This is a genomic window from Mariniphaga sp., from assembly GCF_041687215.1.
Classification (GTDB): Bacteria; Bacteroidota; Bacteroidia; order Bacteroidales; family Prolixibacteraceae; genus Mariniphaga.
In genome coordinates, this window is the sequence record NZ_JAWLCI010000014.1 from 1 (window position 1) to 57,671 (window position 57,671).

The window sequence follows — 57,671 nt, forward strand, 5'->3', positions numbered from 1 at the left end:
TGCTTGATAATGATCGTTTGATTGTGCCATCAGATTTGTAAAATAAAAAATTCAAAGTTCGTTTTTTTATCTTACTCCACAACTTTTTAAACTGAGCCGCTTTTCGATTGGATTGATTCCCGGGGTGCTGTGGTTTATCTTTGCGGCAACAAACGCACCATGGGAAAAGATGTAAAAAATGCCTTGAAAAATATTATTTCGCGAGAAGGAAATTTGTCTGATGAAAAGGCCGGAGAATATCTGCAGCAAATGATGAAGAATAAACGACTACGTTCTGATTTGTATTAAATAAAAAAGCCGGTTTTTCGCCGGCTTTTCTGTTGCTGTTTTCTGTTTCTGTTTTCGTGGCTTTATTTTACGTTCCAGTGGCGGTAGTCTAACATCCACTGTTCCATTTTCATTTTAGGGTCTTCGTCTTCAATTAAAATCATGGCCCTTCTTCCAAATTGGGTTTTTTGAGTTGTATAACCAGTTGCCTTTTTTTGTGTTTCTGTTTTAGCTTCAGCCAAAACTTCGTTTTCATTTCCAGATTCTGATTTTTCTTTGGCTTTGGTTTTGTCTTTTTTGCTGAAGAGGCTGTCGTTCAACATCCAGGTTTCAACTTCTAATGATTCCTCTGCTTCATTTTCCAGGTAATTCACCATCTCGAAAAAACTTGCGTCGGTCATCCAGTTTCCCAGTTCCAATGCTTCTTCAGTTTCTGTTTCCAGGTTGAAGTGAGATTCAAAATTACTTTCATTTAACATCCAGCTTTCCATTTCAAGTGCAGCTTCGGCAGCTTCCTCCAAAGTATAATCAAAATAAAAGTTGTTGGTGTTGAGCATCCATTCTTCCACATGAATTTCTTCGTCTTTTTCTTCGGTAAGAAGATTAGCCAGGCTCATTGCTTTTGAATTGGTGTTTGCTGCCAATGCACTGACTGAAAGTGCTAAAACGGTTACAAAAACGATGGTGAAGTTGGTGATTGATTTTACTGCTGTTTCTTTTAAATTGCTGTTTCTTGTTTTCATGACTTAGTCCTCCTGTTTCTTGTTTTATTTTTAATTGTTGTTATTTCTGTTTTTTCAAATTCATTATTAAGACGCCTCAAATTTTATTTCGTTACACTTTTAACAGAACTTTTTTTAAGCATGTACTTTTTGTTACCCTGTTATTTGTTATGCAAATATATGAATAAAAACAAATACCATGCAATACATAGTACTATGAATTTTATCATGTTTTTGAATCGTAAATTTCAAATAACTGATATTCAGTATTTTTGCAATGGAAAAAATTTAATTTTTTTTTGAAATTATTTTTAATAGATGAGTAGAGATGCAATTTTTGAATCCTTTTCTGAAGAATTTGATTTCTTTTTGGAAGTAATTCATTTAAAAAACTACTTGAAGAACTCCGTAAAAACAAAAAAAACCGGCAAATTGCCGGCTTTTCTGTTTCTGTTTTCTGTTTTTTTAGTTTCTGGCTTTTATTTTTTATCAAAGTGTTTGTAGCTTAACATCCATTGTTCCATTTCCATTTTTGAATCGTCTTCTTCAATAAGAATGAAAGACCTTCTTCCAAACTGTGCTCCTTGAAATGTAATTCCAACTGCTTTTTTTCTCGGTTCAGCTTTTATCGTTTTTTTTGTTTTTTCGGCAATTGTCATTTCTGTTTTTGCAGAAGATTCGAACAATTTTCCGTCTGTCATCCAGCCTTCAAGTTGAAGCGGAGTTTCAGTTACTTCTTCCAGTTGGTAGTCCATAAAGAAGTTGTCAACATTCAACATCCAGTCTTCAGTTTTCAATTCGGCTTCATTTTCCTCAACCAGGTATGCTGCGAATGCTGCCAGTGTGGCATTTGCTTCTGTACCGGCATTTGCTGATATTATTTTTTCAGCCATTGCCAGTGTGGTTCCGTTCAATTCGTTTTCGAATTTTGCCCCCTGGGCGCTGATGGTTAAACAAGTTGCAACCAAAACTGCGATTACTGCCATTGTTTCCATCCCTGTTTTTCTTAATTTGCTGCTCATTGTTTTCATGACTTTGTCCTCCTGTTCTAATTTTTTATTTCAATTTGTTTGTTTCTGTTTTTTCAAATTCAATTTTAAGACGCCTGAGTTTTTATTTCGTTACACCTTTTATAGAACTTTTTTTTGGCTTGTACTATTTTTTACCTTGTTATTTGTTATGCAAATATATAAATAAAAACTAATACCATGCAATACATAGTACTAAATAATTTGAAATATTTTTTATTTCAGTATTTAAATTGTTTGTATTCAAGGCTTTGTTTTTAGTGAATTTTTTTCCTTTTTTGCAGGGAAAATTTAGACTTTTAATAAAATGGAGTTGTTTAAGGAAAAAATCCCGGCTTTAATATTTTTCCAGCCGGGATTTTTTTTGGCATTTGCACCTTAATCTGCCAGTTTTACATCAACCCGGGTTCCGTTGGTAACCACATCAAAAACCGGAGACATCAAGGTAAAACTAAGAAGTTCCTGTTTCTGTGCTTCGGTGAGATCACCCTGGATATCGAAAGAAACTCTGATTTGCTGGTACCCATTCCGCACCTGATCGTTCAGTCCAAGAAATCCCTGCACATCTATGTCTCCCTCAAACTTCGACTCAATGCTTTTTATTTCAATTCCCCTGGCTGCTGCATGAAGGGCCATGGTGGTGGTCATGCAGCCCGACAAAGCCGAAAGCAGATACTCCACCGGGTTTGCTCCTTCGTTGTTCCCCAGTAAAATTGGCGGTTCGCTGTTGTCGAAAGTCCATCCTTTTTTGCGCGAGGTATCTTCCTGGCATCCTCCGTAAAAGTCCTTTACTGTGGCGCGGTTATGGCCGCCTTTTACCCACTTGTTTTTGGCACGAAACCTGAATTTTGCAATCTCAGGATTTTCCACGATGGCATTAATTGTTCCGGTTATTTCTTCGGTCCGGAAACCGTTCACTACAGTTTTTACTTTTGTTTCCATTTTTAATAATTTTTAAAATTAAACGAATATGTTTCTGTTAAGCCAATTGACATACCAAAATGTTATATTGCTTATTTTTAGGTTTTTAATAAAAAATTTTAGTTACGAAATTTCGTAATTCACGAAAATTCGTTAACTTGATTTCGTAAAAAGATTCAAATTATGGCTGCTGATACTCAACCGTCACGAAAATTTTCTTCAGGATTAATCGCTTTAAAAAAAATTGTGGAAGGAACATCGGACTTTACCGGTGAAAAGTTTTTTAGGCTACTGGTGAAAAACCTGGCAGAGTCGCTGGGTGCACATGGAGTTTGGGTTACTGAATATTTAAAGGATAAAAACCGTTTGCGGGCCCTGGCCTTTTGGCTTCACGACCACTATGTGGAGGAATATGAATATGATATTCCCGGAACTCCCTGTGAACCAGTTTTGGAAAGTGAAAACATCTGTCATGTGCCGGAAGATGTTATTAATCTGTATCCTAATGATCCTGACCTTCCCGGACTTAACGCCGTAAGTTATATGGGACTGGCATTAAGAGATGAAAGTGGCCAGGTGCTCGGACATCTGGCATTGCTGGATAATGAACCTATGAAAGAACTTCCCGAGGCATTTGCCATTTTTAAAATTTTTGCAGCAAGGGCGGCTGCAGAAATGAGACGAATGCGTTATGAGAAAATGCTGATTGAAAATGAGGCAAAACTGAACCGGCTGGTTAATGGCATGCAGGAAGTACTAATTGAGATTAATGATGAATTAATTATTACACAGGCAAATAAAGCTGCTGAAATAAATTTCGCAGTAAAAAAACCGGGATTTACCGGACGGCATATCAATGAATTTTTTGATGAAGAAGGCTTCCCAAAAATTTTGCATTCCATAACCCGAATGGAAAAACAACCCGATTTTTTTTCATCGGCATTTATTCAGGGACAGGTAAATTGCCTTACCAACGATGGAAAAACTTTTCCGGCAGAAGTGACTATTTCGAAGTATGATTACAATAAAAGGAATTACCATGCACTTTTTCTGAGGAACGTGAGCGAAAGGGTTAAGGCGCAGGAAGAAATTAAACAGTTGAATACCGAAGCTATAATTTTACGCGAAAGAATAAATACCACCCACTTCGAGCATATTATCGGAGGAAGCCCGGAAATTTTAAATGCACTGCAGGCTGTTGAGCAGGTTGCCCCAACTGATACAACTGTTCTGATTCGGGGTGAAACCGGAACGGGAAAGGAACTTTTTGCGCTGGCCATCCACAAAGCAAGTAACCGCAGAAATAAACCAATGGTGGCCTTAAATTGTGCGGCACTTCCTTCTGAATTGGTTGAAAGTGAGTTGTTCGGACACGTAAAAGGAGCTTTCACCGGCGCTGCAACTGCCAGGGAAGGGAGGTTTATGCTGGCCGATGGCGGAACAATTTTTCTGGATGAAATAGGCGAGCTACCCCTTCAATTACAAGCCAAACTTCTCCGGGTTCTGCAGGAAGGCGAGTTTGAACCGGTGGGAAGTTCAAAAATCCAAAAGGTAAATGTGCGGGTGGTTGCTGCTACCAACCGCACTTTGGAAAAAGAAATTGAAAAGGGAAAATTCAGGGAAGATCTTTATTACAGGCTAAATGTATTCCCGATAGACATACCGCCACTGCGGGAACGCGGGAATGATATTATTTTACTGGCAGAAGCATTTTTGGAAAAGTTTGCCAAACGGTCGGCTGTTAAACCGGCGGTATTAAATGTGGTGAACAAACAACAGTTACTAGCTTATCACTGGCCCGGAAATGTGAGAGAGTTGCAGAATATAATGGAAAGATGCATTATCACCAGCCGGGATGGAAAAATTAACCTGACAGGACTTATGCCTGTTCAGGAAAAACAGAAAAATCTGGAAATGAATACAGATGAACGAATTCTTACCGAGGCGGAAATGCAGGAACTGGAACGGCAAAACATTTTAAAAGCGTTGAATGTCACCAACTGGAAAATTTCAGGTGACGATGGGGCAGCAGCACTTTTACAGATTCCTCCAACCACCCTGAGTTCACGAATCAGTAAGTTGAATATCAAACGGGTTGTATAGGAACGGTTTCGGTTTAATTGAATTATTTATCAGAAATCCAACTCACTTTCTGTTCCGGTGTATGTTCTTTCCCAATGATGTTTCTGTAAAATTCTGGCCGGCGTGCCTGAGTGTAACGGTGTCCTCCGGCTAAAGTTAATTTTTCGGGAAAAAGAACAGTGGAAACCACATCGTTGCCCAAAGCCCGACATTCTGCAACTACGTCGCCAAAGGGGTCGATAATCATGGAACAGCCGTTTTTCAACTGGTCGTCGTCCATGCCAATAGGATTGGCAAACACAACATAAACCGCATTGTCATACGCCCGCGACGGCAGCCATTTCATCAGCCACTGCCGGCCTTTCATGCCATCAAATTCCAGGCGCAGCGAGGTGGGATCGTTTTCGCGGTTTTCCCATAATTTGGGGTCAACAAATCCGGCGCCCGGGCGCGACGACGGTGTGCACATGGTAACATGTGGCATAAAAATAACGTCGGCGCCCAGCAGTTTGGTGGCTCGCACGTTTTCAATCACGTTGTTGTCGTAACAGATTAAAATGCCGCATTTCCACTCGTGGAGGTCGAACACGCAGTATTCGTTTCCCGGTTGAATGTGCGGATTGATAAACGGATGCAGTTTGCGGTATTTGGCTACCAAACCGGTTTTGTCAACGCAGACATACGCTTTGAACAGATTATTTTCATTGTCTTTTTCGAAAAGTCCGGCCAGCACTGTCATGTTGTATTTTTGGGCAATTTCCTGCAATTTTACAATGCTTTCTCCTTCGGGAATGAGTTCTGCCAGGTCGAGCATTTGTTCTTTGGATAGCTTCCTGGCAAAAGTATATCCGGTTATGGAACACTCGTGAAAAGCAATCACTTTGGAGCCTTCGGCTGCTGCTTTTTCTGTTAATTTCTCAATGATTGATAAGTTGTAGTCTTTGTCGCCGCTGCGGTTTTCAAATTGTGCGGTTGAAATTTTCAGTTTTTTCATAATTATTGATAGTTGTCCAGTTCTTCTTTTAAAATATCCCGAATTTGCAAAAAATTCTCTTCCAGCCTGACCATGTTTTCAATAAAAAAGTTGAAAATATCGAGCCACTGATTTTGGCGGAAAATATTTACTCCAGGCAATACATTATATATCCGGGCAACTTCCTGTCCGCTGTCTTCGCGTTCGTGAAAAAACTCCCAAATCAGGGCATCGGCAAAACCGTCTTCCAAAATCACTTTGTAATTCTGCATGATTTCAAAAGCCTTCAATCGTTTGTCCTCGTTGCGCTGGCTTAGTTCCAGAATAACTTTGGCATCAGTACGGTCGGCCTCGAAGCGAAGCGCCACTCCCGGAATTTTGGTTCGGTGGAGCATCCATTTTTTCCGACGTTCACGTAACAACGGATGAATTTCGCACCGTTTGCCAAACTGTTCCCAAAATTGCAACCGTATTTTTTTTGCCTCTTCTTTTGAATACATCTTTAAGTTTTCTCCCAAATCCAGGATTTAAAAGCAATATTAATTTTTACTTTTGAAAAATAAGTTTTATAACGGGAAATTTTTGTCTTGTGTCTCATGTCTAATCATCTTTTTGTCATATTAAAATGAAAACAGCAATTTACTGGATTGAAAAACTGGAACTGGAGAAACACCCGGAAGGGGGATGGTACCGTGAAATTTACCTGTCGGACGATATTGTACCGCAAACGGGTTTGCCTTCCAGCTTTCGGGGCGAGCGAAGTTTTGCCACTTCCATTTACTTTTTGCTGGAAGGAAATGATTTTTCAGCTTTTCACCGCATTAAATCCGACGAAATCTGGCACTACTACACCGGAACTTCGGCCATTGAAATTCTTTCGCTGGAAAAAGGAAAAATGAAAAAATATCTGGTTGGCAACGACCCCGACAAAGGAGAAACTTTCCAGGTAATTGTTCCCAAGAACACCTGGTTTGCAGCACGCCTTTCAAATTCCGAAGGTTTTGCGTTGGCCGGATGCACTGTTTCTCCCGGTTTTCATTTCGAAGACTTTGAACTGGCCGACGCGAGGTTGTTGAAAGAATTTCCGGAATTGAGGGATGAGATATTGCCATTATTGAGGTAATTGTATATTTCGTTTTAATTGATTAATTTTGTTATCGAATTAGGTAACAAAATATGCCGACAATTAAAATTATTGATACAGTAAAAATCGACATATATTCGAGAGAACATCCACCTCCTCATTTTCATGCAATTTATGCTGAATTTGAAGAGTTAATTGAAATTGAATCTTTAAAAACTTATGTCGGTAAAATTCCATGTGTACAAAGGAAAAAGGTGACTGATTGGGCAAAGGGAAACAAAGAATATTTATTAGAAGTGTTTAAACAATTAAATCCGCGATTATGAGACAGAAACTTAAAATCCCAAGGATTATTAAAATAGAGAAAATTGATGGATTTGTAATTCAGTGTATGTTCAATAACGGCGAGAGCAGACTTTTGGATTTTAAAAAAATATTCAATAAATGGAATGTTTCATCAGATGATTTAGAATATAAATTACTTGATTTAAAAGAATTTAAAAAAGTTAATTTGAGAAACTTTACATTGTCATGGTCAAACATTGAAATTGAAATTAAAAATGAAATCGGACAGATTGAAAAATATCCATACGAAATTGGGCCAGATGTTTTATTTCAGCTGAGTGAGCAAATGGATTCCAATGACATCAAACTGGGAAGTATTATAAAATCGGCAAGGTTAAAAGCCGGATTAACTCAGGAACAACTCGCTATGAGAAGTGGAACAACCCGGTTCTATATTTCACGGATTGAGAACAATAAAACCGATGTGGAGATGTCAACTTTCCGAAAAATAATTGAAGCCGGGTTAGGTAAACAATTAAAACTGATAATTGAGTAAGCAATGTTTTACTTTGACATAAATACCAATCTGCACTGATAATCGATGACTATGAAAAATTTAATTTACATTTTTTCATTTCTTTTTCTTTTTACGAAAGTAAACGCCCAGCTCGTTGAAGTGCAAGCCAACTACAACGGCGTGGGCGATGTAGATTTTGTGGCATACAACAACACCCCGGCGCCGCTGTTTTTGAATGTGGATTTTGCCGATTTGGAAAACACAACCTTTAACGAACCTCTGCCATACATTAAGTTGTTGGAGCCCGGTTTCAACACACTTTTTACCCTGCAACGCTATCCCGATGCCGATGTGCCGCGTTTTAATTACCAGATAAAATCGTTCAAATCAAATCCGATGGCGCTGGCCGACCTCGATTTTCCCTACCTTATTCCATTCAGTCCGGGGAAAGAAGTCTCTGTTTTTGATTTAAAAAACCTGGACGGATTTTGGGGTTCTGAAGAACCCGATTCGTGGAATGCCACCGGTTTTCTCGCGACTCCCGGCGAACCGGTTTTTGCCAGCCGTACCGGAATTGTAGTGGAAGTGACTGGAGCACAACGCTCCGGCGAGCCCCAAACCTGGTATCATACCTGGAACAATTCCATCACCATTTTACAGCCCGACGGTACCCTGATTTGCTACCGCAATGTGGTGGATAATGCAAAAAAGCTGAAAGTGAACGAGAAAATTTTTGCCGGCCAGCAACTGGGAGTGGTGGCACCAGGCGCCACCGAAGTTATCGTTCTGATTTTTCAACACAGCCTGAATTCCAACGATTTACGTTTTATTATTCCGCAATTTGTTACTGGCGAAAATGAAACCGCAATCCTGCTCTCTTCTCAGAAATTCAAAACCGTTCATCCCATCGAAATCAGGGGATTGGAAATGAGCAACCGCGAAAAACGAAGAAATCTAAAATAGAAAAATTACACAATTTCTTCCCCGTAACTCCACCCGTTGCGCACCGGTTCTTTAATGTAGCGTTCCATTCCTTCGTGGTTGGTTACCCGCATATTTTCAGCATCGTATTCAATGCGCGTGTTGAATCGTTGGGCCAGCACACCAATGAGCGACATTTCAGTAAGTTCCGTAGCATAATCGAAGTTGGAGCCCGGCTTGGGGCCGTTTCCTTTTACGGCATCCAGAAATTCCTGCTGCGGGCCACCTTCTACACGCGGAATGGTAGCCTCGGGCATTTCATTGGCCACCCAGCTTTCCCATTCGTCTTTCGACATCATCAGTTGCGCATTGTTGGGCCTACCGCCGGTAATGATGTTTTGTTTTTCGCCAATCATAATCATGCCTGAGCCTGGCAATTCATCCATTTTCCATTCAGGGCGGTTTTCGGGTTTCAGGCCGCCTTCGTACCATTTCAGGGTTACCGGAGGCCGGTTTCCCCTGGCAGGAAATTCAAACTGAATGATGGACTGATCAGGAAGAAAATCTTCGGGTGCACCTGAACTGAACAAGGTTTCGGTAGCAACGGGCATTCCCAGTTCCAATGACCAGAAGGGTGCATCCAGCGTGTGGCAAGCCCAGTCGCCCAGTTCGGCATTGCCAAAATCGTAAAAACCACGCCACGATTTGGGATGATACACGTGATTGTAAGGACGTTCAGAGGCCGGTCCCAGCCACAAATCCCAGTCGAATCCGGCAGGGATTGGTTCTTTGGCCGGCGGAAACTGTGACGGTTTGGTAAAATATTTGTCTTCGCCAAATTCGGGCCCGTTGAACCAGGCAATTACTTCTTTTACATCGCCGACAATTCCTGCATCAACCCACTCTTTTATGCGACGAATACCGTCGGTGGCGTGGCCCTGATTGCCCATTTGGGTGATGACGTTGTAGTGGTGTGCCGCCTTTTTCAGGGTACGCAATTGCCACACATTGTGCGCCAGCGGTTTTTCTACATACACGTGTTTACCCAGTTGCATGGCCGCCATAGTGGCTGCAAAATGGGTGTGGTCTGGTGTGGAAATCAACACTGCATCAATTTCGTTGGCCATTTCGTCGAACATCTTGCGGAAATCTTTAAAACGCCGGGCATTGGGGAAAGTATTGAATCCTTCCGCAGCGCGGTTTTCGTCCACATCGCACAAGGCCACAATGTTTTCTTCGGGACACGAACTCCAGTTGGCTTTGCCACGCCCACCAACGCCAATTACGGCAATGTTTAGTTTTTTTGATGGCGAACAACTGATGAGGTTCGGAATAAAAGCAGCACCTGCAGTTACAGCAGAAGCCGTTCTCAAAAAGTTTCTTCTTGAAATAAAATTCATGATAAAAATATAAGTTGGTTTAAGTAAAACACAAAAATAAAATCATAATCAGATTTTTAGACTAAAAACCGGATTAATTTTGTGTTTTCCATGCCGAAATTCCCTTATATGCATTGCCGTTGGGGCTGAAAAGGCTACGACCCAGAAAGGGAATTCCAGAACCAGGAATGTCCAATCCGTCGGGTTTCCAGTAATAAACCGAGGTTACTTTGGGAAACTTTTGCAGCCGTTCGTTCAGGTCGGTTAAAAAATCATACTGACCTTGTTCCGTTGGAGGGTAGGGTTGAATATCGTAAATATGTTCGCCCGGCTCGGGATACCAGCCGTTGGCATAATACGCCGTTTCCACCAATGATATTTCCTGTTCATATTTATTCGAAAGGAATTCAAGATTCTTTTCCAAATCATTAAAAGTACCGTGCCACCAGGGAAAGTAGCTCAATCCGATGACATCAAATTCCACCCCGCGCTGCAAAATATTGCTGTAAAAATTATCCGATTCCACCAGATTGCCACCTGTGGCCGCATGAATCATAATTGGGATTTCAGCTCCGCCTTCCACCTCTTTCACTCCCCGGATTCCGGCTTTGAGCAGGGCGGACAACTCATCCCATCGGGCGTTTCCGTTGTCCCACAATCTTCCGTGCGGCCAAATCATGCCGTTGTTTATTTCGTTGCCAATTTGCACCATTTCCGGAAAAGCATCGGCCGATTTCATAGCCTGCATCATGTTTTTTGTATAGTGGTAAACACTGTCGGTGAGTGTGGTAAAATCCAGGTTTTCCCAGTCTTTCGGAGTAAACTGTTTTCCCGGGTCGGCCCATGTGTCGGAATAGTGGAAATTCAGAAAAATTTTAAACCCGAATTGTCTGGCCTTTTGCGCCAGTGCAATGGTATATTCCAAATCGTTGCAAACCGGGCCTTCCATGTTGGGGGTATGAAAAATGCGCAGCCGGCACCAGGTGTAACCGTTCTCCTTAAAAATTTGAAAACCTTGCTTTACTTTGCCATCCAGTTTGTATTCCCCTCCCAAATCTTCCAGCTTTTTCATGATGGAAAAATCGCCGCCGTAAACAAGGTGGCTTTTCTCCGGAAAATCAATATCCGGCTCCTGTGCTTTGTTGCACGAAACAAAACTTAACAATGCGGCAATGGTCAGAAAAAACAGTCTCATGGTATTCCCCTTTAAATGGGGAAAGATAGCTATTTTTCTAAAAATGTTGCGTTAAAGCCGACCTCCACCAACTGAAGTGCTTTGATTCCATTTCTTCTACCGTCGGAAACCGGTAAAACAGGTAATTTTTCTTTTCGCCGATAAAAAAGCCGTTTTTGATTGTACGGTATGAAATATCGTCGCGCATAAACCGGAGCACAGTTTTGGTTAGTTTTCCCTTTGTTTCATGCAGTTTGAGCAAACATTCGCGCAAATGGTCGGGATTGGGATACGGCAAATTGCTCAATGGAGCGTTTGGGTCAATAGCAAGTTCATTCAGCAGCAGTTCTGCAAAAAAGACTTTTGGTGTGAAAACCGGTTTTTTGGAATCGGTTAAAAAACGGATAAACTCGTGGGGCAGCAATTTGCTGGCTACGCGGGTGGTTATGGGATTAAACTGCTGGTAGAGATGAACTTCATCTGATTCTATTTCCTCGAATTTCGATGACTCCAGGCTCAGCACCTTGCCATCGTCGGTAACCAGGTACAGTTTTTTAAGAGCGGCCAGCGGGGTTTGTTCCAGTACCCTGTAAATGCCGAAAAACACCGAACGTTTGGGCTCGCCATCCGGGTAGGGAACCAGTTTTTTGTCAATGTAATCGTTGGGAATGTCTTTCATTTTTTTTGGGTCGAGCTCAAAAAAGATGTTCTGACTGCGCAACCGTTTTTTTGTACCAACCGACAGATAATGCCCGAATTCTTCGGGTGCCAGATTTGATGCAATAAACGACTCGGGGGTGATGACCAGATAATAATACTTTTCCATGACGACAAGTTTTTTGGTTTTCCTATTAAAGGTAATTAAAAAATGTGGGGAAGTCAATAATTAAGGGCAGGAAAATGCGTTTGCATTTTATCGCGATTTTTTATCATTTCCGTTGGTACATATTTGTCACATTGTAATTCATTTGGTTCTGCCAGTACCTATGTGAAATAAACCTTTTCCGAAAACTGTAGTTGCCAAAATATGTTATTATTATGTGTCAATAAAAACAAACAGCAATGGAAAAAATGAAGGCGGTTGTATATCATAAAAAAGGTTCTCCTGAGAAACTGATTTATGAAGATGTGGATAAACCTGTTCCGGCAGGTAACGAAATTCTCGTTAAAATTCACGCAGTTTCACTCAATGCAGCCGATTACCGGTCCATGCAACTGAGGTTGATTCCCCGGAACAAGATATTCGGTGCCGATATTTCTGGGGTTGTCGAATCAACCGGGGAAAAGGTTTTCACGTTTCAACCCGGCGATGAAGTAATTGGCAGCCTCGTTGATTATGGATTTGGGGGACTGGCCCAGTATGTTGCCGTTCCTGAAAATGCCCTCATTAAAAAGCCAAAGGAAATTTCATTTGCAGAAGCTTCCACCCTTCCGGTAGCCGGGATTACTGCACTCCAGGCATTACGCGACAAAGGGAACATCAGCAAAGATGATAAAGTACTTATTGTGGGCAGTGCGGGTGGAGTGGGCACGTTTACAGTTCAACTGGCCAAACATTTTGGAGCAGAAGTTACGGCAGTTTGCAGTACAAAAAATGTGGAGCAATCTTTCGCACTTGGCGCCGATGAGGTGTTGGATTACACCAAAGAAAATTTTACACAAAAAACCAAACGGTACAATATCATACTGGCGGTCAACGGGAGTTACCCCTTGCTGGCATACCGCAAAGCTTTGGAAACAAATGGTACTTATGTTATGGTCGGTGGTTCGTATTTACAGCTTTTTAAATCGCTTGTTTTTGGCTGGCTTTTATCTTTTGGCGGCAAAAAAATGAAACACTTAATGGCCAAAGAATTGAATTCTGACCTTGAAATTCTTGCAGAACTTACAGCCAGGCGAATTATCAAACCGGTAATTGAAAGGCACTATCCGCTCAAAAAGGCCGCAGAAGCGATGAATTATTTAAAGCAGGGACATTCCTCGGGGAAAGTGGTGGTAGATGTTGTATAATGTCCAGCAGCAAACACGTTTAGCTAATAACTTTTTGCGCATTTAACCAAAGTTATTTAGCTAAAACCCCTGAATTTTAAACCAAAAAACCTTTGAACAACACACCTGACATAACAATTCATCAGAAATTATTCAGCTTCCCCGGAAAAGCAGAGGGGGTAATTTGCTTTTATTCCAGAGAAATCAACGGTTTAAAAGGTAACTTAACTTTGAACATATCCAATTACCGGATGTTTTGGAGTTGGGAAATAAAAACCAATAAAAATTAATTTCAAAATTACAACCTTCTAACTCTTTACACGTCTTATTTATGTATCTGAGAATGGTTTAAATTTAAGCTGGATTATGAAACGAACATGAATTTTTATTCTTCAAATTCACAAACAAGAAGAATTAAAATTCATCGAGAGTTCCATCGAATACAAATGAAATATACAATTTTGATGAGATGAAAAGTCAATATTATAAATGGTCTGTCGTACCCTTTTTGCTGCTTTTTTTTCTGATTGGCGGTTGCGAAAAGGAAGACTATACACTTCCCGTTGAGTTTAAATTGAATTTCGCAACTAGATACGAAGACATACTCGGAGGCTCAGTAACGATTGATGAGATTGGCTTAAGATTAAATTCCATAGATATTCGTGGTTACAGAGAACAAGGCGAAGATGTATTTTTTACCAGGGACTTTTCCAATGGAAAAAATTTCATAATAAATTCTACTTCAGCCAGTATGACCGAAAGATTTGATATTCCGCAAGGAGCATATAATCCTATTTCATTTTCATTCATTTTTGAACCCGATGCTGATGAGGGTGATTTAATGGACGATTTACTTGAATGGCTTGAAGATTTTGAAGAAGAATTTGAAGAATTAGAAGAAGATGATGATGATGACCTGGAGGATTTGCAGGAAGATTTGGGAGAAATTATTGAGGATTACCTTGAAGATATAACCCCGTGTATTATGGTGAAAGGAAAGTTTATCCATAATGGGAGCACCAAACGAATTGTTATTGTGGTGAACGACCCCCTGACCTTTCAAATTCTGGGTAAGAACAGAAATGGGGGCTCAGAAATAATTCTCGACAAAAACATGGAGAATCATGGAGAACTGCAAATCAATCCGTCCTATTGGTTTTCTGCTTTAACACCTTCCATGCTGAATAATGCTTTCGTTGGATTGATTGACGATGAAGAATACATTTTTTTAAGCAAACATGTTAATAGTCAGTTATATGGGACTATTTTTAACAGAATACAGGAATCAACCATTTTAAGAATAAACGAATAGGCAAATGCTCTATGGTTGAAAAATCGCATGAAGAAGATTTGGAATTGTTGAGAGGTTGCCTGGCAAATGACAGAAGATTACAAAAGCAACTCTACAAAAAATATTTTAAAACGATGTTTCAGATTTGTCTTTCATACAGCGGCGACAGGGTTGAAGCAAAGGATATTTTGCAGGAAGCATTCATTAAAGTGTTTACAAACCTCGAAAAATTCAACGCAAAAAACTCATTGGAGGGTTGGATTAGACGAATAGTTACCAATACGGCTATCGATTATTTTAGGAAAAGAAAAAGACTCGTTTTTCAGGATGAATTTCCTGATGTGCCGGATGAAGAAGATAGGGGAAGTTTTACTTTTCAGGAACTTACAAACGATGTTATTCTTCACTACGTGAGGCAGTTGCCGGATGGAGCAAGGGTAGTGTTCAATCTTTTTGCAGTTGAAGGTTTGCCGCACAAAGAAATTGCAGAAAGACTTGAGATTACAGAGGGGACTTCAAAATCGCAATATAAAAGGGCGAGGAGCCTTCTGAAAAAATGGCTGTATGAATATGAACTCAGTAAGCAATGAAAAAAAGCAGGTTTGACATAGAATACAACAAATGGCTTCAGCAGGTTGATGTTGGAGAAGAAGATTCTGTGTGGAATGAAATACAGGATGAGCTCGATTTTATGGAAACCTGGGATAATATTTCTGCCAAACTTGATGAAATTAAACCCCAAAAAGGCAGGTTGATTTCCATGAATTACCTGAAAAAACTGGCAGCGGCAGCGGCTGTTTTATTGCTTGTATTTTTTCCGGTCAGACATTTTTTAAGAGAGGCAAATCAACTCCCCGTCATTTCAGACCGAACGATTGAAGCAGATGAAAAAGAACCAACAAGTTCAGATAAACCCTCCAATCTTGCTTCCATACAGGAAGATGTTGAAGAATCAGGTTTAACAGAGTCGGAACAAATGACTAACGAAATTTCAGCTTCCTCCGGTGAAAATGTTGCAAATGCGGTTGCAACATCACCTTCCTCTGCCGGTTCAACAATCGTAAGCGAAGTGAGAACCTTTGAAGACCTTGTTGTTATTAATAGAATGATGCCGTTTGAAGGAAGTGAAAATCCATCTTTTATGGCGAATAATCTTTTGCCCGGAAGCGGTGAATTTGTCCGGCCACATTCAAAGGAAACAGTATTTCCTATTTTAACGGAATCCGACAAATCTTTGAGCCCGGCAGCTTCCAAGTCATTTGTAAAAATTGTTGATGTTGGTTTAGTATATGGTTATAAAAACACATGGCTGCTGAATTACGAAACCCGGAACAGTTTAGACCCAACCAAATTGGGTAATATTCAACCCACCTTCAGGCAGGACCTAGGAATTTCATCCACCTTTGAATTAAATAACCGGTATTTGTTTGGTCTGGAGTTTTTCCTGAAATCAGAATCCGGACAGAACTATCAGCAATATTTTAATGCAAGTTTTGTGGAAAAAAACATTAACCTCGATTACCTGAAGCTTCAAACTTTTTACTGTTGGGAAAACAAGAGATTTCCCGGACAAATTATTATGGGCGGATATGTGGCAAGGTTAACAATGGCAGAAGAGCAAATAGCTGAAACCAGAATTCAGGTTAACGACCGTTACAGCGACCTTGATTACGGATTGCTTGCCGGTTATCAGGCCAATATTCCTGTTACAAAAAATATGGTTTTTAAACCGGGCATCAGGTTAAACTATAATCTGGTTAATATTTTCGAAGGAGATAATGTAATCCCCGGCAATTTCAAGGATACCAGAAATCTTGCCACGAGCTTAAATATATCCTTTTCCTACCGGTTTAATTAATATGAACCATGCGCCCGAAGTATCTGGCTTACATTTGAATGTTACATAATTTTGAGAAAAAGTTACAAGCCTGTTACAACCTTTAAGAATTCTTGCGTCTTATCAATAGAAACAAAGAAATAATTTTAATTAAATTTTAGTGAAATGAAAACAATTAATTTATTCAGAGCCGCGATAATAATATCCATAGCGGCATTTTCGTATTCATGCGATAAAGAGGATATTGACTTGCAGAATGGCAATGCTGCCCTTAAATTCCAGGGGGTTTATAACCAGACGCCAACCAAAAGTGCTGCTCTTACCGAAGTCGTGATTGAATCGTTTACCATCAATGTGGAAGAAATTGAATTCGATTTTGACGATGACGACAACAACAACGGACCTACTTATTCAGAACTCAAACTGAAAGGACCTTTTGAAATTGACCTTGTAGAAGATGGACAGGCCAGGGTGGTAACACTTATTAATGATTTAAACCTGCCTGTAGCAGGATATGATGAAATAGAATTTGAGTTTGATGAAAACGAGAACCCCAATTCGGAATTGTATGAAAAAACCGTTCTCATAAATGGCGACATCAATGGAACACCCTTCATTTTCTTTACCGATGAAGAATTTGAAATGGAGATTGAATTTGAAGAACCTTTTGAACTGTCAGAAGTGGAAAGCGCTATTGTTATGGTTTCCTTCGATTTGCATGCGCTTTTCGATCCGGTACAAGGCGGGATAGATATCACTGCGGCACAGGATGGAAATGGAAATGGCATCATCGAAATTTACGAAGATGACCCTGATGGCAACGAAAATCTGGCCGATAAAATCGAGGACCGGCTGGATGATATCATCGAAGCCTTTGAAGATGATGATGATGATGACGATGACGACGATGATGATGATGACGACGACGATGACGATTAGGGTTTTTTTAAACTGTAAGTAAAAATAGGTTCGGGTGTTGCATCCGAACCTATTTTTAGTTTAAGGAAAAACGATTGGCAAAATGATTCTCGAGGCCAGAATTCGGGTTCCTTACATTCAAACTGCTTGCGTATTTAACCAAAGTTATTTAGCTTTAAACCCTGAATTTTTAAATTTAAACCATAAACCATTTGAACAAATCACCCCACATAGTATTTCAACAGAAATTTTCCAGCATCCCCGGAAAACCGGAGATGAAGTTTGGTTTTTTATCCTCGGGAATGCTTAAAAATAAATTCCACCTTAACCTGAATTTATGTTGCAACGGGTTGTGTGATGGATTAGGGAAAGTGGGACAGATAAAAAGGTAACAACAAGCTTAGAATCCATTGCATCTATAACTGAAGAATATTGACTTATTAATGAATGTTTCAGTTTTAATTGAAGAAATATATGTTAATGGTAAAATATTTAACTATGATTGAAGAATTTTATATATTTGTATGAAGTTTAAAATATAGATGAAATGACTGAATACATCGAAAGACCACTTTATATTGATAGATTAAAGCCATTTATTGGTAAATCATTGATAAAGGTATTGATTGGACAGCGCAGAGTTGGAAAAAGCTACCTGTTAATGCAAGTGAGAGACCTAATTAAAAAACAGAATCCTGATACTCAGATAATTTATATCAATAAAGAACAACATGAGTTCTCAAAAATTAAAAATTCAGATGACCTGTTTCTCTATTTGAAAGAAAATGTAAAGGAAAACGACAAAGTAGCACTCTTTATTGATGAAATACAAGACATTGAATCATTTGAGATTACATTAAGAGACCTTGTTACCAGAGGGAATTACGATATCTATTGCACAGGAAGCAATGCTAATTTACTTTCGGGCGAACTCGCTACTTTTTTAAGTGGTAGATATATTGAAATTAAAGTATTTGGTCTAAGCTATACTGAGTTTTTAGTATTTTATAATTTACAGGATTCAGTAGCTACATTTCAGAACTATCTTAAATTTGGTGGATTACCATACCTTATTAACCTGAATACTGAAATGCAAGTTGCATATGAGTATTTAACAAGTATATACAACACAATTCTACTCAAAGATGTTGTTGCCCGATTTAAGGTTAGAAATGTAAAGTTCCTTGAAAATTTGATTGCCTTTTTAGCAGACAATATCGGTAGTATCGTTTCCTCAAAGAAAATCAGTGAATATCTAAAATCTCAAAAAATAAATATTTCAACCCAAGTTGTTATAGACTACCTTGGCTATTTGGAAACCTCTTTTTTGATTTTCAAAGTAAAGCGAACAGGAATCGAGGGTAAAAAAGTATTTGAAATTGGAGAAAAGTACTTTTTTGAAGATATTGGTATTCGTAATGCAATTGTTGGTTACAAAACAAATGACATTCATAAATTATTGGAAAATGTTGTTTATCTGCACTTGCGAATGGCAGGCTATTCGGTAACTGTTGGGCAAGAGGGAAATAAAGAAATTGATTTTATCGCACAAAAGTCCGGAGAAAAGATTTATGTTCAAGTTGCCTACATGTTAACAAACGAGGAAACTATTAATCGAGAATATGGAAATTTACTTGAAATATCCGATAATTTTCCAAAATATGTTGTAACAATGGATGAATTGACTGAATTATCAACCTATAAGGGAATTAAACGAATGCATGTTAAAGACTTTTGTTTAAAAATGGTGTGACAGATGACAAAAAAAGCCTGTTGGCAATATTCATATAAAACATTTGGCAGTCAGTGCGTTATTGAGTATTTCAGCCCGCATCGAAAGCACTTGTAACTTGACAGGAAAGTGCTTCGAAATGCCAAAAGTTTCATATACGTGACCGTTGCACATTGTAAAAAAAGAAAAATCCTCGATAATATTTTGAATTCACATGCCAGGTTGTTTACAAACTTGTTAACTTTGCAAAATAACCCGGGAAATAAAATTTTATAAAAACTATTTTATTGACTTCTATATTTCGCTGGATTCATCGGTTCAGGAAAAAATTGAATATGTGTTTAAAGTGGTAAAAACAGTGGATTTAATTCCTCAGAAATTTTTGCAGCATATTGAAAATACGGATGGACTTTATGAAATAAGAATAAAAAAGGAGACAGAAAATGAAAACAATAAAAGATGCAACAAATTTTGATGAATTACTGGACATCAAATACGGAAAACCGGGTACAGAAAAACGTGATAAATTTGAGGTAAAAGCCAAAGCATTTATTGTTGGAGAAATGATAAAAGAAGAAAGAAAAAAAGCTCATCTCACCCAAGATGACCTTGCAAAAAAAACAGGAACTAAAAAAAGTTATATCTCCCGACTGGAAAATGGAAAAATAGATATTCAGATTTCCACGTTGTTTAAAATTTTTGAAGAGGGATTGGGAAAAAAATTAGGATTGACAATTAACTAAATTTAAACGATATATCTAAACAAAGATTAAACTACAGCGCTATTACAAAGTACATATTTCAGAGCGGGAATTGGAGCGGTAAGCAACAGCGGTTCCCCCGCTGGCGCTCCGTGCCAAAAAGAACCCTTTTTATTCTGTTGGCCTTTCAATTCCATTTAAATTTTTAATTTCGGGATTCAATATTCCGGCATCAAAAGCTGGCGCGGATTTGAAATCCGTGCTAACTTATAACCGGATTTAATGAGCAATAATAAACTAAAAATAAAACAGATGAGACTCAGATTTACTTTCATGCTCCTGCTTGCTGCGGGAATTTTTCTTCAAACTGCCGGACAGCCTGCCCGGCAACTGGTTCAGGTAATCGTCACACCCGACAGGGCCGACTGGACCTACGAAAAAGGCGACCGCGCCGAATTTCAGATTACCGTGTTGCAAAACAATGTGCCGCTCGACGGCTTCGAAGTGAATTACCGCATCAACCCCGAAAAAATGGACGACTGGGAAGAAGGCACACTTACACTCAAAAAAGGTGTGGTTTCGGTAAAAGCCAAACGGTTCAGCGAGGCCGGTTTTTTGCGGTGCCACGCTTCGGTGGAGGTGGATGGCAAAACATACTCGTCGTATGCCACGGCCGGTTTTTCGCCCAACGAAATTGAGCCCACCACCACATTGCCGCCTGATTTTGAGCTGTTCTGGAAAGAAGCCAAAGCCGAACTGGCCAAAGTGCCGGTAAAATCGGTGCTGACGCTGATGCCCGAACGCTGCTCCGACAAGGTGGATGTTTACCATGTGCGCCTCGACAACATCAAAGGGAAAATTTACGGAATATTAAGCAAACCCAAAGCCGAAGGAAAATACCCGGCCATTTTGCATGTTCCGGGCGCCGGTATCAGACCCTATTCCGGCGATGTGGGAAATGCAGAAAAGGGAATCATCACATTCCAGATAGGCATTCACGGCATCCCGGTGAACCTCGATCCCAGCGTTTATACTGATTTGGGCGGCGGTGCGCTGGATGGTTATTGGCGGGCCAACTTAGACGACAAAGACAACTACTACTTCAAACGCGTTTACCTGGGCTGTGTACGGGCTGTCGATTTTATTGAAGGGCTCGATTGTTTTAACGGCGAAGACATTGCCGTTACCGGCGGGAGCCAGGGCGGGGCGCTCTCCATTATCACTGCCGGACTTGACGATCGCATCGACTATCTGGCAGCTTTTTATCCGGCCCTTTCCGATTTAACCGGCTATTTGCATAACAGGGCAGGCGGCTGGCCGCACATGTTCCGCGACGGGTTCACCAACAAACCCGAAAAAGTGGAAACCTCGAAATATTACGATGTGGTGAATTTTGCCCGTTTTGTAAAAGTGCCGGGCTGGTACAGTTGGGGCTACAACGACAATGTGTGTCCGCCTACCTCGATGCACGCGGCTTACAACGTGGTTCAGGCGCCAAAAGAGTTGCACATCTTCCAGGAAACCCAGCACTGGACTTTCCCCGAACAACGGGAACAAAAAGACAACTGGCTGGTGGAGCAGTTGCTGAAGTAGAATGCCGAAAAACCAATAATCAATGAAACGAATCGCGCTATCTGTATTTTTTACTTTGCTTATTTCGTGGAGTCTGAACGCCCAGGTTACCATGCAAAAAGAAGAAGGCGGACTGCTTTTCCTCGAAAATGGGGAGAAGGTGCTTTTTTACCAGGCTGACCCTAAAAATTACGAAGGCGAATACGAACGCTGCAACTACATCCATCCATTGTGGGGAGTTGACGGCGAAGTTTTAACCGAGGATTTCCCCATAGACCACCTGCACCACCGCGGCATTTTCTGGGCATGGCACCAGGTGTGGATCGACGGCAAACGAATTGGCGATCCCTGGGAAATTAAAGATTTCAATCAGAAGGTGACCGACATTGAGTTTTGGGCCCAGAAAGACGGTTCGGCGCTACTGAAAACCAAAGTGAACTGGCTTTCGGACCAGTGGAAGAAAAACGGCAAAAAAGTGCCCTACCTGGAGGAAAGTACCAACATAACCATTCATCCCGAAACCGGGAATTACCGCCGGATTGATTTTGAAATCAGCCTGCAGGCGCTGGAAGATGGCCTCTCCATTGGCGGTTCGGAAGACGAAAAGGGGTACAGCGGTTTTTCGGTACGTATGGTTTTACCCGATGATTTTACCTTTTTCGGGCCAAACGGAAAAGTAAAACCTGAAAATACTGCAGTGGAGTCGCCCGGTTACATCAATATTTCCGGGAGTATAGGAAAAAGTGGCAAAAATGCAGGCATCGTGATTTTAGACAATCCGTCTAATCCGGGCTTCCCGCAACCCTGGATTTTAAGGGCAAAAAACAGCATGCAAAATGCCGCATTCCCCGGAAACGGAACCGTGCCGGTGTTAACGTCGGTGCCGCTGGTATTAAAATATTCACTCCTGGTCTATTCCGGAAAAATGAACGACAGGAAAATTAGAAAGGTTTTGGAGAATTAGGAATGATATAAATTGCCTTTGGATTATCAGGTAAATTCAAAAAAGGCTTCAGCCGCATAAAAAATGTAGCTGAAGCCATTTCTGTTTTATGGCAACGCCTGCTTCCCCGTTCCCCATTTTTTGTTGGGTTCCGATCCCATTTCAAATTCCAGTACGCCTCCGTCCACAATTTCCTCATGCGAAATCCAGGTCCGGTCAAATGGTTGTCCGTTAAAACTGGCCTTCTGAATGTAACCGTTTTCAGAAGAGTTGTTCCGTGCAATTACCGTAAATGTTTTGTTTTTCTCTGTTTGCAACGTCAGTTTTTCAAACAGGGGACTGCCAATTATGTACACCGGGTTTCCGGGCGTAACCGGATAAATACCCATGGCGCTTAGCACGTACCACGACGAAAGCGATCCCATATCCTCGTTGCCGCAAAGTCCGCCCGGTCCGGGCCGGTAAAACTGTTCCAAAACTTGCCTGACCCGAAATTGCGTTTTCCACGGCTGATCGGCAAAATTGTACAGGTAAGCCACATGGTGCGACGGCTGGTTTCCGTGCACATACTGCCCGATAGTGCCCACCACGCCCACATATTTGGGTGGTGAAATCAGCGGACTCATTTCAAAAAAGGTGTCCAGCTTTTTGGTGAAATTTTTCGTGCCTTCAAATAAATCAATTAATTCGGGCACATCATGCTGCACCGACCACACATACTGCCAGGCGTTGGATTCGGTGTAGTGGCGGTTGGGGCGGCGGCCCACCAGCAGCGGGTCGAAATATTTGTAATACGAATGGTCGTCCTCTTTCACAATCTCCTGTTCCCGTCCGTTCAGCGGTTCAAGCCACGAGCCATCGGCCATTTTGGGGCGCATAAATTTTGTTTCCTTATCCCACACATTTTTATAGTTTTCCGAGCGCTGCATCAGCAGGTTGTAATCCGATTCTTTACCCAACTCTTTGGCCATTTGGGCAATGCACCAGTCATCGTAAGAAAATTCCATGGTTTTCGGAACCGATTCGGTTATCCGGTCAGCCGGAATGTATCCCAGTTCGTTGGTGTATTTTAATCCTGAACGCGCGGCATCCACTGAAACCGGTGGTTTGGGGAATTCAAGTGCTTTGGTGCGCATGGCGTTGTAAATAAAATCCACATCATAGTCGCGGAATCCTTTTCGGTAAGCATCCACCACCACCGGAACCAGGTGGTCGCCCACCATACCTTCGCCAAAAACATTCTGAAAATGCTGCCCCGGAAGCCAGCCGTACTGTTTGGTTTTGTCCACAATAGATTTGATAAAGTCGTTCACATGTTCGGGTGCAATAAGCGTCAGCAGCGGGTGTTGGGAGCGGTAAGTATCCCAGCACGAAAAGGAACCGTAAAAGTTGTAGTCTTTGGCTATGTGAATTTTCCCGTCGGCGCCAAAATATTTCCCGTCCACATCCTGCGAAATGTACTGCGCCAGCAATGAACGGTAAACCGAGGTGTAAAAAATTTCCTTTTGGGCATCGGTAGCACCTTCAATCTGAAGGCACGCCAACTCGTTTTCCCAGGTATTGTGGGCATCGTTTTTCACCCGTTCAAAATCCCAGTGGGGCAGTTCCGCTTCCATGTTTTTCCGTGCACCTTCAATGCTGGTATAAGAAATGGCCACCTTCACCAAAACCTGTTCATTTTCAGAAGTATTATAGGTAACAAACGCCCCGATGCTTTTCCCCCGTTCGGCATTTTTATAGGCAAAAACCGCTGCTCCCGATTCGGGCGTGGCATATTCAGCATCAAAGGTTCCGTAGTAAAGAAAAGGTTTGCTGAATTCAGCCACAAAATATATTTTGCCCGGGCCATCCACTTTTTCGCCTTCAATCTGCCGGTCGTTGATTATTCGTATTTCAGCCCAATCGTTTTCATCTTTTTGTCCGATTTGATGACCCAAATCCACAATAATTTTTGAATTATCTGCTTCGGGAAAAGTATAACGGTGAAAAGCCACACGCGGCGTAGTGGTTAGCTCGGCTTCAATGCTGTAATCTTCCAGAAAAACCGAATAGTAACCAGGCGAGGCCGATTCGCGCGAATGGCTGAAGCGCGAGCGGTAACCGTCATCCGGGTTTTCGTCGGTTCCCGGAGTAAGCTGCATTTTGTTGCCAACCACCGGCATAAGCAGAATGTCGCCGCCATCGACCATGCCCACGCCGCTCCAGTGGGTATGACTAAAACCCATGATGGAACCGGCCTGCCAGATGTATCCAGCGCAGTGGGTCCAGCCTTCGGTGCCGGTATCGGGACTCACATGAACCATGGCAAAAGGCAGGGAAGCGCCCGGAAAAGTATGCCCGAAAAAATCGGTGCCCAAAAACGGATTCACATAGTCAACGGGGTTTTGCGTCTGTGCTGAAGAAAACGTTGCCAGCATCAGCATAAACAGGAAAAAAGGCTTCAACTGTTTCATCTTTTTATCAATTATCTGGTTTGAACTTTAAGAATATTAACCTCAAAGATAAAAACAGAACGGCAAAAACAAGCAGAAGGTCAATATTCCATTTGCATTGAATAAAAAAACAGAAGTTTTTTAAGGTATGATCCTGTTTTTTTGTTTAAGCAGGAACCAGCTCATAAAAATGAAAAAAATGAAAAAGGTCTTTTCAATTATCCCGTTTTTGGTATCAGTGTTAATTTGCGTGGGACAGTTTTCCCCGGAAAAGGAAGAAACAGGCCTTCTTTTCAAAAGGCTGAAATACAACAACCCAGGATTGGTAGTGGATTTGGGCGTGGGATTGTGGGCCTGGCCGCTGCCCATGGATTATGACAACGATGGCGACATGGATTTGGTCGTTTCATGCCCTGACACGCCGTTCAACGGAACCTGGTTTTTTGAAAACACTTCGGGAAAAGATGTGCAAATGCCTGTTTTTGCTCCGCCCCAAAAAATTGAAAGAGGCGACAAAAACCTTCAGGTTGTTTATGTAAACGAAGAACCGAGGGTACTGGGACGCGGAATTGAATATCAAAATTTCAGGGAGAATGGATTCAGTCAGCCGGTTGAATTATTTTCCATACAAGAGATTGAAAGTGAATTCAAAAAGATACGTTTCAGCCAGTGGAAATATGTGGATTACGATGGCGACGGCGATCAGGATTTGATTGCCGGCATCAGTGACTGGGGCGATTACGGCTGGGACAATGCGTTTGACGAAAAGGGAAACTGGACCAACGGCCCGCTGCATGGTCATGTTTTTTTTATTGAAAATGTTGATGGCGAATATACGAACCGCGGAAAAATTCAGGCCGGCGACAAACCCATCGACGTGTATGGTGCCCCTTCGCCCAACTTCATGGATTTTGACAGCGATGGCGATTTGGATATTATTTGCGGCGAATTTTTAGACCGGCTTACCTGGTTTGAAAATGTAGGTTCCCGCAGTGAACCAGTTTATGCCGAAGGAAGGTTTCTGGAGAATGAAACGGGAATCATTAAAATGAATCTTCAGATGATTGTGCCCACAGCGGTTGACTGGGATGGCGACGGCGATGTTGATTTGATAGTGGGCGATGAAGACGGCAGAGTTGCTTTTATTGAAAACACGGGCAAGGTGAAAAACCGGATGCCGGTGTTCAAATCGCCTGTTTATTTTCAGCAAGAGGCTGATTTGTTAAAGTTTGGAGCGCTGGCCACTCCGTTTGCTGTTGACTGGGACAACGACGGTGATCTAGACCTGATAACCGGCAATTCAGCAGGTTACATTGCATTTATAGAAAATTTGGATGGCGGAAATCCTCCCAGCTGGAACAAACCGGTTTACCTGAAAGCCGGCGGTGAAACCATTCGGATTATGGCAGGTGTAAATGGTTCTATTCAGGGACCGGCTGAACGAAAATGGGGGTACACCACATTGTCAGTTGCCGACTGGGACGGCGACGGATTAAACGACATCATTGCCAATTCTATTTTTGGAAAAATAATTTGGTACAAAAATGTGGGAACTCCAGCTAAGCCAAAACTGGAAAAAGCCCGGACAATTGAGGCCGAATTCGAGGGAAATCCGCCAAAACCTGCCTGGAACTGGTGGAATCCTGAAAAAAAACAACTAGTGACGCAATGGCGAACCACACCTTTTGCCATCGACTGGAACAAGGACAACCTGACTGATTTAATCATGCTCGATACCGAAGGCTACCTAAGTTTTTACGAACGGTACCTTGAAAACGGTGTCAGAAAATTGAAGCCGGGTAAACGTATTTTTTACGGGGTAAATGGTTCGGTGTTCGACAGCAAAAACAATGTGGTGGACGAAACGCCCGGGTTGCTGAAACTGAACAACCGCGAAGCAGGCGGTAGCGGACGCCGCAAATTGTGCGTTGCTGACTGGGACGGCGACGGTGATTATGATTTGATTCTAAACAGCGTAAATGCATCGCTTTTCGAAAATGTAAAAACAGAAAACGGAAAGGTGTATTTCAGGCATGCGGGTACCTTGTCTGAGCAAAAAATTGCGGGGCACACCACTTCTCCAACCATTGTGAATTGGGGAAAAGGCAAATTGCCTGAATTGTTATTGGGAGCTGAGGACGGACATTTTTATTACTTTTCACAAGAACCGAAAAAATGAATAAATTGATAAAACACAGTACCTTTTCTCAAGGCATGTTTGTTGCTCTTCCTGCATTGGCTATGATGCTGGGCTGGGGGCTGCGCGGCCATATCGGCGGCGGCCCTTTTGGTGCAATGATTCCCGGTGCTATGGTGGCGCTAAGTATTTCACTGCTGTTAAAACTCCCTGCAAGTGTAACTTCAATTGTAGTTGTTTTCGGGGTTTTCGGAATTGGTTTGGGTGGAGAAATGACCTACGGACAAACGCTGGGATTTTTACGAAATCCTGACACGGTTTGGTGGGGAACTGCCGGAACCACATTAAAAGGAGCGGTTTGGGGATTGCTGGGAGGCACCGTTTTTTCCCTGGGATTTTTGTTCCACCGGATTCCTAAAAAAATCATCATTTACGCGCTTTTGCTGATGTTGACCGGATTTTTCCTTGGATTCAAGCTGGTTAACGAACCCATGTTGCTCTATTTTTCCGATCCGGCTAATCCGCGTGCCGAATCGTGGGCTGCACTGTTGTTTGGGGCGCTGGCTTTGCTGGTTTTTCTTCGGGTTAAAATTGCATCTGCCGATTATAAAATGGTTCGCCGGTTTGCCCTTTACGGGATGGTTGGTGGTGGACTGGGATTCGGCCTTGGCGGGTTCTGGATGGTTTTGGGAAGCCACCTGCCCGATGTTCTTTTTGGGAACTGGTGGAAAGCCATGGAATTTACTTTTGGTCTGCTGCTGGGCGCTTCACTGGGACTGGCTGCCTGGAAAAGCAGGAAAGAAATTCAAAACATAAACCAACCTGAAAAAACTTCTGAAATTGGTTTTTCATCAATTTCGGGTGAATTGGGAATTTTATTTGCTGTTGCAGTGTTTACATATTGGTTGTGGCCCAACTTACTGGAATCTTTTGTTTATGCCGAAAGTGTGAATGATGGTTTTGCGCTTTCCATGGTGCGTGGCGTGGCCCGTGTTTTAGTAAATTATGGGTTTTACGGATTTGTTTTTGTATTGGTTATTATGCGGTTTCCCAAAATGGCCTGGCAAATCGGAATCACCCTTACTTTTTGCCATGCAGCCATCGATTTAATCCGCGATTTGTATCCGGATTTGAATCCCTGGGCGCCATTCACTATGCACTTTTTATGGGTGTTTTTAATGACTGCTATAGTTTCACTTTTAACCTTTTATTACAACCGTCGTGAAAACAGTGCAATAAACCTGTTTTTGCTTCTCATTTGGTCGTGCATCGGAATTTCGTTGCTCAGGCTGTTTTTCCTTTCCGGAAGTTTGTCGGTGAGTGGGATGAGTATTTGCCAGATTGTTTGCAACCGGTTTTTTGTAGATATCTTTTTTATTGTTAATGCAATTGTAGTTTCGTGGATTATTTTCAACACGAAAAAACATCAAAAATTATTACCGGAATGAAACGTTTTCAAATTCTGTTTTTCACCGCATTTTTGTTTTTATGTGCAAATTTATTGTTTGCTCAAATCAATGCGCCTTCGCCAATTCCTGACCGGGTTGTTTTAAACCTAACCGAGAACCCTGCCACTTCGGTGGCCATCACCTGGCGAACCGATGTTTCTGTTTCCGAAGGTTTTTGTGAATTGCAGCCGGCTGCAGAAGGACCCTTAAAAAAGGAAGATTCAAAAACGTTCAAAGCCAAAACAACCACTATAAAATACGAATACGGCGACGAACCTGTGATTGATGCTAATCAGCATTCCTTCATATTTACAGATTTGATTCCAGGCAAAAAGTACATTTACCGCGTTGGCGCCAGCGATTTTTGGAGCGAGTGGTTCGAATACCAAACTCCGTCAGTCGAAAACGATAAGTTTTCCTTCATTTATTTCGGCGATCCGCAAAACGATTTGAAATCGCAGTGGTCGCGGGTAATCCGCTCAGCATACCGGCACGCCCCCGATTGTGGATTTATGCTATACTGCGGCGATTTGATCAACCGTGCCGGCCGCGATGTGGAATGGCACGAGTGGTTTCATGCCGGCTCATTTATTTACGGTATGGTTCCGCAGGTGATGACACCAGGAAACCACGATTACAACGATTTGATGCTCGACCCGCACTGGAATGCGCAATTCACCCAACCAACAAACGGTCCCAAAGGATTGGAAGGTACCTGTTTTGTTATCGATTACAAAAATCTCAGAATTATTTCCATCGACTCTGCTGTTGATTCGGAGTTGGAAAATGAAAACGGTTACCCGATGCAGGCGCAAAAAGTCTGGCTCGATTCGGTATTGCAGGCCAACACCAAAAAGTGGGTGATTGTTACCACGCATTTGCCTTTTTATTCGCCCAAAGAAAACCGCGACAACAAACACCTGCGTAAACATTTTCAACCCATTCTGGAAAAATACAAAGTGGATTTGGTACTCTCGGGGCACGATCATTCCTACGGGCGGGGCCGGGTTTCCGACAATCCGCAAGCCGGTCACAAAGTAATGTATGTGGTTTCGGTGAGCGGTCCCAAAATGTACGAGGCTGGCGACAAAGACTGGATGGAACATTCCGGCGCCGACAAGCAACTGTACCAGTTAATTTCCATCGACGGGAATGAATTGAGTTACCAGTCTTATACTGCCAGCGGAGAACTTTTCGATGAATTTATTTTGAACAAATAATATCAAATAGACAATGACAGCGCAGAAAGTCAATTGGAGCAGGTTATTTCCCGTTCTACTCTCCTTTGTGGTAATGGGATTTGTGGATATTATTGGCGTGGCAACCGGTTACATCAAACAGGATTTTGAGCTTACCAATTTTGCCGCCCAGTTTTTGCCCATGATGGTTTTGGTCTGGTTTTTTGTGTTGTCGGTTCCGGCTGGGGTACTTCAGGATAAAGTAGGAAAACGGAACATGCTCAATACCGGGATGGTGATTCAGGCCATTGGTTTGGGACTTCCGTTTTTGCATTATTCTTTCGGAATGATGTTCGCCTCGTTTCTGTTGCTCGGCATTGGAAACACACTCATTCAGGTTTCCACCAATCCCCTGTTGCAGGATGTTTCACCGGGGGATAAACTCCCTAGTTTTTTGAGCGCCGGCCAGTTTATCAAAGCAATGATTTCCTTTGCCGGACCGCTGTTTGCCACCTTCCTGGCCGTTCGGTTCGGCGACTGGAAACTGGTTTTTGCCGTTTACGGAATTACTTCTGTACTGGCGGCTATCTGGCTGGGTTTTACTCCCATTGCAGAGTCGAAACCTGAACGAAAACCGGCTACGTTCAGTTCGTGTTTTGGGTTGCTGAAAAACCGTTTTGTGCTGTTTATGGCGCTCTCCATTTTTATGATTGTGGGCGCCGAAGTAGCCATCAACACCAACATTGCCAATATTCTCATGGCAAAGTTCGGACTGACGCTTGAAAAAGCAGCCATCGGAATCAGTGTTTTTTTTGCCGGTGAAACTATTGCCCGTCTGGGCGGGGCTATTCTGCTGAACTGGATAAAACCGCGTCCATTCCTTATGCTTACAGCTTTAGTGGCACTGGTGGGAGTTGGCGGAGTGCTGCTCTCACCTGTTTATTTTGTTGCCCTTGTTTTCATTTTTATCACCGGGCTGGGAGCTGGTAATATGTTCCCGGTTATTTTCTCCCTTTCGCTGGAAAAAATGCCCGGCCGGGCCAATGAAATTTCCGGCTTGCTGATAATGGCCATTTCCGGGGGAGCAGTAATTCCTCCGGTGGTTGGGTTGGTAAGTACCGTGGTTTCTCCCTTTGCCAGCATGTTTGTCATTGGCGTTTGCATGCTGTATGTGCTTTGGGTTTCCTTTTATGTGAAGAAGCATTTATAAAACGGATGTAAAGTCAAAATTGCATAAAAATTAACCAACAAACCAGAAGCAATTCTCATAATTCTGTCGTTCATTTGAACAATTATCTTCAAAAACCGGGAGATTTTTGTATTTTGAGAAACGTACAAGTTTTAAAACAATAGATTTTTTGCATTTATGTAGCTGCGAAATATTTATTTTTGTTTGAAAGCCAACAAATTGAAGGAGATGAAAAAGACCTCGTTAAATGATATTGCAGTGCGGCTGGGTGTTTCAAAAACGCTGGTTTCCCTGGTTCTCAACGGAAAAGGGAGGAAACATCGCATAAGCGAGGAAGTGTGTAAAAAGGTTATTGCTGTGGCCAAAGAGTTGAATTACCAGCCCAACCAGATTGCCAAAGGATTGCGTACAGGAAAAACAAATACTATCGGACTGATTATTGCCGACATTGCCAACCCGTTTTTTGGCAAATTGGGCCGCGAGATCGAAAAAGAAGCTTCAAAACACGGCTACCGGGTGATGTTTTGCAGTTCAGACGAAAATGCCGAAAATTTCAGGCTGCAACTGGAAATGCTACAGCAGGGACAGGTGGACGGGCTGATTATTTCGCCTCCGGCCGGTAGCGAACAACAAATAAAAAAGCTGGAAAAAAGCAAATTACCCTATGTACTCATCGACCGCTATTTCCCTGAAATAGAATCTAATGCTATTGTTATCGACAATTTTCAGGCAGCTTACGATGCCACCAAACATTTAATTGATCAGGGATATCAGAACATTGCGTGTATTACGGTAAACAATACACTTAATAACATGCGTCAGCGGTTAGAGGGTTATAAAAAGGCTTTACAGGATGCACAGCAGAATCCGGACGAACGACTCATAAAAATTATGCCGTTTTCACACGAGAAAGACGATTTTGAAGCAGCTATAAAACAACTTGCATTCTCCGACGAAATAAAAGCGGATGCCATATTTTTTACGACAAGTAAAGTGGGCATAATGGGCTTGGAAAGCATTCATTCACTGGGTTTGAACATACCGGATGATATGGCTGTGGTGAGTTTCGACGACCCCGATGCCTTTCGCATTAGCAATCCACCAGTAACTGCAGTAGCGCAGCCGTTAAAAGAAATCGGAAGCCAGTCGGTAAAGCTTTTAATGGATTGGTTGAATAGTAAAGGAAGAAAAAAAGAAACAGAGAAAATTGTGCTTAATGCAGAATTAAGAATCAGAAAATCAAGCGTGCGCATATTTTTTTCATAAATTGCTAAAACGATTTAACAGGAATGACAAACTGAAAAATGAAAGACAACAAAAAGGAATATTATCTGGGAATTGACATTGGCGGAACCAAATGTGCGGTTGTTGTTGGCGCAGGTGATTTTAAGATTCACCGTAAAATTCAGTTTGAAACACGCACCGGCGAACGAGGTTATGCCGAAATTCTGGAGGAATTTTTTACGCATATTGAAAATCTTTTTGTTGAATTTCCCAAAGAAAATTTGAAACGAATTGGCATCAGTTGCGGTGGTCCGCTCGATTCACGAAAAGGTATGATTTATTCGCCGCCCAATTTGCCCGGTTGGGATAACGTACCCATTGTTGAAATATTCAGTAAAAAATATGAAGTTCCTGCAGCCATTCAGAACGATGCCAACGCCTGTGCGCTTGCCGAATGGCTGATGGGCGCCGGAAAAGGAACCCGCAATATGGTTTTCCTCACTTTTGGAACCGGCATGGGCGCCGGTCTTATTCTGAACGGCCAATTGTATGCCGGAACCAACGATTTGGGTGGCGAGGTTGGCCACATCCGGCTGGCCGAAACGGGCCCGGTGGGATTTGGGAAACCAGGTTCCTTCGAAGGTTTTTGCAGCGGCGGCGGCATTGCCCAACTGGCCGAAAAAGTGGTTTCTGAGAAACTGAAAAACGGCGAACCGGTGGCTTTTTGCCCCAATATAGAAAACGCCGGCTCTTTAACAGCCAAAGATGTGGCACTGGCTGCACATGACGGCGATCTGGTTGCTGCTGAAATTATCAAGACTTCCGGAGAATATCTGGGGCGTGGTCTGGCGGTTTTAATCGATGTGCTGAATCCCGAATGTATCGTTATTGGGAGCATTTATGCCCGCAATGAAGCATTGTTCAAGCCGCATATTGAACGTATTTTGAAAGAGGAGGCGATACCTTCTGCGCTGGAAGTTTGCCGGATTAAACCGGCTGAACTGGGGGAATCCATCGGCGATTATGCCGCTTTGTGTGTGGCACTTTATGAAGAAGAATTTTAGAAGCAAGACATGGAAAATATACTGAATCAGTTGGTTGCACGGCACGAGAATCTCGGACATCTGAAAGAACCCATCAGGAAAGCTGCGGAGATATTGATAGAATCTTACCAATATGGCGGAAAAGTTCTGGTCTGCGGCAATGGCGGAAGCAGTGCCGATGCAGGCCATATTGTGGGTGAGCTGATGAAAAGTTTTGAGGTGAAACGTCCGCTGCAAACCGAAGTTCAGCAAAAACTGAAATCGCAATTTGGCGAGCGTGGCAGTTTTCTGTCAGAAAAACTTCAGCAGGGATTGCCGGCCATTTCGCTTTCGGAGCACACCTCGCTGATTACAGCCATTTCCAACGATATAAGTGGCGATTTCATTTTTGCACAGCAGGTGGCAGGCTACGGAAATGCCGAAGATGTGTTGCTGGCGCTGAGTACCTCAGGAAATGCGCAAAACGTGATGGACGCTCTGATGGTTGCCAGGGCAAAAGGACTGAAAACCATTGGACTGACCGGCGAAACCGGCGGCAAAATGAAGGATTTGTGTGATGTGCTGATAAATGTTCCGGCAACAAGAATAGCCTATGTGCAGGAGTTGCATTTACCCGTTTACCATGCGCTTTGTATGATGGTTGAAAAGGAAATTTTTGGCTAACAAATTCCATCAGGAAACGATCGGAAGTAGCCGGAATTTTCAGCGTTAATTCTGAAAAAAGTTAAAATAATATAACCATGAAAAAAGAACTTCTGCAAAAAATCATCAGCGACATCCAATCGGTCAGAATTGCGGTGGTGGGCGATTTCTGCCTGGATGCCTACTGGTTTATCGATGAATCGAAAAGCGAAATCTCCATCGAAACCGGACAGCTTACCCGGCCGGTGAAACAGCAGCGCTATTCGCTGGGTGGCGCCGGCAACGTGACCAATAACCTTACAGCAATGGGTGTAAAAGACGTCAGGGCATTTGGCGTGATTGGCCCCGACCCGTTTGGAACCGAAATGGTGAAGGTGATGCAGGAAAATGGCATTAACCCGCAAAACCTGATTATCCAAGAAGGAAACTGGTCAACACACGTTTATACCAAACCTTACATTGCGGATGTGGAGCAAAACCGCATCGACTTTGGGAACTTCAACGAACTATCACATTCCACCGCCGACCGGCTCATCGGGTTGCTGATAAACGAAATTCCGCAGGTGGATGTTGTGATTGTCAATCAGCAGGTTTTGTCAGGCATTCATACCGAATATTTCAGGCAACAACTGGTTAAGGTGATCTTTCAGTTCCCGGACAAAATATTTATTGCCGACAGCCGCAACTACAGTGAGGTTTACGATGGCGCTTTCCGGAAAATGAACGACCGCGAAGCTGCCAATTTAATCGGACTGAAAAAAGATGCCGGCGATGTAGTGCTTTATTCCGAAGTGAAAGAAGCAGCAGCCCGGTTGTACAAAAAATTTGGCAAACCGGTGTTTATCACACGTGGTGAGCGGGGTTCAGTAATTGTTGACGAAACAGGCGTAACTGATATTTACGGGTTAATGATTATCTCGAAAGTAGATCCTGTGGGCGCCGGAGACAGTTACCTGGCAGGTGCAGCAGCAACACTGGCTGCCGGATACAAAATGCAAACCGCAGCAGAAATCGGTTCCTATGTGGCCGGAGTTACGGTGCAGAAACTGTTTCAGACCGGAACAGCTTCTCCCGCAGAAATCCTGCAAATGGGCTCCGACCCCGATTTTGTGTACAGTCCGGAGTTGGCCGAAGACATCCGCCACGCCTGTTACTGGAACGATTCCGAAATTGAAATCGTTAACGAGTGGCCGCAAAAGCTGCAAATCAGTCATGCCATTTTCGACCACGACGGCACCATTTCAACGCTGCGCGAAGGCTGGGAGCAGATAATGGTTCCCATGATGATGAAAGCCATTCTGGGCGAACATTTTCACGATGCCGACGAAGCGTTGTACCACAAAGTGCACACCCGTGTTATCGATTTTGTTGACAAAACCACCGGCATTCAAACCCTGGTGCAAATGAAAGGATTGGTTGAACTGGTGAAAGAGTTCGCCCTGGTTCCCGAAAACCAGATACTGGATGAATTTGGTTACAAGGAAATTTATAACAAGGAGTTGCTGGCCATGGTGAAAGAACGTGAAGCCAAACTGTTGCGTGGTGAACTGGCTGTGGAAGATTTTACACTGAAAAATGCGGTTTCGCTGTTGGAAAAGCTGCACAATGCCGGCGTTACGCTTTATCTCGCCAGCGGCACCGACGAGGAAGACGTAAAAAACGAAGCCCGCATCCTGGGCTACGATTATCTGTTTGAAGGCGGAATTTACGGTGCTGTGGGCGATGTAACTAAAGAAGCCAAAAAAATGGTGCTCGACCGGATTCTCAATACCATTGGCGAATCGAAAACCGGCCAGTTGGCGGCTTTTGGCGACGGTCCGGTGGAAATCCGCGAAACCCGCAAACGGGGCGGGGTAACCATTGGCATTGCCAGCAACGAGGTGAAACGCCACAGCCTGAACGAAAGCAAACGTTCGCGGCTCATCAAAGCGGGGGCGGATGTCATCATTCCCGATTTTTCGCAGTTGCCGAAGCTGCTTCAGTTGTTGAACGTAAATGAATAATTTTTAATACTTTATACTCAATACTTCGTACTCACTACTAATTGTCTGAAAAAATGCCATATCCAAAATTCGACCGAAACAAACTGGACATCAAACGGCTGGCCGACCGGAAAAACAAGGTTTACATTGAACGTGACCACATTCCGTTGAACCAGCCACCAAGGGATTTAACGGAAGCCGGAATTCAATTGATTGACAAAACCGTTGCCCGCATCAAAAAAGCACGGGAGCTGAACCGTTCAGTGATGCTGGCGTTTGGTGCGCATACCATCAAGAACGGCATGGGGCCAACACTCATTGCCCTGATGAAAGAGGGCTGGGTAACCCACCTGGCAACCAACGGCGCCGGAATCATTCACGACTGGGAGTTTGCCTTCCAGGGAAAATCAAGCGAAGATGTGCGCGAAAACGTCAATCTCGGGCAGTTTGGCATCTGGGACGACACCGACTTTTACATTAATCTGGCGCTGGTGGTGGGTGCATACGAAGGTTTGGGTTACGGCGAATCGGTGGGCAAAATGGTGCACCGTGAAGGGCTGGACATTCCGGAAACTTCATTTTTATATGATTTTGCCCGGAAGAACATGGAAACCGATTCCGGAAAAGCAGCTGCTGCTGTCGATTTTGCAGGGTTAATCAAGCATTTCAATCTGCCGTCCGGATTCATGAAAATTCCACATCCGTATAAAAACTACTCGGTGCAGGGAAACGCCTATGCGTTGAAAGTGCCGTTTACCGGCCATCCCATGTTCGGACACGATATCATTTACACACATCCCATGAACCACGGTGCATCTGTTGGCCGCACGGCTGAAAACGATTTTCTCTGTTACGCCAACAGTGTGAGCAATCTCGAAGACGGGGTGTACATGTCAGTGGGTTCGGCGGTGATGTCACCCATGATTTTTGAGAAGTCGCTCTCCATGGTGCAAAACATGGAAATCCAGCACGGCAGCCACATCGACAATCATTACATTCTGGTGGTGGATTTGGCCGAATCGGACTGGGACTGGGACAAAGATGGCGAACCGCCCATGGACAACCCCGCGTATTACCTGCGTTACTGCAAAACCTTTCATCGTATGGGCGGTGAAATGCACTACCTTACAGCCGATAACCGCGATTTTTTACTGGCGCTGTACCAGAAATTAAATGCAAACGAATAAATTTACCAAACGATTGATTTCAAAGATTTTCAATTTTAAAACCAGAGGAGATGAAACGACCATGCAGAAATGCTTCACAAACAAGCACTATTAAAATCATGGGAGTTCCATCGAATACATTTAAAAACAAACAATTTTAATGAGATGAAACGAATAATTTTATTGCTGATGATTGGATTACTGATGGGCAATGTAAATTCAATTCAGGCCAAATCAAAATGGATTTCACTTTTTAACGGAAAGAACCTGACCGGCTGGTTTGTAAGGGGAAATGCAAAATGGTACGTTCAGGATGGCGTTTTGGTTGGTGAAGATGGAATGGGGCATATTTATACTGACGCAACTGCCACCGATTTTGAGTTTAAAGGCATATTCCGAATTTCCGGTGAGAAAACCAACAGCGGATTTTATTTCCGGGCTGTTCCGCCGGCAGATAATCCCGATGGATTTCCGCGCGGTTACGAAGCCCAGATTTGCCATAATCAGGATGCCCACACCGGTTGGCTTTGGAAACCGGGAACACCGACTGGCAAAGCCACAAAACTCCTTACCAAAGATGGCGAATGGTTTTCATATCGAATTAAAGTGGTGGGAAACAAAATTCAGTTTTGGGTGAATAACAAACGGGTAATGACTTACGAAGACGATGAATATAAATCGGGGCATTTTGCCATTCAGGGCCATAACCCGGGAATGAAGATTGAAGCCAAAGATTTGGTTTACCGAGATTTATCAAAATGAAATAAGAATAAAATTTAATATTTCATTGATAATGAATTATTTATCATTAACGGCTAAAGCAAGTTTTTCTTTCTTCAAATTTAACCCCCGGCTTAAGCCGGGGGCAATAGTGAAAACCGCTTCGTAGAGAGACTTTAGCCATTAATCTTTTTATTTGCCGGATAATTCTTTTTCAACTTAAAACAAATAAAACCGATGGATAAACAAGAACTCATTCAACTTAAACAGGAAGCTGAAAATCATCTGGTGAACGAACTCCTGCCATTCTGGACTTCGCGGATGATTGATGAAAAAAATGGCGGGTACCTCACCCATTTCGATGAAAAAGGGAACGATACCGGTGAAGACGAAAAATCGCTGATTGCACAAACCCGTTGTCTTTATACGCTTTCATCGGCTCACCGGGCGGGTTACGGAAACGGGAAACTGGCCGAAATGGCCCGGCATGGCGTGGATTTTCTGCTCGAAAAAATGTGGGATAAAGAGCACGGCGGTTTTTTCTGGATGCTCGACAGGAAAGGAAATGTGAAAATCGACCAAAAAATCATTTACGGACACAGTTTTGCCATTTATTCGCTGAGTGAATACACACTGGCCACCGGCGACAAACGCGGTATCGAATACGCGGAAAAAGTTTTCGACCTGATTCAGAAATACTGTGTCGATTCCATGTATGGCGGATATTGGGAAATGTTTCACCGCGACTGGACACTTTGCGGAATGGGTAGTCAGGGGGGAGACCGTAAAACCCTGGATGTGCACATGCACCTGATGGAAGCATTCACAACACTTTATGAATATACGGGCCAGGATGTGCATCGTCGGAAACTGCTGGAAGTAATTGATTTGTTGCTGAACCGCATCATTCACCCCCAATACAAAACCGGTATTCCGCAGTTTTACAAAGACTGGTCGGTTGCGCCACAAATTAAGTTTGACATTATCTGGGGCTGGGATCGGTTTTCGGAAGAAGGACAGAAAGGAAATGCCACCGATAATACCTGTTACGGGCATAACGCCGAATTTGCCTGGCTGCTGAACCATGCGCTGGAAATTCTGAAAGAAGAGCCAAAAAACTTTTCGGATTTGTTCCGCACCATTTACGACCACACCATCGAAAACGGTGTTGATTATGAATTTGGCGGTGTGTTTGTGGAAGGACCGCACTCGGGCGGCGTTTACGACCGCGAAAAAGAGTTCTGGCAACAGGCCGAGGTGTTAATTGGTTTGCTCGATGCCCTGATTTTACTGGGCGACGAAAAGTACTGGGAAGCTTACAAAAACGTCCACCGGTTTGTGTTCAACAAGGTTATCAACAAAGGTGTTGGCGAATGGTATCCATTGCTCACCCGCCGTGGAGAACCCATCTGGACCCACATGGGCCATTCCTGGAAAATCAATTACCACACCGTAAGGGCGATGGTTCAGAGTATTAAGCGAATGGAAAAACTAATAAAATAAAACTGAATCCATGAGTATCTCACTAAACTTTTTGGACTGGACGATTGGACTTTTTGTGCTAGTGGGCAGCCTGGGTGTGGGTTTGTACATGGCCCACCGGAGAAGTGCCGGGAAAAACAGTTCTAATTTTTTTCTGGGTGGAAGAAAAATCAAATGGCCGATAATCGGTGCTTCTCTGTTTGCAACCAACATTGGTGCCGAGCACCTGGTGGGACTTTCGGGCGATTCGTACCGATACGGGCTTTCAGCAGGTTCGGTGGAACTGACGACCGCCATTACGCTTGGGTTTGCCTGTGCCATTTTATTTCCCTACTACATCAAAAATAAAATTTTCACCATCCCTGAATTTCTTGAAATCAGGTACAACCGGAATGCACGGCTGTTTTTTTCAGGATTGATGCTGGTAATTAGCATCATGACCAAACTGGCTTTTACACTGTTTGCCGGCGCGTTGGTAATGAACAGTCTGCTGGGCTGGAGCGTGATGACCACCGTTTTTTATACCGGAATGATTGTAGCTGTTTTTACCATCATTGGCGGTTTTACAGCGGTGGCTTACACCGACACCATTCAAACTGTAATTATGATTGTGGGATGTTCCATAATGCTTTTTATCGGTCTCGATAAAGTAGGCGGCTGGGCCGGATTAATGGAAAAAGTACCCGAGGCGATGGTGATTGCTGCTCCGGTTGAAGATCCGGTTTACCCGTTTTGGGGAATTATTGCCACCGCTTTTTATGCCGGTATTTTTTACTGGGGAATCGACCAGGTGAATGTGCAGCGCGTTCTGGCTGCACCAAACCTGCAACAGGCCCGGTGGGGCGCCATGTTTGCCGTTTTTCTGAAAATGTTTCCGGTATTCATTTTTGCCCTGCCGGGTGTAATTGCATTTGCACTTTTCCCCGGATTGGAGGGCGATGAATCGCAGCAAACCTTTATTGTATTGCTGAACCAGTTACTGCCATCGGGGGTGCGCGGACTGGTGCTGGCTTCGCTGGTGGCGGCGTTAATTACTTCACTCATTGCGGTTTTGAATTCAGTTTCCACGCTGGTAGTGCGTGATTTTGTGGTGGAATTCCGGCCCAAAACTTCTGAAAAGCGGCAGGTGCTGATTGGTCGGTTTGTAATTTTTATTGTGGTGTTGTTTGGAATTGGTGCCGCCTGGCTGGTTTATAAAAATGAAGAAGGATTATATAAATACCTGCAAACCATTACTGCTTACCTGGTTATTCCGGTTTTTCCAGCCATTTTTTTTGGAATTGTAAGTAAAAAAGTAACGCTCAGGGGAGCCACGGTTTCGGTAATTGCGGGTGTTATTATGGCTACCATTTTTGTTATTGACCAGTTTCTGGGACCTGAAACCGGCAAAAGTATATTCCCGTTTCTGCATTACAAATATACCCTCAATTTTGGTTTCCGCGGGTTGTGGGCCGAAATTCTGATTACCGGAATTTTGTTCCTTGTTTCGGCATTCACTGAAAAAACTTCACCGGAAAAACTGGAAAAAACCACACTCAATTTTTCAGGGAAAGTGGCACATTTTTCCGGCATAACTGACTGGCGGCTTCACCTGGGGATACTTTCGGCAATAACTATTTCTTTATATATATGGTTAAGCTGAAAAAAATGATCAGATAGATTAGTTTGATCTTCTTTTCGGGTTAATTTTCTTGAATATTATTTGTATTTCTATCAATAAGAGCTTTTTATCTTAATTTGACAATATTCGTTAATGAACATTTGTAATTTTAAATTTAAATTTCTAATGGTCATCTTTTTATTGGCAATAAAGGAAAGTTCAATATTTTTATAATTGGATAAAAGTATAAAATCCCGAATTTCAACTAAAATATAACCTCATTTATTTTGATCTAAATTGATTAAATTTTAACTTCTATTTAATGAGATTTTAACATTTTATGATAATCATAAACATTAATTTAAATTGAAGGGTTAAAATTCTATGTAAATTGAATAAAATTATAGTGGTTTAACGATTTAGCATTTCGGAGATTTGTATTGTTCAATTAAATATGAATTGTAATTGTTGTTAATTTAATATCTAATCCTTATGGAAAACAAATTGTTCAAAATGCTTTTACTGGGAATGGTTGTTCTTTTTTCAGCTTATGCTCAGGCACAAGTGCAGGTGAGCGGAACTGTGAAGGACAACACAGGCGAATCGTTGCCTGGAGTTTCTATTTTGGTTAAGGGAACAACGCAGGGTGTGGTCACCGACATGGATGGCCGATACAGTCTGAGGGTTCCTGAAAGCCAGTCTGTCCTGGTTTTTTCATTCGTTGGAATGGAAACGCAGGAAGTTGCTGTAAACGGCAGGTCGGTTATTGATGTTACCATGAACACCGCATCTATTGGCATGGATGAAGTGGTTGTAACCGCACTGGGTATTTCACGTGAAAAGAAGTCGCTGGGCTATTCGGTTTCTGAGGTTGAAGGAGAAAACCTGCAACGCGTGGCACAGGAAAACGTGCTGAATGCCCTCTCAGGTAAAGTGGCAGGTGTAACCATAAATTCTACAGGCGGACCAGGGTCTTCGGTAAGTATGGTCATTCGTGGTGCTTCATCGCTAACCAGCGACAACCAGCCACTGTTTGTTGTGGATGGAATTCCGATGAATAACACACTGAATAACGTTCAGGAAATTGGGCGTGAAAACAAGCCTGACTTTGGGAACGCAATTTCAGACATTAACCCGGAAGACATTGAAAGTATTTCGGTACTGAAAGGACCAAGCGCCGCCGCTTTGTATGGTTCGCGTGCTGGTAACGGGGTAGTTCTTATTACCACAAAATCAGGTAAAAAATCGAAAGGACTGGGTGTAAATATTACATCGAATACCGTAGTTGAAAGTCCTTACAAATACATTGAAACGCATACTTTGCTTGCCAATGGTCGCCGGCCATTTACGCAGGATGATCGTCCGAATAACGGTTTGCCGTATTATGATGTTCCGGTTGGAGATTCATATTGGGTTGGCCCTGAACTGGACAAAGGTATGATGGCTTACCAGTGGCCTTATTTTAACGAAAACGGCGAACTCGAAGCCCGACCACTGGTTTCGCATCCGGATAACTATAAAGATTTTTTTAATACCGGAATTACTACTACTAATGGTTTTGCCATTACCGATGCAAAAGAGCGGCTGAACTACAGGCTTTCTTATAATAATATGCAGCACAAAGGGATTATTCCCAACAGCGATTTGAATAAGAATACCATTAGTCTCAGCTCTTCATTAAAAATTGTTGAAAAACTTACGCTTGGTTCAAGTATTAACTTTACAACTTCGGGTGCCGACAACCGGCCTTCAACCAGTAACCGTGGAGCAAACCCGTTGCAGGCGTTGTTCGATTTGAATTCTCATATCAATATTGACGACTTGAAAGATTACTGGGAACCCGGGCAGGAAGGAATTATGCAGCGTGCACCGTATAATCTTGAAGTAAATCCTGATGGTACTTACGGCAGGGGTGACTTCATAAACAACCCTTATTTTTTGGCACACGAAGTTAACAACAGTTTTCGGCGCGACAGGGTGTTTGGAAATGCACGTCTCGATTGGCAAATTACTCCTGAATTGTCTTTGATGGCGCGCTATACGCACGACCAGTTTCATGAAAAGCGTGAAGTGAAAATAGCACCCAGTTATTCACGTGATGCAAAAGGCGTTTACGGTTTGTCAAATTTGTACCGGAGAGAACAGAATGCCGACTTTTTGCTCGGTTACAATAAAAGTTTGGAAGATTTCAGTTTGTCAGCCTCAGTGGGTGGAAATTACATGTACCAGTTTGCTGAAAACAGCCTGGCACAAACCAAAAATAACGGTTCAGGGTTAATCGTTCCTGGAATTTACAGCCTTACAAATATTTCCCCCGACAACCTGGTTTATAATTCAGGTTGGAACCAAAAAGGTATTTACAGTTTGTATGCTTTGGCTTCGCTTGGATTCAGGGATGCGGTTTATCTTGATTTAACGGCGCGTAACGACTGGTCAAGTACACTTCCAGTTGAAAACCGTTCCTATTTTTATCCCTCGGCTTCTTTAAGTTTGTTGTTGAACAATATGTTCGATATGGGCGACGATGTTTCCCTGGCCAAACTGCGTGGTGGCTGGGCTATGGTGGGTAATGATACCGACCCATATAAACTGATGGCGGTAATGGGCAACCAGGGAGCCTGGGGAAATCAGACCCGTTTAACTACTTCAGGAACTTTGTTGTTACCCGACCTGAAACCTGAAATTCAAACTTCATGGGAAATTGGGGCAGATCTGGCCCTTTTCGATAACCGTTTAAGGTTGGACGGAACCTATTACCAGGCTGAAAATGAAAACCAGATTCTGAGTATTGGTCTTCCTCCTTCATCGGGTTACACCGGAAAACAAATCAATGCCGGTCTTATTTCGAGTAAAGGGATGGAATTCTCCCTTGGTTTTACCCCAATTTCCAATTCAGACTGGAATTGGGACGTAAATTTTGTTTTCTCGCGAAACCGCACAAAAGTGGAAGAACTGGCTGAAGGATTTGATTACATTGTTTTATGGACCGATGCCAAAGGTGGTGCAGTTACCCGTGTTGGCGATGAAATTGGCCAGATTGTGGATGATGTAATTGTTCGTGTTGATGATCCTTCATCACCTTACCATGGCTGGCCTATTATTGATGAAGAGGGCTGGGACGATGCAGATAACTGGGAAAACCACATGGAAAAAGGCGACAATACCGCAGTTATCGGAAATTTCAACCCCAATTTCCTGATGGGTATGCAAACTTCGCTTTCCTATAAAAAATGGACACTCAGCGCCAGTTTAGACTGGAGGAACGGCGGAGATTTCATTTCTCAAACCTATCGCTACGGTGAATCGGATATGCACACGCAACGATGGATTGACCGCACAGTTAAAATCAATGATATGTCTGGCGATCAAATTGCACAATACCTGAAAGACAATGCCGACAAATATCTATCACCTGATGGTGAATTTTTTGTGGTTGTTGGAGGACCAACTCAGGAAACTGGCGGTCTGCCACACACTGAAGACGGCATAACACTAAATGACGGTGTTTTTATGCCCGGTGTTGAAGGCTATTATGACGACAACGGCAATTTTGTAGCCGTTAGGGAAAACCTCGGAGCCGAAGGTACACCAACAATCCGGTTCCAGGATTTCTACGGATGGAACTACTCGAGAACTGCACTTTTTGATGCCGATTTTGTGAAACTGAGGGAAATCTCACTTTCTTATCAGCTACCACCCATGAATTCGATTGGAATTAACGATGCTACGCTTTCGTTGTATAGCCGCGATATTATTCTTTGGACCAAAGCCGGAATCGGTATTGATCCGGAAAAAGCATTCCAGGCCGAAGGCGGGGTTCAGGGAAGCGGAATACAGTTTAAACAAGGGATTGAACGTTACAACGTTGCCCCCTGGACTATTCCGGTTGGTATTAAGTTAAACGTTAACTTTTAAATAGAGAAGAAAATGAAAACATTAAGTAGAATATTTTTGATTTTATCGGTAATAATTTTTTCTTCATGCGAAGAACATTTTACCGAATTGAATATAAATCCAAACGGAGTGGACCCCGCAATTGTAAATCCCAACCTGATAGTACCAACCATAATTGTTTCAACTGCACAACCCTATTTGGAAAGGAACTACAATGGTGATTTTGCAGGCGTGATGCAATATGTGCAAAAAAGCGGTTGGGGAAGTGAATTAAATAAATTCGACTGGAACCAGGAACGCGATTGGAGCAACTGGTACAGTAACCTTCGCAATGCCAGTCATTTGTATGAAAGAGCTGAAGAAGAAGGTATGGAATTTCAGATGGGAATTGCCACAGTTATCCGTGCATTCAATTTCGGAATTATTGCCGACACCTGGGGTGATGCTCCTTATAGTGCTGCATTGAATGCCCCTGCCGGCGAACAGGAAGATCTGTTTCCTGTGTTCGATTCGCAGGAATCAATTTATAAAGGAATTATTGAGGAATTGAAAACTGCAAATACATTACTTTCGAAATCAGCCGGAGAATATGAAGGGATTAGTCCCGAAGCCGATGTAATTTATGGCGGAAGTCCAGCTCAATGGCGCAAAATGGCCAACTCATTAATGCTAAGATACTATATGCGGCTTTCTGATAAATTGCCCGATTTTGCCAAAGCGGGGATTGAGGAGATTACTTCCAATTCTTCAACCTTTCCGATTTTTACTTCCATTGAAGATGATGCAACGATGGACTTTATTGGATCATCCAGCGGAGATTCATGGCCCGCTGCAGTTGCTTTCGATGCCAGTGAAAGTAATTTCGACAGAATTCAGCTTTGTGCCGGTTTCAGGGATGTGCTGGTTGATTTAAATGACCCTCGTATTGGTGTGTGGTTCAACCCGGTTGTAATTCCCATTAAAGTCTCCGATCAATACGGCGAAGATGAAATTGTGAATGGCGTTAGATATTTGCATCCAGATTTTATGGCCGCCAACAACATGGTGGTTTATAATAAAGAAACCTGGGTAGCTGATGTTGAAGCCGGTAAGCAGCTCATCGACACTATGGAATATGCTGGTTTACCCATTGCATCAACAATCGGAGACGGGTCTTCCTGGAACTTGAATCCACAGCCTATTCAGGGTGGACCTAATGTGCACAATTCAGCTTTGTCCGACATGTACAAAGAAGCTTCGGGCGATATGCTCAAAGCCCGACTGATTTCTTATGCTGAATTGTGTTTTATTCTGGCCGAAGCAGCCCAAAAAGGCTGGTCAGTGGGCTCACAGCAGGAATGGTACGAAAAAGGTGTTGAAGCTTCTTTTGCTACCTGGGGTGTTGATAGTAATTATTCTGCATACATGGCAGAAGAAGGTGTTGCATACGATGGTACACTGGAGCAAATAATGGTTCAAAAATGGATTGCCAACTGGACGGTTGCCCATGAATCATGGTGCGACTGGAGAAGAACAGGTTATCCTGAACTGACCATTGGTCCGCGCGGATTGCGCGATGCCATGCCACTTCGTTTTGAATACGGTAGTGCCGAAAAAGCCAGAAACGCAGCAAATTATCAAAATGCAATTCAGAATTTGGAAGAAACCAGTTTTACCGCTGTTGATGGGAAAGACAGTTCCTGGTCTAAATTCTGGTTGCTGCAGGGTAGCAATAAACCATATTAATTGTTAATGAATAAAAAAAGGTGTGCAGAGGTGTTCCCTTTGCCCCTTTTTTTACTTTTTTCTATTCTTTCTCTTTTCATTTTTAGCAGAAGTCAAAAAATGATTCGTTTTATTTTCATTTTTGTTTTTTCAGGAATTATTACATCCGGATTAGGGAATTCGGCGGCTAAAACCATTCGCGGAACTGTATTTCTGGATGAAAACAAAAATGGAGTATTTGAAAATACTGAATCCGGAATTGCCAGCGTATGCGTTTCCAACGGAAAAACGGTGGTGCAAACCGATGCTTCCGGGAAATGGGAACTGCCTTTCGAAAACACAAATTCTGTTTTTGTTATTAAACCTGCCGGTTATGCTGTTCCGGTGAATCAGGACAATATTCCGCAACATTATTATTTGTCGGGAAAGGGTAAATCCTCTGAGGAGATTCATTTTCCACTTTACCCGGTTAACGAAAAAGATAAATTCTCGGTGCTGTTTTTTGGTGATACACAGGCCCGTGGTTTACGCGAGGTCAATTTTATTTTGCACGATGTGGTGGAAGAATGTATGGAAACCGATGCGGTTTTTGGCGTTTCGCTGGGTGATATTGTAGCCGACGACCCCAACCTGTTTGCCGGGGTAAGCCAGGGAATCGGGCAGATTGGCATTCCGTGGTACAACATTTTTGGGAACCACGACCACGACCGCGACGAAAAGCGCAATGCAAACAAAGACAAAACGTTTCGTAAATTTTTTGGCCCGTCCACCTTTGCTTTTGAATACGGACAGGTGGCGTTTATCGGTTTAAACAATGTTTTTTTTAATGAAAAAGGAAAGTACCATGCACATCTTACCGACGAACAGCTTTCGTTTATTGAAAATTACCTTTTGTTTGTGCCGGAAGATAAACTGGTGGTACTCATGATGCACATTCCCCTGGTTCGAATCGATACGCGCGACAGGTTGTATCAGATTCTGCAGAACAGAAAACATACTTTTTCCGTTTCGGGTCATGTGCACGAGCAAATCCATGTTTTTGTGGATGAGGAAATGGGATGGAAAGGACTGGAACCACATCACCATTTAATCAACGCAACAGTTTGCGGAAGCTGGTGGTGCGGACTGCACGATGAAGTGGGTATTCCGCATGCCACCATGAACGACGGAGCGCCCAACGGATATTCCATCATTACTTTTGATGGGAATAAATACAGCATTCAATTTAAAGCTGCCCGCCGACCGGCAGATTACCAGATGAACATTTACCTGCCCGATGAACTGGCACAAAACGATATGGAGACAACGCATGTGCTGGCCAATATTTTTGCCGGTTCCAGCCGTTCCAAAGTGGAAATGCGTGTAGGAAAAACAGCGGAATGGATTCCCATGCAGCAGTTGGCAACCATCGACCCCGAATGTTTGCGGATGCACCGGCTTAGTCCGGTTCTGGACAAGGAAATCGATTGTCAAACCCTCGAATACGTTTTCGGATATAAAATGGATTATCCCAGTGTTTCAACTCATATGTGGCAGGGAAAACTTCCTGAAGGATTTATAAACGGAACACATACTGTTACTGTGCGTACAACTGATATGTTTAACCAAACCTGGACTGGCCACAGGATTTTCCGGGTTCGGAAATGAAAAATAAAAGATTAAAAATCAATACATTAACCATGAATAAAAATAGTTTAGTCACCTTTATTGTTTTTACATTTTTTCTGGCAGGGATGATGCCGGAAACTGCTACCCCAAAAGGAAAGCCTGTTCATTTCGATGCGCCATTCCTTCAGGATTACAGCATTAAATACTATTTCAACCAACCGGGTGTAACCCTTAGAAAGGTGGCAGCCGACCGCAACGGAAAAATTCAGGTTTTGGCTTCCAACGGTCTGTTGCATCCTCATGCCGGTGCGTTTCTGTATCCCGGAACGCTTGAAAAAGATGGCACACACCGCCCGTTTAACGATAAAAATTTTGCCGGGCTGGCAGCGTATCAGCAGCAACTAATTTATCTTGACGATGAAGCCATTCTGAGCAACGCATGGGCCGGAGAACTTTTCTCTAAACACGAAATGCCTGGTGCAAAACTGTTTGCTGCCGGAGCTGATTTTACCTTTTTGCTGGCAAGCGGCAGGGATTTAAAATTGCTGAAAGATTCCAAAGAGCTCTGGAAAGGAAGAACTCCGGAACAGATTCTTGACCTGAAATATGATCAGGCAACCCAAAAGTTCTGGATTTTAACATCAAGGGCACTTTTTACATTTTCGTCTGAAGGTAAAGAGCTAAAACCATTTTTCGAAGGCAGTGGATTCACTTCATTCGATGTGGTTGGTTTTGGAACGAAAACCCTAATAGGCACACCCAATGGGTATATTGAAGTCAACAATATTTCCCAAAAACAAATGGGTGAAATGAAATCGAAACTCCCGGTGCCGGAAATTACCGTTGTAAAAGAGGTGAACGGCAAGGTGTGGTTTGGTTCGCCCGAAGGTGCTTTTATGCAGCGTAACGACGGAAAATTCAACTATTATTATGGAGAGCGCTGGCTGCCCGGAAACCGGGTAATTGACATTGTCGATGGACCCGATAATTCGGTTTTGATTTTAACTGACAAAGGCCTGGGACAGATTTTTTTCAAGGAAATTACTTTAGCAGAAAAGGCGAATTACTTCGGGAAGCAGGTGCGTCTTCGCCATATCCGCAACGGATTCAATGCATCTCTAAGTGGAATGACAAACGGAGATTTGTCCACCGGTTATCTGGACGACTCCGATAACGATGGACTCTGGACTTCCATGTACCTGGGAAGCCAGGTATTCCGATATGCGGTTACCCAATCAGAAGAAGCACTGCAAAATACCATTGAATCGCTGGATGCCATGGAACGGCTTTACACCATAAACCCGGTGCCGGGATTTCCGTCGCGTTCGTTCGAGCGCAGTGGTTACATCGATATTCTGTCTGATCCGGAACGGTGGCAACATTCCTCCGACCCAGAGTGGGACTGGAAAGCTACTACCAGCAGCGATGAAGCTATTGGGCACGTGTTTGTGTTTGGCGCCATTGCCGAACTCATCGATGTGGAACCGCTTAGAAACAAGGCTGTCAGGTTGCTTGACGAACTGATGCAGCATATTGTGGACAACGATCTTTACCTTATTGATTACGACGGAAAACCGACCACTTGGGGGCGATGGAACCCTGAGTATGTAAACGGATTTCCAACTTCTGTGGGCGACCGCAAACTGAACAGCTCCAACATTGTGGCCATGCTGCAAACAGCTTATCATTTCACAAAAAAGGAAATTTATAAGGAAAAGGCTTTCGAACTGATGCACGACTACGGTTACCTCGAAAACCTTATGCGGCCCATGGAGGAAATTGGCAAAGCGCCCGAAGGTGCTGACGATTGGGCTGCCATGTTGTCCGAATCGTGGAACCACTCCGACGACGAAATGTATTATTTGGGCTACTGGGACCTTTACCGCTATGCGTTTAACGATACCCTGCAAGCTAAGTTTCGGGAAAGTATCATCGACCATTGGGAACATGAGCGCCCGGAAAAAGAAGGTCTTTGGAATTTGTTTACAGCAATGGTTAGCCACGAATTCGACCTGGATGAAGCCATTTGGTATTTGCAGGAATATCCGTTGGATTTAATCGACTGGACCGTAAAAAACAGCCACAGGAAAGACATTCAGCTTATTCCAGAAAATTTCCGCAGGCAAACCATTAAAGAAGTATTGCCCCCCGATGAACTACCCGTCAGGCGGCACAATGCCAACCGTTTTGGGCTGGATGCTGCTGGCGAAGGCCGGTCTGAGTACAGTGCCGGCGACATTTGGTTGTTGCCTTACTGGCTGGGACGCTACCTGGAAGTTATCGAATAGATTACAAGTTTTGATGAAAAATTCCATAGATTGTTTAAATAAAGTTTAGTTCGTTGACTTGGAAAGGCGCATGCGGTTGCAAAAACAACCGGTGCGCTTCTTTCTTTTAATTGAAAAACATTCAGAAATGAATATGTTGAATATCAGATTTTTTAGGATTCTTCTCGTAAGTGCATTTGTCCTGTCGTTAACAGGTTGTTCGCAAAAACAAACACAACCGGCAAATTCGGTTGAACAGGTTATGGATGAAGCCATTACCCAACTTTACGCTACCATGGGTGAAGATGAACTGGAAGCAATCGATCAGCAAAAGGCCATGTCGTTGTTTGACGAAATCGATCTGGGAGTACTTTCAACCAGGCATTGGGTATTCGATGTAAATGTGCCGGTAGTGGTTTCCATTATGCGTAGCACAAGTCAGAAAGCCATGCCGTTTTGGCTCGAATCCGGTGGTTTCGTAAAAACCGGTTTGGAAATGCGAAATGAATACCACACCTACGAAGTGTGGCAAAAAGAATTTGACAAAGGAACGGTGGAACTGGGAATTAACGGATTCGAAAATTTTGCCTACCACTACTTTGTTGCAGTGGCGCCTCAAAACCAAAATGACCAGTTGGAATTGTCGAACTTTATTCCCGAAAACCAGTATGTTGGTGTTTTGGATGACGGTGCATTCACTTACCACGACTGGACCGAACTGGTTCTGCAGGATGTTCCCGAAGAATTGAAGGGCCAAAAATTGCTCACTACCATTCGCGGCCGGGGAAAAGAGTCGCACCTGATTGGCGCTTTCCGCAAAACACAATTCCCGTCATCTGCAGAGCCCGACCAGGTTTTGCTCACGTGGAGTGCCGATCCGTCAACGAGCATCGATATTCAGTGGCGAGCAAATACTTCAGTGGAAACCGGTGAAGTAAAATACCGCGTTGCAGGGAGTTATGATTTTCAAACGGCTATACCTGAAAAATATGTGATGGAAGACCGCGAACTGATGAACGACAGGTTCATTCACCGTTTTACAGGCAAGCTACAGGAATTGCATCCGGGAACCAGTTATGAATATCTCATTGCACCAGAATCCGACTGGGCAAAAGCCAGAGTTTTTTCTACGCCCGCTGTTGACAACTCTTTTTCATTTATCTGGTTTGGCGATGTGCACCATAAAAAAAAGTTTGGCGATTTGCATTACAAAGCCGAAGCTGCCCATCCTGAAGTTGCTTTTTATACCATTGCAGGTGATTTGGTGGGCGACGGCCTCTACCGCAACCAGTGGGATGAACTTTTTGAATACTCCAAAGAGGTGATTCGCAAAAAACCACTGATGAATGTCCCCGGAAACCACGACAACCGGTTGGGCCTGGGCGCCAAAATGTACCGCGATATGTTCAGTTATCCTGCAAATGGGCCCGATGGTGTTCCAAAGGAGCAAACCTATTCGTTCACATACAAAAACACACTTTTTCTGATGCTTGACGCCACATCGTTAGTGGAAGCGCAAACGGAATGGATTGAAAAGCAGTTGGCCAATTCAGAGGCAACCTGGAAAATTGCAGTGTTCCATTTTCCTCCCTACAACTGGGAAGAACCTTATCTAAACATCCAGGAAGAGTGGATTCCGGTATTCGACAAGTACCATGTGAATATGGTATTCAGTGGCCACATTCATTACTACATGCGCTCCAAACCCATGAAAGCCGGCCAGGTGGTGGATTCATACAATAACGGAACAGCCTACATTATTTCCCTCGGAATTCCCGGGCGGAATGAAGAAATTGACGATGAACCTTATGCCGCCGTGCGGGAACAGGACTGTTGGCTGTACCAACACATTCAAATCGACGGAAACCAACTTTTTTACCAGTCGGTGAATTTTGACGGAGAGGTGATTGATGCATTCGAAATAACCAAATAAAAATTTGAAATGAAAATAAATTGCAGTACATCAGTTTTTTGCAGGAATTTGTTTTTGCTGGTACTTTTAATTCCGGCAACAACTTTTGCCCAGGATTTTTTTCGGGTGGAAAACCGCTTGTGGGAACCTCAGAAAGATGAAATTTACCTTCAGGAAGTTTCGCATAAAATTCCGACTGAACCGGCCATTGCTTCGGTAGCGGTTTTGAATGAGGATTGCTACGTTTTAATGGAGAATCAAATTTTTGTTTTGGATGGAACGGACTTCAAAGAAGTAAACAACGCACCAGCCGGTGCTGAACGACTTAAAACCGTGGGCTCGAAACTTTGGGCGCTTACCGTAAACGGACTGTTTTCGTTCGACGGAACCAACTGGGAACGAGTTGACGACAGAAAGATTGTGGATGTTTGTTTACACAACGGGGCGGTTCATGCAGCCACCCGGGATGAAATTTACAGGCTGGAAAACAACCGGTTAATCAGCCTGAAACCTGAAAATGGCTATCACACCAGCAATGTGACCATGGTGATGGAAGATGGCACCCAACTTCATGCCGAACCGGTTAAAATCGGGCCAATCGATCGGATTGCCTCGTACAGCGGGACATTGTACATCCTCCGTCCGGGCGAATTGATTCTGTTCGACGGGCTGGTGGTCAACAGCGATTTTATCGACTGGGGTTCGCTGCCCTCAAAAAACACCCGCGACATGTTGAGCCTGGGAAGCAGGCTGTTTGTAGCTACCGACCGCGGTCTGGGCATATTAAGAGGCGCATCTATATACGAAATAAAAGGAAACGACGGTTTGCCCGTGGAAAACACCACCTGCCTGGAAAAGGGTTTTGCGCAGGACATCTGGATTGGGACCGAACGCGGGGCAGTGCGTTTTATTGATGATGAATGGCACTACTTTGGCGCCGACCTCTGGCTGCCCAATAATAAAGTGAACGACATTGCTGTGTTCGGTAACAAAGTTTACATTGCAACCGACGGCGGTTTGGGAATTATTGAATACGAACCGTTTACCTTGCGCAAAAAAGCCGATTACTACGAACGCCACCTCGAAGAATGGGGCCACAAAAGGTTGGGTTTTATTCACACCGTTTATAAAAAAGACGGGAAGTGGGTGCGCGAAATCAGCGACAACGATGGAGGTCATACTTCTCCCTATTTGGCAGCCATGTCATTCAAATATGCCGTTACCGGCGACGGGCAAGCGAGGAAAGAGGCGGTTGAATCTTTTAAAGCCATGTTGTGGCTGGAACGGATTGTGCCCATCGATGGATTTTTTGCCCGGGCAATCTGGTCAACCACCAGCGACAAGGACGAAATGAGCAAGGGCGGTTCGGGGGGCTTGCCGGCCAAATGGTACCCCACTCCCGATGGAAAATGGTATTGGAAAGGCGATACCTCCAGCGATGAGGTAATTGCCATGTTCTATTCGGTTTCCATTTTTTATGAATTGGTAGCCGAAGGAAAAGAAAAAGAAGAAGCACGGGAACTGTTGAAAAGAGTGGCTGATTATATTATCGACTGCGGCTGGGTTTTAAAAGATATGGATGGCGAAACAACACGCTGGGGCCGATGGAATCCGGAATATTTGCTGAGGCCGTACGGTTATGTTGACCGCGGAATTAATGGACTGGAAGCCCTTACTTTTATGGAAACGGCTTATGCACTTACCGGCGATGAAAAATTTAAAGAAGGCAACCAGCAACTCCTTGACTGGGATTACCATACGAATACCATTCGCCAAAAGAATGTTTTTCCACCTTCCAGTATTGCCACCTGGGACGACAATCATGCTTTCCGAAGTTATTACACGTTGCTCCGCTATGTGAAAGACCCTGCCCTGCGGTCGGTTTATCTGCGCAGCCTCGAACGCACCTGGGAAGTGAAACGCATGGAACAGATTCCGTGGTTTAATTATGTGTACGGTGCCATTACGGGCAATGATTGTGAAGAGGAAAAAATGGTGAAACATTTGCGCGAATGGGTGCTCGATTGCACAGAGCACAACTACCAAAATTCGCACCGCGATGATCTGTTTGTGGAACCTGGTTACAAAACATACGAAAGAGGCAGAAAGCGAATATCGCCGCGCGAAATGGCCATAAAACGTGCCAGCCGCAGTGCCATTGCTTTGGATGGCGGCAGTAACGGGAATCGCATAATGGAACCCACCGGCTTTTTGCGCGATTACTGGATGGGGCGCTATCATGGTTTTATCGAAGCACCCGAAACAGATGATCCGGATTTGGTTCGTGTGAAACAAGAACCATTGAAGCAATTGGGAGCAACGCCGTTTGATGGCCCGGCACGACCGGAGTTGTATTAAAATTATGTTTTTGAATTAGTTTGTTCATGTATTAAAAGTTTGATAGTTTTGAAATCAATTTAAAAACACAATCAAAATGAATAACAAGACTTTTTCTCCAATGAAATCGCTTTTCGGCTCTTTGCCGGTAATTGTTTTTACGATGCTGGCTTTTGTATTTTTCGGTTGCCAGCCCAAATGGGACATTCAAAACCCGTATGCCGAAGTGGACTGGGCGAACCACCAACGGTACAAAGCCAATTTTCATACGCACACCACCCGTAGCGACGGCCGCATGAATCCGCAAAACGTAGTGGACAAATACCATGAATTGGGATATACCATCCTGGCCATTACCGATCATAACGAAGTTACTTATCCGTGGACTTCGTTTGCTGAATTGGAGGCAAGCAATGGGGCACATCAACGACTTGAGGGCGGGCAACTCGAGGTGCAGAATTTGGTTTACGAAAACCGTGACCCGCAGCAACTGGGTATGCTGGCTATTCAGGGGAACGAGCTTTCGCGGCACCACCACATGGGCAGTTTTTTTAACGACCACAATGGTACGGAAACCGAAGAAGAATCGTTAAAAGCAGTGGCAGCCAAAAACGGACTGAATATGTTTTACCATCCGGGTCGATACACCGCCAGCAATCCCGAAAAGTTTAACCTCGATTGGTACGTGGATTTTTATCAGCGTTTTGATCAGCTCATTGGTATGGAAATTTATAACCAGGGCGACCGCTATCCAACTGACCGGGGAACTTACGATGCCTTGCTTTCAAGGCTGATGCCCGGCCGTCCGGTGTGGGCCTATTCCAACGACGACATGCACCATAGCAGTACGTTGGGCCGCAACTGGAACGTTTTGCTCTTGCCCGAACTCAACGAAACCTGGGTGCGCAAAGGAATGCAGGAAGGCCGCAGTTATTACGTGTATTCACCATCGGGACATCATGCTGCTGTTCTGCCCGAAATACATGATATAACAATAAATAACCGCAAAGGCCTAATTGAAGTGAACGTAACCGGACACGATTCCATTCGCTGGATTTCCGGTGGGGAAGTGGTTTTTCGAGGAACGCAGTTTTCGCTGAAAGAGAATTCCGAAGTTGAAAAATATGTCCGTGCCGAGATTTTTGGGCCAGGCGAGGTTATTATGGGAACCCAGCCGTTTGGAATTAGATAGAAACGTAAACCAACTATTGCTGAAACGCCTTCCGGTATTCCGAGGGCGTTTTTTTCATCACCACTTTAAAGTAGTGGTTAAAATTGGCCAGGTTGTTATAGCCGCATTCGTAGCAAATCTGCGTAATCTGTTTTTCCGTTTCGGCCAGCAGCCGGGCCGCAATGCCAATGCGCACACTTTTTACATAATCCATAAAAGTCTGGCTGGTTTTCTTTTTAAAATACCGGCAAAACGAGCTGGGCTCCATGTAAACCAATTTAGCAGCGTCGTTCAGGTTAATGCCGTTTTGCACGTTCTGGAAAACATATTCATATATTTTGTCAATTTGCTCGCGGTCTTTGTTGTAAGTGTTGGGCATAGACGATGGCAGCGCCAGGTATTCCCGGTCTTCAATCTGGAGTAAAAGACTGAACACTTTTAATAACTCAATGTACCTTTCCAATCCTTCCATGTGCACCATTTTTTTAAGCGATTCGGCCACTTTTTTGGTTTTCGGGCCTTTAAACAGGATTCCGCTACCTGCCTCTTTCAGGAGGTTAACCACTTCATCCAGTTCAGGAATATTGAAAAAATTGGAACTGATTATATTTTCATAAAAATGAGTAACCACGCATTCCCCCTGTTTATCGGGTCCGGGTTCCAATACCTCCCAGCAATGGGAAATGTTTGGCCCAAGCAACACCAAATCGCCTTTAGTGTAACTCGAAATATGATTTCCCACAATACGACGGCCTGTACCGGCGGTAATGTAATTGAGTTCGAAATTTTTGTGCGAGTGGATTTTATCTGAATCAGGATCCATTTTATACCGGCGGGTGATGAACGAATGTTTATGTGAAACATCAATCTTTTCGTAAACAAACCTCATATTGTTTTTTTTTAACCGTAAAGTGTAAATATAAAAGATATTTTTTGATTATTGGTCAAAATTTAATGTGAAATAAACAATTTTCAACAAGCATTTTGTGCCGGTTTGCTGTTTTTTTGTATAAGGGAAAATGACTTGTTAGCTGGAGATAAAAACAAAACTTTCAATATTATAATAATTATGGATCTTCCTTTACGTGGAATTATACCTCCTGTTGTTACTCCACTTTTAAATGATAATGAACTGGATGAACAGGGAATTGAAAATTTAATCAGTCATATACTTGAAGGCGGGGTACACGGTATTTTTTTACTGGGAACCACCGGAGAGGCCACCAGTTTAAGGTACAAATTACGTGAAAAATTTGTCAGGCTGGCTTGTTCGCTGATTGGTAATAAAGTGCCGGTAATGGTTGGCATAACCGATACATCGTTTGATGGTTCGGTGGAAATGGCTCATGTGTGCCAGGACGCCGGCGCAGACATGGTTGTAATTGCACCACCTTATTATGTTCCAATTTCCCAGGTTGAAATGCGGTGTTACCTCGATGATTTGGTGCCGCGGTTGTCGTTACCGTTTTTGCTGTATAACATGCCGTCGCACACCAAACTGCACATGTCGGTAAAAACGGTGGAACACGCCAAAGAGCTTGGAGCACTTGGAGTTAAAGACAGTTCGGGCGATATGCAGTACCTTTTGTCGCTGATAGACGCATTCCGATATGCACCCGATTTTTCAGTAATTACAGGAACTGAAATTTTTATCCCCGAAACCATTCTTCAGGGAGGGCACGGTGCCATTGCGGGCGGCGCCAATATGTTCCCTCGTTTATTTGTGGATTATTACCGCTCTGCAGTTGAAAAAGATTATACAAAAATTGACTTTTTGCGCCGGATTGTGCTGAAAATATACAATACCATTTATAATGTTGGTACTTTTACTTCGCGTTACACGGTGGGCACCAAATGTGCACTTGCCGCACTGGAAATCTGCAACGATTATGTGGCACATCCGTTGAGGCAATTCGATTATGCCGAACGGAACACCATTGAAAACTACGTGGAGGAAATAAAAGAAATGATAGGTAAAGCAACTTTTACCTGAACCTGTTAAAAGATAGATATGCAGTTACCAACGTTAGATCTTGTTGTTTTTATTCTGATTACTTTTGGAAATGTCCTTTTTGGCGCAAGCTTCTTTTTTAAAAACAGAACATCGGGGCAATTTACTTCCGGCGGAGGTAACCTGCCAGCCTGGGTTGTGGGCATGTCTATTTTTGCCACGTTTGTTAGCAGTATTAGTTTTTTGGC

Annotated in this window: 46 protein-coding genes (1 of these 46 running past the window's edge); 36 read left to right on the forward strand and 10 right to left on the reverse strand. The window is 43.2% G+C overall.

Features of this window, described 5'->3' with window-relative positions; genetic code table 11:
* The first annotated feature begins 159 nt into the window (after positions 1-159).
* The gene (locus tag ACESMA_RS07195; RefSeq protein ID WP_372948107.1) at positions 160-288 is read left to right on the forward strand and encodes a hypothetical protein; all 129 of its coding nucleotides are present in this window, start codon (positions 160-162) and stop codon (positions 286-288) included.
* Positions 289-350: 62 nt separating this feature from the next.
* Here the strand turns inward: ACESMA_RS07195 and ACESMA_RS07200 are convergent, their stop codons facing one another.
* The 3 genes from ACESMA_RS07200 to ACESMA_RS07210 all read right to left on the reverse strand — a co-directional run bounded on the left by ACESMA_RS07200 (position 351) and on the right by ACESMA_RS07210 (position 2,959).
* Complete coding sequence (locus ACESMA_RS07200; protein ID WP_372948108.1) at positions 351-1,010, reverse strand: hypothetical protein; 660 nt, start codon at positions 1,008-1,010, stop codon at positions 351-353.
* 458 nt (positions 1,011-1,468) lie between these two features.
* Entirely contained in the window at positions 1,469-2,011 is a 543-nt protein-coding gene (locus tag ACESMA_RS07205) for a hypothetical protein (RefSeq protein WP_372948109.1), read from the reverse strand.
* 384 nt (positions 2,012-2,395) lie between these two features.
* A complete protein-coding gene (locus tag ACESMA_RS07210) occupies positions 2,396-2,959 on the reverse strand; it encodes an OsmC family protein (protein ID WP_372948110.1) in 564 nt (187 codons plus the stop codon).
* Positions 2,960-3,121: 162 nt separating this feature from the next.
* On the opposite strand from ACESMA_RS07210, the gene ACESMA_RS07215 reads away from it, so the two are divergent.
* Positions 3,122-5,041 carry a sigma-54 interaction domain-containing protein gene (locus ACESMA_RS07215; RefSeq protein WP_372948111.1) on the forward strand — a complete coding sequence of 640 codons (1,920 nt, stop codon included), beginning with the start codon at positions 3,122-3,124 and terminating at the stop codon, positions 5,039-5,041.
* Positions 5,042-5,063: 22 nt separating this feature from the next.
* On the opposite strand, the gene ACESMA_RS07220 is transcribed toward ACESMA_RS07215, so the two are convergent.
* Together ACESMA_RS07220 and ACESMA_RS07225 are read right to left on the reverse strand one after the other, a co-directional pair.
* Positions 5,064-6,014, reverse strand: a complete 951-nt coding sequence (locus ACESMA_RS07220) for a nitrilase family protein (RefSeq protein ID WP_372948112.1) — start codon at positions 6,012-6,014, stop codon at positions 5,064-5,066.
* A gap of 2 nt (positions 6,015-6,016) precedes the next feature.
* Positions 6,017-6,493 (reverse strand): DUF4268 domain-containing protein, encoded by a 477-nt coding sequence (locus ACESMA_RS07225; protein ID WP_372948113.1) that lies wholly within the window; start codon positions 6,491-6,493, stop codon positions 6,017-6,019.
* A gap of 125 nt (positions 6,494-6,618) precedes the next feature.
* On the opposite strand from ACESMA_RS07225, the gene ACESMA_RS07230 reads away from it, so the two are divergent.
* Genes ACESMA_RS07230 through ACESMA_RS07245 form a run of 4 tightly spaced genes read left to right on the forward strand, consistent with a single transcriptional unit; the run spans position 6,619 to position 8,842 of the window.
* Complete coding sequence (locus ACESMA_RS07230) at positions 6,619-7,116, forward strand: cupin domain-containing protein (protein WP_372948114.1); 498 nt, start codon at positions 6,619-6,621, stop codon at positions 7,114-7,116.
* A 53-nt stretch (positions 7,117-7,169) separates the two neighbouring features.
* Positions 7,170-7,403 (forward strand): DUF4160 domain-containing protein, encoded by a 234-nt coding sequence (locus ACESMA_RS07235; RefSeq protein ID WP_372948115.1) that lies wholly within the window; start codon positions 7,170-7,172, stop codon positions 7,401-7,403.
* Positions 7,400-7,918, forward strand: a complete 519-nt coding sequence (locus ACESMA_RS07240; RefSeq protein WP_372948116.1) for a helix-turn-helix domain-containing protein — start codon at positions 7,400-7,402, stop codon at positions 7,916-7,918. Before ACESMA_RS07235 ends, ACESMA_RS07240 begins: the two co-directional genes overlap by 4 nt.
* A 51-nt stretch (positions 7,919-7,969) precedes the next feature.
* Entirely contained in the window at positions 7,970-8,842 is an 873-nt protein-coding gene (locus ACESMA_RS07245; protein WP_372948117.1) for a hypothetical protein, read from the forward strand.
* A gap of 5 nt (positions 8,843-8,847) precedes the next feature.
* Here ACESMA_RS07245 and ACESMA_RS07250 read toward each other — a convergent pair whose 3' ends face one another.
* The 3 genes from ACESMA_RS07250 to ACESMA_RS07260 form a co-directional block, all read right to left on the reverse strand.
* Positions 8,848-10,200, reverse strand: a complete 1,353-nt coding sequence (locus tag ACESMA_RS07250; protein WP_372948118.1) for a Gfo/Idh/MocA family oxidoreductase — start codon at positions 10,198-10,200, stop codon at positions 8,848-8,850.
* Positions 10,201-10,273: 73 nt separating this feature from the next.
* On the reverse strand, positions 10,274-11,374 hold the full coding sequence (locus ACESMA_RS07255; RefSeq protein ID WP_372948119.1) for an arabinogalactan endo-beta-1,4-galactanase: 1,101 nt from the start codon (positions 11,372-11,374) through the stop codon (positions 10,274-10,276).
* A gap of 37 nt (positions 11,375-11,411) precedes the next feature.
* On the reverse strand, positions 11,412-12,179 hold the full coding sequence (locus ACESMA_RS07260; protein ID WP_372948120.1) for a hypothetical protein: 768 nt from the start codon (positions 12,177-12,179) through the stop codon (positions 11,412-11,414).
* A gap of 236 nt (positions 12,180-12,415) precedes the next feature.
* On the opposite strand from ACESMA_RS07260, the gene ACESMA_RS07265 reads away from it, so the two are divergent.
* From ACESMA_RS07265 to ACESMA_RS07305, 9 genes are all read left to right on the forward strand, one after another.
* Positions 12,416-13,363, forward strand: a complete 948-nt coding sequence (locus ACESMA_RS07265; RefSeq protein WP_372948121.1) for an NAD(P)-dependent alcohol dehydrogenase — start codon at positions 12,416-12,418, stop codon at positions 13,361-13,363.
* Positions 13,364-13,811: 448 nt separating this feature from the next.
* Positions 13,812-14,654 carry a hypothetical protein gene (locus ACESMA_RS07270; RefSeq protein ID WP_372948122.1) on the forward strand — a complete coding sequence of 281 codons (843 nt, stop codon included), beginning with the start codon at positions 13,812-13,814 and terminating at the stop codon, positions 14,652-14,654.
* 11 nt (positions 14,655-14,665) lie between these two features.
* Complete coding sequence (locus ACESMA_RS07275; RefSeq protein WP_372948123.1) at positions 14,666-15,223, forward strand: RNA polymerase sigma factor; 558 nt, start codon at positions 14,666-14,668, stop codon at positions 15,221-15,223.
* Positions 15,220-16,491, forward strand: a complete 1,272-nt coding sequence (locus tag ACESMA_RS07280) for a hypothetical protein (RefSeq protein WP_372948124.1) — start codon at positions 15,220-15,222, stop codon at positions 16,489-16,491. Before ACESMA_RS07275 ends, ACESMA_RS07280 begins: the two co-directional genes overlap by 4 nt.
* A gap of 144 nt (positions 16,492-16,635) precedes the next feature.
* A complete protein-coding gene (locus tag ACESMA_RS07285) occupies positions 16,636-17,409 on the forward strand; it encodes a hypothetical protein (RefSeq protein WP_372948125.1) in 774 nt (257 codons plus the stop codon).
* Positions 17,410-17,935: 526 nt separating this feature from the next.
* Positions 17,936-19,141 carry an ATP-binding protein gene (locus ACESMA_RS07290; RefSeq protein ID WP_372948126.1) on the forward strand — a complete coding sequence of 402 codons (1,206 nt, stop codon included), beginning with the start codon at positions 17,936-17,938 and terminating at the stop codon, positions 19,139-19,141.
* A gap of 422 nt (positions 19,142-19,563) precedes the next feature.
* Positions 19,564-19,863, forward strand: a complete 300-nt coding sequence (locus ACESMA_RS07295; RefSeq protein WP_372948127.1) for a helix-turn-helix domain-containing protein — start codon at positions 19,564-19,566, stop codon at positions 19,861-19,863.
* Positions 19,864-20,133: 270 nt separating this feature from the next.
* The gene (locus tag ACESMA_RS07300; protein WP_372948128.1) at positions 20,134-21,414 is read left to right on the forward strand and encodes an acetylxylan esterase; all 1,281 of its coding nucleotides are present in this window, start codon (positions 20,134-20,136) and stop codon (positions 21,412-21,414) included.
* Between the two features lie 22 nt (positions 21,415-21,436).
* Positions 21,437-22,357: a PmoA family protein gene (locus ACESMA_RS07305; protein ID WP_372948129.1), complete on the forward strand. Its 921-nt coding sequence runs from the start codon at positions 21,437-21,439 to the stop codon at positions 22,355-22,357.
* Between the two features lie 86 nt (positions 22,358-22,443).
* Here ACESMA_RS07305 and ACESMA_RS07310 read toward each other — a convergent pair whose 3' ends face one another.
* Positions 22,444-24,789 (reverse strand): GH92 family glycosyl hydrolase, encoded by a 2,346-nt coding sequence (locus tag ACESMA_RS07310; RefSeq protein WP_372948130.1) that lies wholly within the window; start codon positions 24,787-24,789, stop codon positions 22,444-22,446.
* Between the two features lie 178 nt (positions 24,790-24,967).
* Between ACESMA_RS07310 and ACESMA_RS07315 the strand changes: the two genes are divergently transcribed.
* The 19 genes from ACESMA_RS07315 (at position 24,968) to ACESMA_RS07405 (ending at position 55,493) form a co-directional block, all read left to right on the forward strand.
* On the forward strand, positions 24,968-26,947 hold the full coding sequence (locus ACESMA_RS07315; RefSeq protein ID WP_372948131.1) for an FG-GAP repeat domain-containing protein: 1,980 nt from the start codon (positions 24,968-24,970) through the stop codon (positions 26,945-26,947).
* Complete coding sequence (locus ACESMA_RS07320) at positions 26,944-28,353, forward strand: hypothetical protein (RefSeq protein ID WP_372948132.1); 1,410 nt, start codon at positions 26,944-26,946, stop codon at positions 28,351-28,353. Before ACESMA_RS07315 ends, ACESMA_RS07320 begins: the two co-directional genes overlap by 4 nt.
* Entirely contained in the window at positions 28,350-29,573 is a 1,224-nt protein-coding gene (locus ACESMA_RS07325) for a fibronectin type III domain-containing protein (RefSeq protein ID WP_372948133.1), read from the forward strand. The genes ACESMA_RS07320 and ACESMA_RS07325 overlap by 4 nt, the downstream gene beginning before the upstream one ends.
* A gap of 13 nt (positions 29,574-29,586) precedes the next feature.
* Positions 29,587-30,741 (forward strand): MFS transporter, encoded by a 1,155-nt coding sequence (locus tag ACESMA_RS07330; RefSeq protein ID WP_372948134.1) that lies wholly within the window; start codon positions 29,587-29,589, stop codon positions 30,739-30,741.
* Positions 30,742-30,948: 207 nt separating this feature from the next.
* Positions 30,949-31,986 (forward strand): LacI family DNA-binding transcriptional regulator, encoded by a 1,038-nt coding sequence (locus ACESMA_RS07335; RefSeq protein ID WP_372948135.1) that lies wholly within the window; start codon positions 30,949-30,951, stop codon positions 31,984-31,986.
* Between the two features lie 38 nt (positions 31,987-32,024).
* Positions 32,025-33,008 carry an ROK family protein gene (locus ACESMA_RS07340; protein WP_372948136.1) on the forward strand — a complete coding sequence of 328 codons (984 nt, stop codon included), beginning with the start codon at positions 32,025-32,027 and terminating at the stop codon, positions 33,006-33,008.
* Positions 33,009-33,017: 9 nt separating this feature from the next.
* The gene (locus ACESMA_RS07345) at positions 33,018-33,650 is read left to right on the forward strand and encodes an SIS domain-containing protein (protein WP_372948137.1); all 633 of its coding nucleotides are present in this window, start codon (positions 33,018-33,020) and stop codon (positions 33,648-33,650) included.
* A gap of 77 nt (positions 33,651-33,727) precedes the next feature.
* A complete protein-coding gene (locus tag ACESMA_RS07350; protein ID WP_372948138.1) occupies positions 33,728-35,632 on the forward strand; it encodes a PfkB family carbohydrate kinase in 1,905 nt (634 codons plus the stop codon).
* Between the two features lie 53 nt (positions 35,633-35,685).
* On the forward strand, positions 35,686-36,798 hold the full coding sequence (locus ACESMA_RS07355) for a hypothetical protein (protein WP_372948139.1): 1,113 nt from the start codon (positions 35,686-35,688) through the stop codon (positions 36,796-36,798).
* Positions 36,799-36,942: 144 nt separating this feature from the next.
* The gene (locus ACESMA_RS07360) at positions 36,943-37,539 is read left to right on the forward strand and encodes a DUF1080 domain-containing protein (protein WP_372948140.1); all 597 of its coding nucleotides are present in this window, start codon (positions 36,943-36,945) and stop codon (positions 37,537-37,539) included.
* A gap of 195 nt (positions 37,540-37,734) precedes the next feature.
* Positions 37,735-39,000, forward strand: a complete 1,266-nt coding sequence (locus ACESMA_RS07365) for an AGE family epimerase/isomerase (RefSeq protein ID WP_372948141.1) — start codon at positions 37,735-37,737, stop codon at positions 38,998-39,000.
* A gap of 10 nt (positions 39,001-39,010) precedes the next feature.
* On the forward strand, positions 39,011-40,621 hold the full coding sequence (locus tag ACESMA_RS07370) for an SLC5 family protein (protein ID WP_372948142.1): 1,611 nt from the start codon (positions 39,011-39,013) through the stop codon (positions 40,619-40,621).
* Between the two features lie 450 nt (positions 40,622-41,071).
* Positions 41,072-44,494, forward strand: coding sequence for a SusC/RagA family TonB-linked outer membrane protein (locus ACESMA_RS07375; protein WP_372948143.1), 3,423 nt, complete (start codon positions 41,072-41,074; stop codon positions 44,492-44,494).
* A gap of 12 nt (positions 44,495-44,506) precedes the next feature.
* Positions 44,507-46,198, forward strand: coding sequence for a SusD/RagB family nutrient-binding outer membrane lipoprotein (locus ACESMA_RS07380; protein WP_372948144.1), 1,692 nt, complete (start codon positions 44,507-44,509; stop codon positions 46,196-46,198).
* 99 nt (positions 46,199-46,297) lie between these two features.
* Complete coding sequence (locus ACESMA_RS07385) at positions 46,298-47,824, forward strand: calcineurin-like phosphoesterase C-terminal domain-containing protein (RefSeq protein WP_372948145.1); 1,527 nt, start codon at positions 46,298-46,300, stop codon at positions 47,822-47,824.
* A 32-nt stretch (positions 47,825-47,856) separates the two neighbouring features.
* Positions 47,857-50,073 carry a hypothetical protein gene (locus tag ACESMA_RS07390; protein ID WP_372948146.1) on the forward strand — a complete coding sequence of 739 codons (2,217 nt, stop codon included), beginning with the start codon at positions 47,857-47,859 and terminating at the stop codon, positions 50,071-50,073.
* A 127-nt stretch (positions 50,074-50,200) separates the two neighbouring features.
* Entirely contained in the window at positions 50,201-51,985 is a 1,785-nt protein-coding gene (locus ACESMA_RS07395) for a metallophosphoesterase (protein WP_372948147.1), read from the forward strand.
* Between the two features lie 9 nt (positions 51,986-51,994).
* Positions 51,995-54,322, forward strand: a complete 2,328-nt coding sequence (locus ACESMA_RS07400) for a hypothetical protein (RefSeq protein WP_372948148.1) — start codon at positions 51,995-51,997, stop codon at positions 54,320-54,322.
* Between the two features lie 76 nt (positions 54,323-54,398).
* Positions 54,399-55,493: a PHP domain-containing protein gene (locus ACESMA_RS07405; RefSeq protein WP_372948149.1), complete on the forward strand. Its 1,095-nt coding sequence runs from the start codon at positions 54,399-54,401 to the stop codon at positions 55,491-55,493.
* Positions 55,494-55,506: 13 nt separating this feature from the next.
* Here ACESMA_RS07405 and ACESMA_RS07410 read toward each other — a convergent pair whose 3' ends face one another.
* Positions 55,507-56,361 (reverse strand): AraC family transcriptional regulator, encoded by an 855-nt coding sequence (locus ACESMA_RS07410; RefSeq protein WP_372948150.1) that lies wholly within the window; start codon positions 56,359-56,361, stop codon positions 55,507-55,509.
* A gap of 180 nt (positions 56,362-56,541) precedes the next feature.
* Here ACESMA_RS07410 and ACESMA_RS07415 point away from each other — a divergent pair, with 180 nt between their 5' ends.
* Both ACESMA_RS07415 and ACESMA_RS07420 read left to right on the forward strand, forming a co-directional pair.
* Positions 56,542-57,465 carry a dihydrodipicolinate synthase family protein gene (locus tag ACESMA_RS07415; protein WP_372948151.1) on the forward strand — a complete coding sequence of 308 codons (924 nt, stop codon included), beginning with the start codon at positions 56,542-56,544 and terminating at the stop codon, positions 57,463-57,465.
* A gap of 18 nt (positions 57,466-57,483) precedes the next feature.
* Positions 57,484-57,671: the start of a sodium:solute symporter gene (locus ACESMA_RS07420; protein ID WP_372948152.1), read on the forward strand. 1,300 nt of this gene lie beyond the right edge of the window; 188 of the gene's 1,488 nt are visible here — the first part of the coding sequence; its start codon is at positions 57,484-57,486; its stop codon lies beyond the right edge, outside the window.

Bases quoted from the DNA above. Each gene is read 5' to 3' on its own strand.
- ACESMA_RS07195 (WP_372948107.1), top strand. From the start codon at position 160: ATGGGAAAAGATGTAAAAAATGCCTTGAAAAATATTATTTCGCGAGAA.
- ACESMA_RS07200 (WP_372948108.1), bottom strand. From the start codon at position 1,010: ATGAAAACAAGAAACAGCAATTTAAAAGAAACAGCAGTAAAATCAATC.
- ACESMA_RS07205 (WP_372948109.1), bottom strand. From the start codon at position 2,011: ATGAGCAGCAAATTAAGAAAAACAGGGATGGAAACAATGGCAGTAATC.
- ACESMA_RS07210 (WP_372948110.1), bottom strand. From the start codon at position 2,959: ATGGAAACAAAAGTAAAAACTGTAGTGAACGGTTTCCGGACCGAAGAA.
- ACESMA_RS07215 (WP_372948111.1), top strand. From the start codon at position 3,122: ATGGCTGCTGATACTCAACCGTCACGAAAATTTTCTTCAGGATTAATC.
- ACESMA_RS07220 (WP_372948112.1), bottom strand. From the start codon at position 6,014: ATGAAAAAACTGAAAATTTCAACCGCACAATTTGAAAACCGCAGCGGC.
- ACESMA_RS07225 (WP_372948113.1), bottom strand. From the start codon at position 6,493: ATGTATTCAAAAGAAGAGGCAAAAAAAATACGGTTGCAATTTTGGGAA.
- ACESMA_RS07230 (WP_372948114.1), top strand. From the start codon at position 6,619: ATGAAAACAGCAATTTACTGGATTGAAAAACTGGAACTGGAGAAACAC.
- ACESMA_RS07235 (WP_372948115.1), top strand. From the start codon at position 7,170: ATGCCGACAATTAAAATTATTGATACAGTAAAAATCGACATATATTCG.
- ACESMA_RS07240 (WP_372948116.1), top strand. From the start codon at position 7,400: ATGAGACAGAAACTTAAAATCCCAAGGATTATTAAAATAGAGAAAATT.
- ACESMA_RS07245 (WP_372948117.1), top strand. From the start codon at position 7,970: ATGAAAAATTTAATTTACATTTTTTCATTTCTTTTTCTTTTTACGAAA.
- ACESMA_RS07250 (WP_372948118.1), bottom strand. From the start codon at position 10,200: ATGAATTTTATTTCAAGAAGAAACTTTTTGAGAACGGCTTCTGCTGTA.
- ACESMA_RS07255 (WP_372948119.1), bottom strand. From the start codon at position 11,374: ATGAGACTGTTTTTTCTGACCATTGCCGCATTGTTAAGTTTTGTTTCG.
- ACESMA_RS07260 (WP_372948120.1), bottom strand. From the start codon at position 12,179: ATGGAAAAGTATTATTATCTGGTCATCACCCCCGAGTCGTTTATTGCA.
- ACESMA_RS07265 (WP_372948121.1), top strand. From the start codon at position 12,416: ATGGAAAAAATGAAGGCGGTTGTATATCATAAAAAAGGTTCTCCTGAG.
- ACESMA_RS07270 (WP_372948122.1), top strand. From the start codon at position 13,812: ATGAAAAGTCAATATTATAAATGGTCTGTCGTACCCTTTTTGCTGCTT.
- ACESMA_RS07275 (WP_372948123.1), top strand. From the start codon at position 14,666: ATGGTTGAAAAATCGCATGAAGAAGATTTGGAATTGTTGAGAGGTTGC.
- ACESMA_RS07280 (WP_372948124.1), top strand. From the start codon at position 15,220: ATGAAAAAAAGCAGGTTTGACATAGAATACAACAAATGGCTTCAGCAG.
- ACESMA_RS07285 (WP_372948125.1), top strand. From the start codon at position 16,636: ATGAAAACAATTAATTTATTCAGAGCCGCGATAATAATATCCATAGCG.
- ACESMA_RS07290 (WP_372948126.1), top strand. From the start codon at position 17,936: ATGACTGAATACATCGAAAGACCACTTTATATTGATAGATTAAAGCCA.
- ACESMA_RS07295 (WP_372948127.1), top strand. From the start codon at position 19,564: ATGAAAACAATAAAAGATGCAACAAATTTTGATGAATTACTGGACATC.
- ACESMA_RS07300 (WP_372948128.1), top strand. From the start codon at position 20,134: ATGAGACTCAGATTTACTTTCATGCTCCTGCTTGCTGCGGGAATTTTT.
- ACESMA_RS07305 (WP_372948129.1), top strand. From the start codon at position 21,437: ATGAAACGAATCGCGCTATCTGTATTTTTTACTTTGCTTATTTCGTGG.
- ACESMA_RS07310 (WP_372948130.1), bottom strand. From the start codon at position 24,789: ATGAAACAGTTGAAGCCTTTTTTCCTGTTTATGCTGATGCTGGCAACG.
- ACESMA_RS07315 (WP_372948131.1), top strand. From the start codon at position 24,968: ATGAAAAAGGTCTTTTCAATTATCCCGTTTTTGGTATCAGTGTTAATT.
- ACESMA_RS07320 (WP_372948132.1), top strand. From the start codon at position 26,944: ATGAATAAATTGATAAAACACAGTACCTTTTCTCAAGGCATGTTTGTT.
- ACESMA_RS07325 (WP_372948133.1), top strand. From the start codon at position 28,350: ATGAAACGTTTTCAAATTCTGTTTTTCACCGCATTTTTGTTTTTATGT.
- ACESMA_RS07330 (WP_372948134.1), top strand. From the start codon at position 29,587: ATGACAGCGCAGAAAGTCAATTGGAGCAGGTTATTTCCCGTTCTACTC.
- ACESMA_RS07335 (WP_372948135.1), top strand. From the start codon at position 30,949: ATGAAAAAGACCTCGTTAAATGATATTGCAGTGCGGCTGGGTGTTTCA.
- ACESMA_RS07340 (WP_372948136.1), top strand. From the start codon at position 32,025: ATGAAAGACAACAAAAAGGAATATTATCTGGGAATTGACATTGGCGGA.
- ACESMA_RS07345 (WP_372948137.1), top strand. From the start codon at position 33,018: ATGGAAAATATACTGAATCAGTTGGTTGCACGGCACGAGAATCTCGGA.
- ACESMA_RS07350 (WP_372948138.1), top strand. From the start codon at position 33,728: ATGAAAAAAGAACTTCTGCAAAAAATCATCAGCGACATCCAATCGGTC.
- ACESMA_RS07355 (WP_372948139.1), top strand. From the start codon at position 35,686: ATGCCATATCCAAAATTCGACCGAAACAAACTGGACATCAAACGGCTG.
- ACESMA_RS07360 (WP_372948140.1), top strand. From the start codon at position 36,943: ATGAAACGAATAATTTTATTGCTGATGATTGGATTACTGATGGGCAAT.
- ACESMA_RS07365 (WP_372948141.1), top strand. From the start codon at position 37,735: ATGGATAAACAAGAACTCATTCAACTTAAACAGGAAGCTGAAAATCAT.
- ACESMA_RS07370 (WP_372948142.1), top strand. From the start codon at position 39,011: ATGAGTATCTCACTAAACTTTTTGGACTGGACGATTGGACTTTTTGTG.
- ACESMA_RS07375 (WP_372948143.1), top strand. From the start codon at position 41,072: ATGGAAAACAAATTGTTCAAAATGCTTTTACTGGGAATGGTTGTTCTT.
- ACESMA_RS07380 (WP_372948144.1), top strand. From the start codon at position 44,507: ATGAAAACATTAAGTAGAATATTTTTGATTTTATCGGTAATAATTTTT.
- ACESMA_RS07385 (WP_372948145.1), top strand. From the start codon at position 46,298: ATGATTCGTTTTATTTTCATTTTTGTTTTTTCAGGAATTATTACATCC.
- ACESMA_RS07390 (WP_372948146.1), top strand. From the start codon at position 47,857: ATGAATAAAAATAGTTTAGTCACCTTTATTGTTTTTACATTTTTTCTG.
- ACESMA_RS07395 (WP_372948147.1), top strand. From the start codon at position 50,201: ATGAATATGTTGAATATCAGATTTTTTAGGATTCTTCTCGTAAGTGCA.
- ACESMA_RS07400 (WP_372948148.1), top strand. From the start codon at position 51,995: ATGAAAATAAATTGCAGTACATCAGTTTTTTGCAGGAATTTGTTTTTG.
- ACESMA_RS07405 (WP_372948149.1), top strand. From the start codon at position 54,399: ATGAATAACAAGACTTTTTCTCCAATGAAATCGCTTTTCGGCTCTTTG.
- ACESMA_RS07410 (WP_372948150.1), bottom strand. From the start codon at position 56,361: ATGAGGTTTGTTTACGAAAAGATTGATGTTTCACATAAACATTCGTTC.
- ACESMA_RS07415 (WP_372948151.1), top strand. From the start codon at position 56,542: ATGGATCTTCCTTTACGTGGAATTATACCTCCTGTTGTTACTCCACTT.